Origin of the sequence: Novosphingobium resinovorum, assembly GCF_027922145.1 — a bacterium.
In the GTDB taxonomy this organism is placed as follows: Bacteria; Pseudomonadota; Alphaproteobacteria; order Sphingomonadales; family Sphingomonadaceae; genus Novosphingobium; species Novosphingobium resinovorum.
Genome location: NZ_BSFC01000005.1, coordinates 1 through 43280, shown reverse-complemented (window position 1 = coordinate 43280; position 43280 = coordinate 1). Strand labels below are relative to the sequence as shown.

General features: G+C 65.7%; 31 protein-coding genes. 16 read left to right on the top strand and 15 right to left on the bottom strand.

Translation table 11 applies throughout. The features are described 5' to 3' along the window. Positions 1–378 precede the first annotated feature (378 nt). Both gyrB and PKE80_RS03530 read left to right on the top strand, forming a co-directional pair. A complete protein-coding gene (gene gyrB, locus PKE80_RS03535) occupies positions 379–2913 on the top strand; it encodes a DNA topoisomerase (ATP-hydrolyzing) subunit B (protein ID WP_271181304.1) in 2535 nt (844 codons plus the stop codon). A gap of 130 nt (positions 2914–3043) precedes the next feature. After that, positions 3044–4225, top strand: a complete 1182-nt coding sequence (locus PKE80_RS03530) for a pyridoxal phosphate-dependent aminotransferase (RefSeq protein ID WP_271181303.1) — start codon at positions 3044–3046, stop codon at positions 4223–4225. 1 nt (position 4226) lies between these two features. On the opposite strand, the gene PKE80_RS03525 is transcribed toward PKE80_RS03530, so the two are convergent. From PKE80_RS03525 to PKE80_RS03515, 3 genes are all read right to left on the bottom strand, one after another. Continuing rightward, the gene (locus PKE80_RS03525) at positions 4227–5081 is read right to left on the bottom strand and encodes a class I SAM-dependent methyltransferase (RefSeq protein ID WP_271181302.1); all 855 of its coding nucleotides are present in this window, start codon (positions 5079–5081) and stop codon (positions 4227–4229) included. A gap of 109 nt (positions 5082–5190) precedes the next feature. Beyond that, on the bottom strand, positions 5191–6432 hold the full coding sequence (locus PKE80_RS03520; RefSeq protein ID WP_271181301.1) for an FAD-dependent monooxygenase: 1242 nt from the start codon (positions 6430–6432) through the stop codon (positions 5191–5193). Beyond that, positions 6429–8099, bottom strand: coding sequence for an alkaline phosphatase family protein (locus PKE80_RS03515; RefSeq protein WP_271181300.1), 1671 nt, complete (start codon positions 8097–8099; stop codon positions 6429–6431). The genes PKE80_RS03520 and PKE80_RS03515 overlap by 4 nt, the downstream gene beginning before the upstream one ends. Positions 8100–8197: 98 nt before the next feature. Here PKE80_RS03515 and PKE80_RS03510 point away from each other — a divergent pair, with 98 nt between their 5' ends. Next, entirely contained in the window at positions 8198–10234 is a 2037-nt protein-coding gene (locus tag PKE80_RS03510) for a protein-disulfide reductase DsbD family protein (RefSeq protein ID WP_271181299.1), read from the top strand. A 135-nt stretch (positions 10235–10369) separates the two neighbouring features. Here the strand turns inward: PKE80_RS03510 and PKE80_RS03505 are convergent, their stop codons facing one another. From PKE80_RS03505 to lgt, 5 genes are all read right to left on the bottom strand, one after another. Continuing rightward, on the bottom strand, positions 10370–11755 hold the full coding sequence (locus tag PKE80_RS03505; RefSeq protein ID WP_271181298.1) for a M16 family metallopeptidase: 1386 nt from the start codon (positions 11753–11755) through the stop codon (positions 10370–10372). An 11-nt stretch (positions 11756–11766) separates the two neighbouring features. Further along, positions 11767–13191, bottom strand: a complete 1425-nt coding sequence (locus PKE80_RS03500) for a M16 family metallopeptidase (protein WP_271181297.1) — start codon at positions 13189–13191, stop codon at positions 11767–11769. Between the two features lie 205 nt (positions 13192–13396). Continuing rightward, positions 13397–13885 carry a DUF2306 domain-containing protein gene (locus PKE80_RS03495; protein ID WP_271181296.1) on the bottom strand — a complete coding sequence of 163 codons (489 nt, stop codon included), beginning with the start codon at positions 13883–13885 and terminating at the stop codon, positions 13397–13399. After that, a complete protein-coding gene (locus PKE80_RS03490; RefSeq protein WP_271181295.1) occupies positions 13885–14946 on the bottom strand; it encodes a class I SAM-dependent methyltransferase in 1062 nt (353 codons plus the stop codon). The genes PKE80_RS03495 and PKE80_RS03490 overlap by 1 nt, the downstream gene beginning before the upstream one ends. Continuing rightward, positions 14946–15839 carry a prolipoprotein diacylglyceryl transferase gene (gene lgt, locus PKE80_RS03485; RefSeq protein WP_271181294.1) on the bottom strand — a complete coding sequence of 298 codons (894 nt, stop codon included), beginning with the start codon at positions 15837–15839 and terminating at the stop codon, positions 14946–14948. Before lgt ends, PKE80_RS03490 begins: the two co-directional genes overlap by 1 nt. A gap of 259 nt (positions 15840–16098) precedes the next feature. Between lgt and PKE80_RS03480 the strand changes: the two genes are divergently transcribed. The 3 genes from PKE80_RS03480 (at position 16099) to PKE80_RS03470 (ending at position 21016) form a co-directional block, all read left to right on the top strand. Next, the gene (locus tag PKE80_RS03480; protein WP_271181293.1) at positions 16099–18852 is read left to right on the top strand and encodes a [protein-PII] uridylyltransferase; all 2754 of its coding nucleotides are present in this window, start codon (positions 16099–16101) and stop codon (positions 18850–18852) included. 218 nt (positions 18853–19070) lie between these two features. Further along, positions 19071–20240: a DUF3734 domain-containing protein gene (locus PKE80_RS03475; RefSeq protein WP_271181292.1), complete on the top strand. Its 1170-nt coding sequence runs from the start codon at positions 19071–19073 to the stop codon at positions 20238–20240. Continuing rightward, on the top strand, positions 20237–21016 hold the full coding sequence (locus PKE80_RS03470) for a 3-hydroxybutyrate dehydrogenase (protein WP_271181291.1): 780 nt from the start codon (positions 20237–20239) through the stop codon (positions 21014–21016). The genes PKE80_RS03475 and PKE80_RS03470 overlap by 4 nt, the downstream gene beginning before the upstream one ends. Before the next feature lie 176 nt (positions 21017–21192). On the opposite strand, the gene PKE80_RS03465 is transcribed toward PKE80_RS03470, so the two are convergent. The 3 genes from PKE80_RS03465 to PKE80_RS03455 all read right to left on the bottom strand — a co-directional run bounded on the left by PKE80_RS03465 (position 21193) and on the right by PKE80_RS03455 (position 25099). After that, positions 21193–22221 (bottom strand): aspartate-semialdehyde dehydrogenase, encoded by a 1029-nt coding sequence (locus tag PKE80_RS03465; protein WP_271181290.1) that lies wholly within the window; start codon positions 22219–22221, stop codon positions 21193–21195. 331 nt (positions 22222–22552) lie between these two features. Beyond that, on the bottom strand, positions 22553–23884 hold the full coding sequence (gene gltX, locus PKE80_RS03460; RefSeq protein ID WP_271181289.1) for a glutamate--tRNA ligase: 1332 nt from the start codon (positions 23882–23884) through the stop codon (positions 22553–22555). 33 nt (positions 23885–23917) lie between these two features. Then, positions 23918–25099: a benzoate/H(+) symporter BenE family transporter gene (locus PKE80_RS03455; RefSeq protein WP_271181288.1), complete on the bottom strand. Its 1182-nt coding sequence runs from the start codon at positions 25097–25099 to the stop codon at positions 23918–23920. A gap of 304 nt (positions 25100–25403) precedes the next feature. Between PKE80_RS03455 and mqo the strand changes: the two genes are divergently transcribed. Further along, the gene (mqo, locus tag PKE80_RS03450; protein WP_271181287.1) at positions 25404–27080 is read left to right on the top strand and encodes a malate dehydrogenase (quinone); all 1677 of its coding nucleotides are present in this window, start codon (positions 25404–25406) and stop codon (positions 27078–27080) included. 166 nt (positions 27081–27246) lie between these two features. Then, a complete protein-coding gene (locus tag PKE80_RS03445) occupies positions 27247–29400 on the top strand; it encodes a TonB-dependent siderophore receptor (RefSeq protein WP_271181286.1) in 2154 nt (717 codons plus the stop codon). A gap of 107 nt (positions 29401–29507) precedes the next feature. On the opposite strand, the gene PKE80_RS03440 is transcribed toward PKE80_RS03445, so the two are convergent. Both PKE80_RS03440 and PKE80_RS03435 read right to left on the bottom strand, forming a co-directional pair. Continuing rightward, the gene (locus PKE80_RS03440) at positions 29508–31163 is read right to left on the bottom strand and encodes an NAD+ synthase (protein WP_271181285.1); all 1656 of its coding nucleotides are present in this window, start codon (positions 31161–31163) and stop codon (positions 29508–29510) included. A 236-nt stretch (positions 31164–31399) separates the two neighbouring features. Then, on the bottom strand, positions 31400–31573 hold the full coding sequence (locus PKE80_RS03435; protein ID WP_170065941.1) for a hypothetical protein: 174 nt from the start codon (positions 31571–31573) through the stop codon (positions 31400–31402). Positions 31574–31741: 168 nt separating this feature from the next. Between PKE80_RS03435 and PKE80_RS03430 the strand changes: the two genes are divergently transcribed. The 7 genes from PKE80_RS03430 to recQ all read left to right on the top strand — a co-directional run bounded on the left by PKE80_RS03430 (position 31742) and on the right by recQ (position 40447). Beyond that, positions 31742–32725 (top strand): ArsR/SmtB family transcription factor, encoded by a 984-nt coding sequence (locus PKE80_RS03430; protein ID WP_271181284.1) that lies wholly within the window; start codon positions 31742–31744, stop codon positions 32723–32725. Further along, a complete protein-coding gene (gene metF / locus PKE80_RS03425) occupies positions 32725–33633 on the top strand; it encodes a methylenetetrahydrofolate reductase [NAD(P)H] (protein ID WP_271181283.1) in 909 nt (302 codons plus the stop codon). Before PKE80_RS03430 ends, metF begins: the two co-directional genes overlap by 1 nt. Continuing rightward, positions 33630–34688: a homocysteine S-methyltransferase family protein gene (locus tag PKE80_RS03420; RefSeq protein ID WP_271181282.1), complete on the top strand. Its 1059-nt coding sequence runs from the start codon at positions 33630–33632 to the stop codon at positions 34686–34688. Before metF ends, PKE80_RS03420 begins: the two co-directional genes overlap by 4 nt. Beyond that, positions 34688–35206 (top strand): GNAT family N-acetyltransferase, encoded by a 519-nt coding sequence (locus PKE80_RS03415; protein WP_271181281.1) that lies wholly within the window; start codon positions 34688–34690, stop codon positions 35204–35206. The genes PKE80_RS03420 and PKE80_RS03415 overlap by 1 nt, the downstream gene beginning before the upstream one ends. Before the next feature lie 19 nt (positions 35207–35225). Beyond that, on the top strand, positions 35226–37862 hold the full coding sequence (metH, locus tag PKE80_RS03410) for a methionine synthase (RefSeq protein ID WP_271181280.1): 2637 nt from the start codon (positions 35226–35228) through the stop codon (positions 37860–37862). Positions 37863–37929: 67 nt separating this feature from the next. Continuing rightward, complete coding sequence (locus PKE80_RS03405; protein ID WP_271181279.1) at positions 37930–38505, top strand: NUDIX hydrolase; 576 nt, start codon at positions 37930–37932, stop codon at positions 38503–38505. A gap of 61 nt (positions 38506–38566) precedes the next feature. Further along, positions 38567–40447: a DNA helicase RecQ gene (gene recQ, locus PKE80_RS03400; protein ID WP_271181278.1), complete on the top strand. Its 1881-nt coding sequence runs from the start codon at positions 38567–38569 to the stop codon at positions 40445–40447. A 17-nt stretch (positions 40448–40464) separates the two neighbouring features. Here recQ and PKE80_RS03395 read toward each other — a convergent pair whose 3' ends face one another. Beyond that, complete coding sequence (locus PKE80_RS03395; RefSeq protein ID WP_271181277.1) at positions 40465–40752, bottom strand: hypothetical protein; 288 nt, start codon at positions 40750–40752, stop codon at positions 40465–40467. A 750-nt stretch (positions 40753–41502) separates the two neighbouring features. Here PKE80_RS03395 and PKE80_RS03390 point away from each other — a divergent pair. Next, positions 41503–42051 carry a hypothetical protein gene (locus PKE80_RS03390; RefSeq protein ID WP_271181276.1) on the top strand — a complete coding sequence of 183 codons (549 nt, stop codon included), beginning with the start codon at positions 41503–41505 and terminating at the stop codon, positions 42049–42051. Positions 42052–42142: 91 nt separating this feature from the next. On the opposite strand, the gene PKE80_RS03385 is transcribed toward PKE80_RS03390, so the two are convergent. Then, positions 42143–43083, bottom strand: a protein-coding gene (locus PKE80_RS03385) for an IS630 family transposase (RefSeq protein WP_271181275.1) whose coding sequence is annotated in 2 segments (ribosomal slippage) — positions 42143–42738 and positions 42738–43083 — 942 coding nt in all. Because the reading frame shifts where the segments join, the coding sequence is not laid out codon by codon here. Between the last annotated feature and the right edge of the window lie 197 nt (positions 43084–43280).

Sequence of the window (43280 nt, the reverse complement as noted above, 5' to 3'; positions counted from 1 at the left end):
AACCTGATCCTGCCGTAGATCGACGGTTCCTACACCACCCCGCGGGACACGACCCAGACAAGTTCTCGCCGGGAAATTGCTGTAGTCACGCACTCTCACCCCCTGGTTCGAAAGCGACGCTACGTAATTTTACTTATTCGAGTATTAACCTTCGCAAATCGCAGACGAACAACAATCAATTGCATTACCTTTGATTTGAGAATTACAGATATTTAATTCTGATCGGGCACTTCATCACCCCAACCGAAGGCGCCCCAACCGACCACCCACGTCAGTTCGCCGCAGCATGGCAGGATGGCTGTCGCACCCTTGTGGAAAACCCCCGCCACCGCGCCGGTTTCGCTTGGGTTTGCCCCCCTCAGACCCTATATGCTCGCCATGGCCAGCAATCCCGAAAACAAGAACCAGAACTCCTACGGCGCCGATTCGATCAAGGTCCTCAAGGGCCTCGACGCGGTGCGCAAGCGCCCCGGCATGTATATCGGCGATACCGATGACGGCTCGGGCCTGCACCACATGGTGTTCGAGGTTTCGGACAATGCCATCGACGAGGCGCTCGCCGGGCACTGCGACCTGGTCCTGATCGAACTTAACCCCGACGGCTCCGTTTCAGTGGAAGACAACGGGCGCGGCATCCCCACCGGCATCCATGCCGAGGAAGGCGTGTCCGCCGCCGAAGTCATCATGACCCAGCTTCACGCGGGCGGTAAGTTCGAGAACACCTCGGACGACAACGCCTACAAGGTGTCGGGTGGTCTCCACGGCGTCGGCGTCTCGGTGGTGAACGCTTTGTCGGAATGGCTGGAACTCACCATCTGGCGCGACGGTCAGGAGCACTGGATGAAGTTCGCGCACGGCGATGCCGTGGCGCCGCTCATCGTCAAGGGCCCCGCCCCCAAGGCCGAGCAGAACCCGGACGACGACGGCTTCAAGAAGGGCACCCGCGTAACCTTCCTCGCCTCGACCGACACGTTCAAGAACGTCACCGAGTTCGACTTCGACAAGCTGGAGCACCGCTACCGTGAACTGGCGTTCCTCAATTCGGGCGTGCGCATCAAGCTGCGCGACAAGCGCCACGAGGAGATCAAGGAGCACGACCTGTTCTACGAAGGCGGCATCGCAGCCTTCGTGAAGTACCTCGACCGCAACAAGACCGCGCTGCTGGCAGAGCCCATCGCGATCTCGTCCGAGCGCGATGGCATCGGCATCGATGTCGCGCTGGAGTGGAACGATTCTTATTACGAGAACGTCCTGTGCTTCACCAACAACATCCCGCAGCGCGACGGCGGCACCCACCTCGCCGCGTTCCGCGCGGCGCTGACCCGCACGCTGAACAACTATTCCGAGAAGTCGGGCCTGCTCAAGAAGGAGAAGGTCTCGCTGACGGGCGACGACATGCGCGAGGGTCTGACCGCGATCGTCTCGGTCAAGCTGCCCGATCCCAAGTTCTCGTCGCAGACCAAGGACAAGCTGGTCTCCTCCGAAGTGCGCCAGCCGCTGGAAAGCCTGATGGCGGACCGCATGAACGACTGGCTGGAGGAGAACCCCGCCCACGCCAAGTCGATCGTGCAGAAGATCATCGACGCCGCCGCCGCCCGCGAAGCCGCCAAGCGCGCCCGCGAACTGACCCGCCGCAAGGGCGCGATGGACATCGCCTCGCTACCCGGCAAGCTGGCCGACTGCCAGGAGCGCGATCCGTCGCTCTGCGAACTGTTCCTGGTCGAGGGCGATTCGGCAGGCGGCTCCGCCAAGCAGGGCCGTGACCGCAAGACTCAGGCGATCCTTCCGCTTAAGGGCAAGATTCTCAACGTCGAGCGCGCGCGGTTCGACCGCATCATCTCGTCCAAGGAAGTCGGCACGCTGATCCAGGCGATGGGCACCGGCATTCGCGACGACTTCACGCTCGACAAGCTGCGCTACCACAAGATCGTCATCATGACCGACGCAGACGTCGACGGTGCGCATATCCGCACCCTGCTGCTGACGTTCTTCCATCGCCAGATGCCCGACATCATCCGCGCCGGGCACCTCTTCATCGCCCAGCCGCCGCTCTACAAGGTGTCGAAGGGTCGCTCGGAAGTCTACCTTAAGGACGGTGCCCACCTCGACCGCTATCTGGTCGAGGCCGGCCTCAACGGCCGTGTGCTCGAAACCTCGGGCGGCGCGCGTCTCGGGCCTGACCTCGAAGCGCTGGTCGAGCATGCGATCCGCATGCGCAACCTGATGGCCTTCGTGCCGCGCCGCTACGACCCCGTCATCATCGAGGCACTGGGCCTCGCCGGCGTGTTCGAGCCCGACCTGTCGACCGAGGCCCGCAGCGCCGCCCTCACCCGCACCGCGGCATGGCTCGATCGCGGCGACACCGAAGCCCGCTGGTCGGCCCGCTTGTCCGAAGACGGCACCGTCGAGGTCGAACGCCTGTGGCGCGGCGTCACCGATCACCACAAGATCGAAGGCAGCTTCCTCTCCAGCGCCGAGGCCCGCAAGCTCGCCCGCCTCGCCGCCGAGAACGCCGAAGTCTACGCCGGCACCGCACGGCTGGTGCGCGCCAGCGCAGCCGAGGCGGAGCCGGAGGCGACGGTGGATGCAGACGGCGAGGAAGAACCTGTCGTCGCTGCCCGTCCGACCCAGGGCGCGGATATCATCACCCGCCCCAGCCAGCTCCTCGCACTGGTGCTGGCCGCCGGTCGCAAGGGCCTGTCGATCGCCCGCTACAAGGGTCTGGGCGAAATGAACGCGGAACAGCTCTGGGAAACCACGCTGGACCCGGAAAACCGCGTGCTGCTGCAGGTCAAGGTCGAGGACGCCGACGTGACGGACGAGATCTTCACCCGCCTGATGGGCGACATCGTCGAACCGCGCCGCGACTTCATCCAGGAAAACGCGCTCAACGTCGCCAACCTCGACGTCTGACCCGCGCGGCGGCTCTGATAATCTGCAAGGGCGGGAGCGCACTGGATGCACTTCCGCCCTTTTGCGTGGGCGCTCTTGTCTTGCGCGCTTGCTGAGGCATCATGCTGCAACCGCACAGCTGGAGCCGCCCATGCCCGACACGCCTCCCCGTTCGCTTGACGACGACCTGAAGCACGAGCTCGTCACTCGCGGCTACGACCGGCGCAGCTTCGGACGGATCGCCGCGCTGCTGGGCGGCGGGATCGCGGCGGCACAGGCCATGCCAGGCTTTGGGCCTGCCTTCGCGCAAGTGCCCAAGGCGGCTGCAGGAACCGTGCGCATCGGCGCCAACGAGTGCTGGACCGGCCCCTTCCCCGCCGGGGTGCAGGCGGCGATGAAGGCGGTCACGCAAGGCAACCGCTACGAGCCCGACGGCGAGATCCAGAAACTGCGCGACACTGTCGCCATGGTCGAACGGGTGCCTGCAGATCGCGTCATCGCCTGGCCGGGATCGAGCGATCCGCTCGCCCGCATTGCCGTCACGTTTGCGTCCCCTACGCGCGGGATCGTCACCGCCGATCCGACCTTCGAGCCGATCTGGCAGGTCGGCGAATGGCTGGGGGCCAAGGTCTCGAAAGTGCCGCTGGCGCCGAGCAACGCCCACGACGTGCGCGCGATGCTGGCTGCCGATCCGAACGCCGGGCTCTATTACATCTGCACCCCCAACAACCCCACCGGCACGCTGACGCCGCTTGCCGACATAGAGTGGCTGCTCGCGGCCAAGCCCAGAGACGCGGTGGTCCTGGTAGACGAAGCCTACCTCCACTTCGCCGGAGCGCCCAGTGCGATGCTGCTTGCCGCGACGCGCAGCGACGTGATCGTGATGCGCTCCTTCTCCAAGCTGTTCGGCATGGCGGGCATGCGCCTCGGCCTGACGGCGGCCGACCCCGCGCTGCACAAGCGGATGATGCGCTACGACGGTGATCTGGTGACGATGATGCTGCCGATCACGGCCGTCGCCTGCGGCACCGCCTCGCTGACGCAGACGGACGAGATCGCCGCACGGCGGGGCCAGATGGAAGCCGCGCGCGAGGAAACCCTGGCACATGTCGCGAAACGCGGCCTGAAAGTGCTGCCCGGCAGCCGCGCCAACATGTTCCTGCTCGAATGGAAGGACCGTTCGCCCAAACAGATGAGCGAGGCGTTTCTGACGCAAGGCGTGCAGATCGGCCGCTCGTGGAGCGCCTATCCGCAAATGTCGCGGATCACCGTGGGTTCGGCCGAGGACATGGCGAAGTTCCGGCTGGCGCTCGACCGCATCCTGACGGCCTGACCTACCCCGGATTGCGGGCCGTGACGATCCACGCGGCGCCGTCGATCAGGACCGATCGCTCGCCCGGTCGCGCTGCGAAGGCGGCGCGCACGGCCTCGGCGCAGCGCGCCTTCACGCCCTCATCCTGATCGGCCAGCGCCCGGGACAACGGGCCGACCGCGAAGGCCATGCCCAGCGCGTCGTCGTTCGCGGCCTCGCGAGTGACGCCCTCGCCGAAGGGTATCTGCGCATCGAACGGCGCAAGGGCGATGTCGGCGAAACCCGCCTCGGCCAGCAGGCGCTCCACCCGGAGCGGATCGCTGAAAGAGAACGGCCCCGGCGCTTCCGGATCCGGGGCGCCCTGCGGCGGCAGGATACCCCGGATCGCCCCCATCGGCAGGCGCACCCAGTCGTTTTCGGCCGCCCCGCGCCAGCATACGAACACCAGCCGCCCACCGGGTTTGAGCGCCCCCCGCATGTGCCCGAAGGCGGCGGCGGGATCGCCGAAGAACATTACCCCGAAGCGCGAAAACAGCAGGTCGTAGGCCTGCGCGGCAAGCTCGGCCGTGGCGGCGTCGGCCAGTGCGAAATCGACGGCGCCATGGCCCGGTTGGCGGGCGCGCTCGAGGAGTTGGGGCGATATGTCGAGACCGAGCACCCGGCCCTCGGCGCCCACCCGGTCGGCCAGCACGAAGCTGGACGCCCCGGCGCCGCAGCCGACGTCGAGCACATGCTCGCCCGGGAGCGGGTCGGCAGCGGCGATCGCGGCTTCACCGAAGGCCGCCAGCATCGCATCAAGGCGGCGCTGGTTGCTCACCCAGTTGTCGCCGCTTTTGCCGACCCAGTCGCTGACCTGATAAACCGCCGGTTTCGTCATGATCACTCCTAGTTGCGAATTATTATCAACTAGGAGCGCCCGGTGCGGAGTGCAACCCACCCGCCCCGTCATTGAGAGCGCAGCGAAGCAATGAGGAAATGGCAGGCGCTTACGCCTGCAGCAGTTCCGGCAGTTTGCCCGACATGCCCCGCGCCTCGTCCATGAAGAAGCGCTTGAGCAGCGGGGTGCGCTGCACCGCGCCCATGCCGAGGCGGCGCACGGCGCTGGCGGTACGGCCGGGAATGCCGAACAGGCGGGTGAGGCCATCCGTCGCCGCCATCACCATCAGGCTGTCGAGACTGCGCCACTTTTCATAGCGCGCCAGCAACTGCGCATCACCCGGCTCGAGGCCGAGGCGCATGCCCTCGACCAGCACTTCCACCAGCGCGCCGACATCGCGCAGGCCGAGGTTCAGGCCCTGCCCGGCGATCGGGTGCATGCCGTGAGCGGCATCGCCGATCACCGCAAGGCGTTCCTCGACCACGCGCCCGGCGTGGTGGAAGCGCAAGGGATAGCTCATGCGCGGGGCCGAGAGTTCGATCTTGCCGAAGATGCCGTGCATGCGCTCGAACACTTCGTTCACGAACATCGCATCGGGCATGGCGATGACGCCCGCCGCATCCTTTTCCGCCACGGTCCAGACCAGCGCGCTGCGGTGGCGGCCCTGTTCGTCGTCGAGCAGCGGCAGCAGCGCGAACGGCCCCGCCGGATAGAAGATTTCCCAGGCGGTGCCGTCATGCGGCTTTTCATGGAACAGCCCGGTCACGAAGGCGCGGTGGTGGTATTCCCACTTCGCCAGCGCGAAACCGGCCTCGTCGCGCGTCGGCGACTGGCGCCCTTCCGCCGCGACCAGCAGCGAGCCCCGGATCACCCGTCCGTCAGAGAGTTCCACCTCAACGCCGTGGGCGCCGCGATCCTTGCGCACGGCCTCGGTGCGTACGTGCCAGGCGATGTTCGGTTCGCCGCGCGCCGCATCGAACAGGGCGATGCGCAAGTCGCGGTTGGCGAACATGCGGCCCAGAGAACCTTCCTCGGCCTTGGGCGTGAAGTCGATGCGGCCGGGCTTCATGCCGTCGGTCACCGCGATCGAGGCGATCGGGCAGCCCAGCTTCTCCAGCGCCGGCGCGAGGCCGATGTTGGTGAACAGGTTCCAGCTCGCGGTCGAGATCGCCGAGGCGCGGCCGTCCGCGCCTTCGGCCACCAGATCCGCCGGGTCGGCGCGGTCCACCACATGGGCGGTGATGCCCGCCCGGGCGGCGGCAAGCGCCAGCGTCATGCCGACGAGACCGCCGCCCAGGATGATAAGATCGCGCCTTTCGGGCGCCGTGCCAGTCGTATTCGAGTCGCTCATCGCGAGCAGCTATCGGCCTCCCCGGCGTAGATGTCGAGGCACCTTCCGTCCCATGTGCCCGCCGGTTCGCTCAGGCCCACGAGCGCGGCGAGGGTCGGTGCGATGTCCACGGTCTCGACCGGCTGGGGCTGCTCCATCGAGGTCAGGCCCTTGCGCCAGAACAGCATCGGCACGCGGCGGTCGTAGTCCCACGGGCTGCCGTGCGTGGAGGCGCTGCCGGGACGCGGAGCCACGCCGGGAACGACCGCGCGCTTCGTCATCATCAGCACGTCGCCCGAGCGGCCCGGCACGAACGAGGCGGCGACGCGCTCGATCAGGGTCCAGTCCTGCGGGTGACCGGCGGGGACTTTCACCTTCGCCAGTTCGTCGGCGGTATAGGCGCCCGCGATCTGCGGATTGGCCTTGAGCTGCGTCATGAGCGTGGCGATGACCTTCTTGCGCTGCGCCGCCGTCAGGCCCGCATTCAGCCAGACGTCGCCCGAGCTGCCCGCGCCATAAAGCAGCGGCCCGTCCTTGGGGATGATGCCGGTCGCCTTGGAGACCGAGGCCGACAGGCCTTTCTCGGTCAGCGAGGGGTCGAGGCGGCTGGCCTCGGGCACGCCCTGCAACTTGAGGCGCTCGGGCGCGTCGATGCCCCCATGGTCGGCGCTGAGCACCACCGCATAGTCGATCTCGCGCGCGTCGAGCGCGGCGAGCAGGCGGCCGATGGTCGCGTCCAGAACGTTCTGCTGGATGCACATCTCGACGCCCTCGGTGCCGAAGGCGTGGCCGACCTTGTCGTTGGCCGAATAGCTGACCGAGAGCACGTCGGGCACGTCGTCCTTGCCCAGCGGCATCTCATCGAGCAGGCGGATCGCCATGTCGGTGGTCACGTCGTCTACGCGCGGGCCATTGAGGTAGGACTTGTAGTCGCCCGCCTTGTTGGCGAAGCGGAAGGTGCCGATCGAGAAGCTGCCGAGGTTGACCGCGTGGTCGTAAGGCGCGCACCAGCCCGGTACGGGAAGGTCGCCGTCGCCCGCCTCGACGGCTTTGGCGATGGCGGCGTTTTCGGCCACGGCGGCGGCGGAGGGCTTGCGGTCGTCATAGGTGACGAAGCCCTTGCCCTTGATCCAGTAGGCGGCGTCAGAGGTATGGCCGCTCATCATCACCACCGCACGGTCCTTGGCGGAGACGGCGACGTTGAGGGTGGCGGGGTTCTTCGCCTTGAGCAGGTCGCCCAGCGTCGGGGCCTTGAGGTGCATCGGGCTGATGACCGAATCCTGCGAATTGCTGGCGGGGTTGGTCTCGTCCTCCGAACAGTAGACCTCCTTGTCCTCGCGGCCGATGCCCGGGACGTACCAGCTGTTGGCAAGGATGCCGGTGCGATTGGGGTGCACGCCGGTCAGCAGGGTGGAGTGGCCGGGGCAGGTCTCGGTCGCGGCGTGCGACTGGAAGCCCGAGGGGAACACCGCGCCCTTAAGCAGTCTGTTGAGACCCTTGGAATAGCGCTCGCGATATTGCTGGAATAGGTCCGACGAATACTGGTCGACCGAGATCGCGACGATCAGCTTCGGGGGTGCCTGGGGAGCAGCCTTCGCCGCCGGGGCCGGAGCGGCCTCCTGCGCGAAGACGGGAGCGGAAGCGCCGAGCGCAAGAGCGACAACGAGCGAGGAGAGCGGGAGGCGCATCGGGGGAGGTTCCTTGAAAAGTCCGAGCGTTGGATGCAGATGCTGCGATGACGCGATCGTCGATCAGGCGCAAGACTCGCCTAACCTCACGGAGCACCATGCAAAAGCGCCGCTACCGACTGCCTGTGACAGTTCTGTGTCATCTCATGGTGCTGTTGAGTGCCGTTGTGTCCCTTTGTGTGCCCGCTCATGCAGCGTCCTCGCAAGCCCCCACGCATATCGCGGCGGAATTGCTCGCGGGGCCGGTGAAGGACGGCAAGACCACCCTCGCCATTCGCATGACGCCCGAAGCGGGATGGCATGGATACTGGCTCAATCCGGGCGATGCGGGTCTTGGGATGCAGTTGTCGTGGGACCTGCCTGAGGGCGTGAAAACGGGGCAGCCGCGCTATCCGGTGCCGCAGACGCTGGTGGTTCAGGGCCTGATGAACCACGTCTACGAAAGCGAGTACGCGGTGCTGGTGCCGGTCACCGTTCCTGCCGAAAAAGGGCGGATTCCGGTGCGCGTGAAGGCTCAGTGGCTGGCCTGCACCGAGCAGATCTGCGTCCCCGAACGCGCCGAACTCGCGGCCGAGATCGTGCCCGGTGCGCCGCATGATCCGCGCTTCGACACATGGACCCAGCGCCTGCCCGCGCCGCTCGATGCTCCGGCCACTTTTTCGTTGAATGACAAGACGTTGCGCCTTGCCATCCCGCTCCCGGCGTCGGTGCCGCTGCAGGCCCCACACCTCTTCGTCGGCCAGGACAAACTGATCGACTATGCTGCTCCGCAAGCTTTCGCACGCAAGGGCGACATGCTGCTGGTAACGATCCCCCGCGCCCGCTTCGCCCCGCAGAATGCCGCAGGATTCGACGCCGTCCTGCGCCTCGACGCCGCAGGCAACGGCATCGCCCTCACCGCAAAACCCGGCCCGGTGCCGAGCGGCGGCACCATGCTGGTCGGAAGCGAAGCGCCCAAGCTCCCCGCCCTGCCTTGGTTGCTGCTGGCGGCTCTGGCGGGCGGACTGCTGCTCAACGTGATGCCCTGCGTCTTCCCGATCCTTTCGCTCAAAGCCCTCAGCCTCGCCCGCGCGGGCGAAAGCGAGGCCCATGCGCGGATCGAGGGACTGGCTTACGCGGCGGGCGTGATCCTCGCCTGCCTCGGCCTCGGCGCAGCGCTGCTGGCGCTGCGGGCTGGCGGCGAGCAGGTCGGCTGGGCCTTCCAGTTGCAGGAGCCGGTCGTCGTCGTCGCGCTCTTCGCGCTGGCGGTCGCGATCACCGCCAACCTGCTGGGTCTGTTCGAGTTTTCCGTTCCGGGCTTCGCCTCGGCAGGCTCTCCGCAGGGAGCCTTCGCGACCGGCCTGCTCGCCGCGTTCGTCGCGACGCCCTGCACCGGCCCGTTCATGGCGAGCGCCATGGGCGCGGCGCTGCTGCTGCCGGTCGTGCCCGCAATGGCGCTGTTCGCGACGCTCGGTCTCGGCATCGCGCTGCCGTTCCTCGCCGTCGCCTTCGTGCCCGCCCTGCGCGCACGCCTGCCCCGGCCGGGCCGATGGATGGTGACGTTCCGGCGGGTCATGGCCGTGCCGATGGGTTTGACTGCGCTGGCGCTGGCGTGGCTGATCTGGCGCCTCGGCGGCTCGGCCTCGCTCGCCTATGTCGCCGCGCTGGCCGCGCTGGTGCTGGCGCTGCTAGGCCTCGTCGGACGCGCGCAGCGAGGCGGAAAGCGCGCGCTCATGCCCGCTTTCGCGACGCTGGCGGTACTGGCGGTCGGCGTGCTGACGATGCCCGAGCCGCGCCCGCAGGCGCAAGAGGAAGCCTCGATCATCAAGGCCAGACCCTTCTCGCCCGAGGCGCTGGCGAGGGCACGCGCGAGCGGCAAGCCGGTCTTCGTGTGGATGACCGCCGACTGGTGCCTCACCTGCAAGGTCAACGAAGCCGCCGCGATCGAGCGCGAGGACACCCGCGCCGCCTTCGAAAAGGCCGGGGTCGTGGTGCTGCGCGGCGACTGGACCCGGCGCGATCCGGCGATCACCCGCTACCTCACCGAACAGGGCGCGGCGGGGGTTCCCCTTTACGTCTGGTATGGCCGCGACGGGCACGCCGAAACACTGCCTCAGGTGCTTACGCCCGCGCTGCTGGAGGAAAAGGCAAGATGACGTCGTCCCGGACTTGATCCGGGACCGCTGGCAGTGAACAGCCCACATAGCTTCAGGGCGCCCGGCGCGGCAGCGCCCACCTAAAGATAGCCACCGGTCCCGGATCAAGTCCGGGACGACGGTGTGCCATCACGCTTACTTCTTCGGCAGGTTCGCCGCGATCTCCGGCACTTTCTCAAGCTGTGTACGCACGCTCTCCAGCGGTCCGACAATCACAACGCTCAGCTTGTCCACCGGCAGCTCCCGCTTCGCGGCGGTCTGGAAATCCGCCGCCGTGAGCGCGCTCGCCCGGCCGACGTAGCCGTTGAGGTAGTCCACCCCCAGCCCCTGCACGTCGAGGTTCGCCAGCGATCCCGCCAGCCCATCGCGCGAGGACAGGCCCAGCACGAACGTCCCGTTCATGTAGTTGCGGATGCCCTGCACTTCGCCCGGCGTCGGCAGGGTGTCCTGCATGCGCCGGATCTCCTTGTAGATCTCGGTGATCGCAGGCCCGGTCGATTCGGCGGTGATGTCCGCATCCTCCACCCAGAACGCGCCCTGCACCCGCTGCGAGAGCGAGGCGCTTGGCGAATAGGTGTAACCCTTGTCCTCGCGGATGTTGCGGGTGATGCGCGAGGAGAAATAACCGCCCAGCAGCGTGTTGGTGGCGCGGAAATCCATGTCGTATCCGGGCTTGGCAACCCGCTTGCCGATCCACACGGTCGACTGCGGCGCGCCGGGGCGGTCGATCAGCACGACCCTGGGCGCGGGCTCGGCGGGCACGGGCAATGCAGTGGGCGCAGCGCCCGCCGCCCAGCCACCGAACGCCTTCTCGACCGCCGCGCGCACCGTCGCCGGATCGAAGCGGCCGACGATGTAGAGGTGCGTTCGCGCGGCGCCGAAGTTGGCGGCATGGAACGCCTTGATCTGCTCCAGCGTGTAGCCCGACAGCTGCTGCGGCGTCGGGAAGGTGCGGCCATAGGGATGCTCAGGGTACAGCGCCGCCGAAAAGGCCTCGGACGCGATCGAGCCGGGGGTGGACTTCGCGACCATCAGGTTGCGCAGCATGTCAGCGCGGACCTTCTCCAGCTCCTCGGCCTTGAAGTCGGGGCGCTGGAGCAGGTCGGCGACGAGGGCGACGGCTTCGGGAGTCGATTCGCCCAGCACGTCGATCATCGCCGAACTGGAATCGAGCCCGGTGGACAGCGCCAGCGAACCGCCCATCCCGGCAGCCGCTTCGGCCAGCTGCGAGGCGTCGCGGCCCCCTGCGCCCTTCTGCATCAGGGCGCCGGTGAGGTCGGCGAGCCAGACGTTCTGGCCGTCGTCGATGTTGCCGGTGCGTACGCTGGCGACGATCGTGACCTTGGGCACGTTGCCGTGCTGGGCCATCGTCACCTTCATGCCGTTGGCGAGCGTGAACTCGGTCAGCGGCGGCAGAGCGAAGGGTTTGGGCGCGGCCGGGGCGGGCGGCGCTTCCTTTGCCAAAGCAGGAGCGGCGGTCAGCGCCAGCGCGGCGGTGCAGAGGAGAAGATTCCGGATCATGATGCCCTCCCTCACTTCGCGGCCGCCGGAGCCGCGGCGACGGCGCCGGGCTTCAGGCTGATCACGGTACGGTTGGTCGAACGCAGGTATTCACGCGCGGTCTTGCGGATCAGTTCGGGCGTGACCTTCTCGATCTCCGCCTCCATCCGGTTGATCCGCCCCGGATCGTCGTCGAACAGCGCGAAGCTGGCGAGCAGGTTGACCAGCCCGAAGCGGTAGCCATCGCCCACGGTATCGTAGATTTCGGATCGCGCCTTGGTCTTGGCACGGGCAAGCTCGGCCGGAGTGACGAGGGTGTCCTGCAGGTCCTTCACCACCGCGTCGATGTCGGCGAGGATGGCGTCGTCGGTCACTTCCGGCCCGTGGATCAGGAATGCCGACCACAGCATCGGGCCATTGTAGTCGTAGGCGCTGCCGAGCGGCCAGTTGATCCCGCCCGAGACGTTGCCCGAATAGCCCTTCTGGTTGACCAGCACCCGCGTCAGCCGGCTGTCCGCGCCCTGGATCAGCATCAGGTCGATCAGCCGCATCGCTGCCCACTCGGGCGTGTTCTTGGGCGGGACGTGATAGGCCCATGCCAGCGCCGGTTGCGGCGCGAGCGGGTCGGTCTTTTCGGAGCGCTTCTCCGCCGTCTGGCGCGGCTCGGAGATGTCGGGGAACTTGAGCGCGCCCGAGGCCGGGATCGGCCCGAAATACTTCTCGGTCCAGGCCATGACCTGCTTCGGATCGACGTCGCCCGCGACGACCAGCACGGCGTTGTTGGGCGCGTAGTAATCCTTGAAGAACTGCTGCACGTCGGTCAGCGTCGCTGCGTCGATCTCCTTGAGATCGCCGTAGAAATTATGCGCGTTGTACCAGTTGGTGTTGGCCAGCTGCGGCAGGTCCAACCACGGGAAGCCGCCATAGGGCTGGTTGATGACGTTGACCTTGACCTCGTTCTTCACCACGCCCTGCTGGTTGGTGAGGTTGTCCTGCGTGATGTCGAGGCCCTTCATGCGGTCCGCCTCGGCCCACAGGAAGGTCTCGGTCGTGTTGCTGGGGATCGCCTCGTAATAGTTCGTGAAGTCGAACCGGGTCGAGCCGTTGAGTACGCCGCCGTTGGCGTTGACGAGGCCGATGAATTCCGCCTTGCCGAGGTTCTTCGAGCCCTGGAACATCATGTGCTCGAACAGGTGCGCGAAGCCGGTGCGGTCCTTGGGCTCGATGCGAAAACCGATACCGTAATAGACGCCGACGGTGGCAGTGGGCACCGAATGGTCTGGTGAGATCACCACTTTCAGGCCGTTGGCGAGCTTGTGGTACTCGACCGGCACTTGTGTCTTTGCGGGCGCCGGGGCTGCGGCGACCTTGGGAGCCGCCAGCACGGGCGAGGCGGAAAGCGGCGCCAGCGAGGCGGCGGCTAGCAGAACGGCGCGACGAACGGTGCCGAATCTCATGGCGATGGTGCTCCCGGATGTGTCCCTGTTGATGCGCCCCGGCAGGCAAGCCCGTGGCGCAACCGCTTGAGCGTGCCAGACTATCCGCAAGCGGCCGGTTTGCAATCGACAAGCGACATTGCCCCATCGACGAACGGCTTGCCCTCTCCCCTCGTCATTGCGAGCGCAGTGAAGCAAGACGACCCCTGGGGGGAAGCGCACTCGCTCAGCTGAACAGCCAGTGCCCTAGCAGCCGGTCGAACGGGAAGGTGAAGAAGCCCGCAATCAGCAGCGCGCCGATGATCAGCCCGCGCACCGTGCGGCGATGGCGCGTCACGTTGCCCTTGCGGGCGGCGAGCACCAGAACCGGCACCATGACGATGGTGAAGACCGAGAGGATATGGATCAGGCTGAAATGGCCAGGCTTGGTCGTCACCAACAGGCTGTCGACGGCGGTGAGGAACATCGCCGCCGCCCAGGCATAGCCGAGCGCACGGTGGCCGGGCGTGCCCCGCCGCTTCCACAGCAGCACCGGCGTCAGCGCCAGCGCCACGACGATCGTGAACAAGTGCAGCCAAATGACGCCGGGGATGTTCGCCCACTCCGCCATGCCCTTGAGCACCGCGACCACGACGAACCCCAGCATGACGAGCGCCAGTGCCCCGAGCAGCTTCTCAAGCCGATCGGGGACGATGGACCTGGCAACGCTGGCCATCAGAAGCCTGCGCCACCGGGCCAGCCGTGTGCGGCCAGCCCCATGACCTTGAACAATTGCCCCATCTGCCCCTCGTCGATCAGCCGATCCTTGTCGGAGTTTATGGCAGAAGATTGTTGCGGTGCAACAGCGCAAAGTTGCGCGGCGCGCGTTTCGATGCCGAGCGCGCGCAGGAACGCCCCTTGCGTCACCGTGCCGAGATGGCGCGCTCCGCCCGCGACGGCGACTTCGGCCATCGTGGCGAAATCGACGAGGCAGGTCAGGTCCGCTTCGCCCGGAAGCGCGAAGGGATCGACCTTCTTATGCGCGCGGATCGCCTGCAAGGTCGAGCCGGTGCGCTTTTCGGCGTAGCCATAGTCGATCAGCAGCGCCGCCCCGCCCTGCCCCTGAAGGCGGCGGGCGATCTCGTCGACCACGGCGGCCGCGCCGGGGCACGTCTCGATCAGAGTCTGCTCGGGCGCTTCGAGCCATACCTGGGGGACGGCGGCGTCCATCGGGCGGTCGCCGGCGACCGGCACGAAGCGGTGGCCTTCGAGGCCAACCATGCGTTCGCGCCAGCCTGCCGCTGTCTTCACCATCTGGCGCACCGGGAGGGTGTCGAGGAACTCGTTGCCGACCAGCAGCAGCGGTGCGTCGGTGGGCAGGCTGTCCATGTCGTCGTGCCACCGGGCATCGGGCACTGTCTTGCGCTGCTCGGCGCGCAGGGCTTCCGAGCCCTCGACAAGATGAACCTCAGGGCTCAGTCCCTGCTTGCGCATGACCCGCAGCGCATCGCGCGCCAGAGTGCCGCGACCGGGGCCAAGTTCGACGTAGTGCACCGTTTCCGGCGAACCCGCGCGCATCCAGATGTCGGTCAGCCACAGGCCGATCAGTTCGCCGAACATCTGGCTGATCTCGGGCGCGGTGACGAAATCGCCCGCGCCGCCCAGCGGATCCTTGCCCGAGTAATAGCGGGCGTTCGATTCGCCCATGTACTGCTGGAGCGAAATCGGCCCGTAATTGGCGATCAGCCGCCGGAAGACGGCTGCCAGAGAGTCTTCGCCCCCGGCTTCGTCGCTCATCAGGTTATCTCGATCGGTCGCCGGGTCGACAGTTCGGGCTTGGTCAGCGCGCGGGCGATCAGGAACAGGCCGAGCAGGATCAGCGGGATCGTCAGCCACTGGCCCATCGACAGGCCGGTGACTTGCGCGAAGCGCTGCAGCTGGGCGTCAGGCTCGCGGAAGAACTCGACGATGAACCGGGCTGAGGCGATGCCGGTGGTGAAGACGCCGACCAGCAGGCCGGGCCGGAAGCGCGCGCGCGTCTTCCAGTAGAGCGTGAGCATGACGACGATCATCAGCAGGCCCTCGAGCCCGGCTTCGTAAAGCTGGCTGGGGTGGCGCGGCAGCGGCCCGGCGTCGGGGAAGACCATCGCCCAGGGCAGCGGCCCGGAGACGACGCGGCCCCACAGTTCGCCGTTCACGAAGTTGGCGAGGCGGCCGAACAGCATGCCGAAGGGCACGCAGACCGACACGAAGTCCGCCACCCGGATCAGGCTCAGCTGGTTGCGCCACGAAACCCAGGCCATCGCCAGGATCACGCCGATGAGGCCCCCATGGAAGCTCATGCCGCCGTGCCACAGCTTCACCAGCTCGGCCGGATGCAGCCACAGGCTCGGGATATCGGAACTGCCGCCGGTGTAGAACGTGGCATAGCCGAGGCGTCCGCCAAGGATGATGCCGACGGTGCAGTAGAAGAACAGGTCGTCGGCATGGCGCTGCGCCAGCGGGGCGCCGGGCTCGCGGATCATCCTCGACAAGTGCCAATAGCCCAGCACGATGCCTGCCAGATAGGCCAGCGAATACCAGCGCAGCTCGAAACTACCGATGCGGAACAGGTAGTTCTTGAGGCCGAGGTTGACCCAGTAGATGGGCTCTGGCGCCTGGGCGGCGGCGGCAAGCAGTGTCAGGGACAAGTGGACGACCTCGTATGCTTCATCGGGCGGCCTTCTGGCATAGCCCGCTGCCCGATGGTAGCCGAGTTTTCATTTTCACGCGGTATGGATGGGGCTTCGACAAGTTGCGCTGCGACCCTTCGACAAGCTCAGGGTGAGCGGGGTTAGCGGTGAACCTCTCCATTCCGCTCAGGCTGAGCTTGTCGAAGTCTGCTCGGGCACAAAAGTCCGGAACGACGAATACTTCCCCAATTCCAAGGCAGTCTCTAAGTCAGGTCGCATGAGCAGCGTGATCCGAATCCCCTCCCCGCGTTCCGTGATCGACCGGCGCGAACTTGTGCAGACGATCGAGAAGCTGGTGGATGCCTACGGCGCCGCCAAGGGACGGCGTTATATCGTCGAAACGCTGCGCACCGCGCTGGCCGACGGACGCGCGGAAATCGCCCGCCGCCTCGACGCCAAGCCCTCGGCCGGGCACGAGGTCGCCGAGGCGCAGGCGTTCCTGACCGACCAGCTGATCCGCGTGATCCACGATCACATCGTCACCAACGTCTACCCGGCCGGAAACCGCTCCAAGGGCGAGCGGCTGACGATCATGGCGGTGGGCGGCTATGGCCGCGGCGAGATGGCCCCCCATTCCGACGTGGACATCGCGTTCCTCACCCCGATCAAGCAGACGCCGTGGTGCGAGCAGGTGATCGAGGCGATGCTCTATTTCCTGTGGGATCTGTCGCTCAAGATCGGCCATTCCAGCCGCTCGCTCGACGACATGGTGCGCATGTCGAAGTCGGACCTGACGATCCGCACCGCGATGCTGGAAGGCCGCTACGTCTGGGGCGATCAGGACTTGTACGAGGAGGCCCGCGCCCGCTTCTTCAAGGACGTCGTCTCCGGCACCGAACGCCAGTTCGTGGTGGAAAAGCTGGCCGAGCGCGAGGAACGCCACAAGCGCATGGGCGACAGCCGCTACGTCGTCGAGCCCAACGTCAAGGAGGGCAAGGGCTCCTTGCGGGACCTTCACGCGCTCTACTGGATCGGCAAGTACATCCACAAGGTCCGCTCCCCCGCCGAACTGGTCGACGTGGGGCTGCTGACGGCCAAGGAATACCGCAGTTTCCGCCGCGCCGAGAATTTCTTCTGGGCGGTGCGCTGCCACCTTCACACCATCACCCGCCGCGCGGAAGACCGCCTGACCTTCGATCTCCAGCGCGAGGTGGCGGCGCGCATGAACTTCTCCGACCGGCCCGGCAAGAGCGCGGTCGAACGGTTCATGCAGATGTTCTTCCTGCAGGCCAAGGTCGTCGGCAGCCTGACCGGCGTGTTCCTCGCGCAGCTCGACGAGCAGTTCGCCAAGCGCCAGCCGCGCGGGCTGCTGGCGGGTTTTCGCGCCCGCGAACGGCTGCTCAAGGGCTACAAGGTGTTCGGCGGCCGTCTGCGCGCGCCCTCGGACGACTGGTTCGAGAGCGATCCGGTCCGGATGATCGAGATCTTCGTCCTCGCCGAGCGCGAAGGCCTGGAAATCCACCCCGAAACACTGCGCCTGATCTCGCGCGATGCCGCGCTGATCAAGGACGACGTGCGGCACGACAAGCGCGCCAACGAGCTGTTCATGGAACTGCTCACCAGCCGCCGGAACCCCGAAGTCGCGCTGCGCAGTTTCAACGAGGCGGGGGTGTTCGGCCGCTTCGTCACCGAATTCGGCCGCGTCAACGCGCAGATGCAGTTCGACATGTACCACCACTACACGGTGGACGAGCACACCATCCGCGCCATCGGCCTCGTCTCGCGCATCGAGAAGGGCGAGCTGAAGGACGACCATCCCCTCGCGCATGAAGTGATCCACAAGGTCCGCTCGCGACGGGCGCTCTACGTCTCGGTGCTGCTCCACGATATCGCCAAGGGCCGCAAGGGCGACCACTCGGTGCTGGGCGCAGAGATCGCGCTCAAGCTGTGTCCGCGCTTCGGGCTGGACGAGGAGGAGACCGAGCTGGTCTCCTGGCTGGTGCGCCATCACCTGCTGCTCTCCGCCACCGCGATGAAGCGCGATCTGTCGGACGGCAAGACCATCGCCGACTTCGTCGAGGTCGTGCAGTCGGTCGATCGCCTGCGCCAGCTGACGGTGCTCACCATCGTCGACATCCGCGCGGTTGGGCCGGGCACCTGGAATTCGTGGAAACGCCAGCTGATCGCCACGCTCTACGGCGCAGCCGAGGAACGCCTGCGTCTGGGCCATGCCGAATTCGGCCGTCCCAAGCGGGTCGAGGCCAAGAAGGCCGCGGTCGAGGCGATGGGGGGCGCCTATGCCGCACTGGTCGAGAAGGTCGGCGCGATCCTCGGCGACGCCTACTGGATCGCCGAGCCCGAAGACGTCATCGCCCGCAACCTCATCCAGCTCGATGCTTCGGACGACGAACCGCTATCGATCTCGACCGAATATTACCCGGCCCGCGGGGCGACGCTGGTGACCGTGATCGCCTCGGACCACCCCGGCCTGTTCTACCGCATCGCCGGGGGCATCCATCTGGCGGGCGGCAACATCATCGACGCGCGCATCCACACCACCCGCACCGGCCGCGCGGTCGACAACTTCCTTGTGCAGGACCCGCTGGGCCGCCCGTTCATGGAGTACGGGCAGCTGCGCCGCCTCGAACTCACCATCGAGAACGCGCTCGCCAATCGCATCAAGATCCTGCCGCAGCTGGTCGCCAAGCCTGACGCGCGCCCGCGCGCCGACGCCTTCGACGTGCGCCCGCGCGTCGTGTTCGACAACAAGGCGTCGAACCGCTTCACCGTGGTCGAGATCAACGCGCGCGACCGCCCGGCGCTGCTCAACCGGCTGGCGCATGCGCTGTTCGAATCCAAGCTGATGGTCCACTCGGCCCATATCGCGACATATGGCGAACGGGCGGCGGACACCTTCTACGTGACGGACCTGCTGGGCGAGAAGATCACCGCCGCTCCGCGCATAAAGGCGATCGAGCGGCGACTGCTGGAGGCCACCAGCGAGCCGAGCCTGGAGGAAGCGGTGGCGTGAGGAGAAGATCCCACCCCCAGCCCTTCCCGCAAGCGGGCGGGGAGAACAACGACACGCTACCCCTCCCGCTTGCGGGAGGGGCGCGAGACTTGGGCCACAGGCCCTAGTCGCAGCAGGGTTGGGCGCTTTCGCAACCTCTCGCAAATGCACATTGAAAGAAACCGCACACTGCCCCACATGTTGCACCGCAACAGGTTCCTCTCAGACAGGACGGCGCCGTGAACGCACCTGACCCCGATCCCCAATCCGTACTCGTGCTGCAGGGCGGCGGAGCCCTCGGCGCTTATCAGGCGGGCGTTTACGAAGCGCTGGCGACACGTGATATCGCTCCCGACTGGGTCGCGGGCATATCCATCGGCGCGATCAACGCCGCCCTGATCGCCGGAAACGCCCCTCGGGACCGCATCCCCGCACTCAAGAAGTTCTGGCATGGCATCTCGCGCGAACTGCAGTACCGCCTCGACGAACCGATCGGCTTCGCCCGCCGCGCCTTCAACGAGGCTTCGGCGCAATATGCCGCCACGATGGGCCTGCCCGGCTTCTTCACCCCGCGCTGGCCGATGCCTTTGCCCGAGTGGCCGAACCATCTTTCGCGCCTGAGCTATTACGACACCGCGCCGCTGCGCCAGACGCTCCTCGACCTCGTCGATTTCGAACGCCTCAACAGTGCGGAAACCCGCTTCAGCGTCGGCGCCGTCAACATGCTCAAGGGCAACTTCGCCTACTTCGACAATACCGAGCGCACCATCGGCCCCGAGCACATCATGGCGAGCGGCGCCCTGCCCCCGGGCTTCCCGCCGGTGGAAATCGACGGCGAATGGTACTGGGACGGCGGCCTCGTCTCCAACACGCCGCTGCAATACGTGCTCGACAACCGTTCGATGCAGGAGATGAACGTCTACCAGGTGGACCTGTTCTCCTCGCGCGGGATCATCCCGACCTCGATGGCCGACATCGCCCAGCGCGAGAAGGACATCCGCTTTTCCAGCCGCACCCGGCTCAATACCGACACCTCGAAAGCCCTCCAGAAACTGCGCGCCGCCGCCAAGCGCCTCGCCCGCAGACTGCCCGAGGAATTCCAGGACGACCCCGATCTCGCCCGCCTGCTCGACTGCCGCCCGGCAGGCGCGGTCGCGGTGATGCACCTCATCAACCGCGCGCACGGTTACGAGACGAACTCCAAGGACTACGAGTTTTCGCGCCTGACCATCGACGAGCACTGGCATTGCGGCCATGTCGACGCCGAGCATTCGCTGCGCCATCCGGACTGGGTGAACCGCGACATCGACCCCGATGAAATCGTGACTTTCGACCTTGCCGGAGACCGTGCGGGCGGCCGCCTGAAACATCCCCTCGCCTCGAATTCTTCAAATGGAGCAGCAGCATGAAGCTCAAGGACAAGGTCTGCATCGTCACCGGCGCCGCCAGCGGCATCGGCAAGGCCATCGCCGACATCTACGCCGGCGAAGGCGGCAGGGTGGTGATCGCCGACCTCAACCTCGAAGCGGCGCAGAAGGCCGCAGACGACATCGTCGCCAGCGGCGGGCAGGCCATGGCCGTGGCGATGGACGTCACCAGCGAGGAGCAGGTGAACGACGGCGTCGCCAAAGTCGTCGCGGCCTGGGGCACGGTGGACGTGCTGGTCTCCAACGCCGGCATCCAGATCGTCAACCCGGTGGAGAACTACGCCTATTCCGACTGGAAGAAGATGCTGGCGATCCACCTCGACGGTGCGTTCCTCACCTCGAAGGCGGTGCTGCCGCACATGTACGCGCAAGGGTCGGGCTCGGTGATCTTCATGGGTTCGGTGCACTCCAAGGAGGCGAGCCCGCTCAAGAGCGCCTATGTCACCGCCAAGCACGGTCTGCTGGGCCTCTCCCGCGTGATCGCCAAGGAAGGCGGCAAGAAGGGCGTGCGCACCAACGTGATCTGCCCCGGCTTCGTGCGCACCCCGCTGGTGGACAAGCAGATCCCCGAGCAGGCCAAGGAACTGGGTATTTCCGAGGACGAAGTCGTCGCCCGCGTGATGCTGGGCGGCACCGTCGACAGCGAGTTCACCACCGTGGACGATATCGCGCAGGTGGCGCTGTTCTTTGCCGGCTTCCCGACCAACGCGCTGACCGGCCAGTCGCTGGTGGCGAGCCACGGCTGGTTCATGGAGTAAGAGGAAGCGCGCCGCGCAGCTTTCTCATCCCCTTGCTCTCTGTCATCCCCGCGAAGGCGGCGACCCAATTGATGACCGGGCAATGCGGTAAGGCATCAGATGGGTTCCCGCCTTCGCGGGGATGACGTCAAAGAGAAAATGGCGAGCGGCCGCTCTCGACCGCTCGCCTTGTCACTTTACCCGATCAGCGCTTCGGCGATCTGCACCGCGTTGAGCGCCGCGCCCTTGCGCAGGTTGTCGTTCGACAGGAACAGCGCGAGGCCGTTCTCCACGCCCGGATCCTTGCGCACGCGGCCAACGAAGACCGGATCCTTGCCGGTGGCTTCCAGCGGGTTGGGCACTTCGGTCACCACCACGCCCGGCGCGCTGCCCAGCAGTTCGAGCGCACGCTCGACGCTGACGGGACGCTCGAACTCGGCATTGATCGAGAGCGAGTGGCCGGTGAACACCGGCACGCGCACGCACGTACCCGAAACCGGCAGACCAGGGATTTCGAGGATCTTGCGGCTTTCGTCGCGCAGCTTGATCTCTTCCTCGGTGTAGCCGTCCTCGGCATAGACGTAGTTCAGCGGCACGACGTTGTGCGCCATCGGCACCGCCCACTTCTTCGCCTCGGGCAGCAGCGGCGCGGTATCGCCGGCGGCGAGTTCGCGGGTACGGTCGCCGACGTGCTCGATCTGGCTGGCCAGCACCTCGATGCCTTCGAGACCACCGCCCGACACCGCCTGATAGGTCGAGACGATCAGGCGCTTGAGCCCAGCCTCGTCATGGAGCGGACGCAGCACCGGCATCGCCGCCATGGTGGTGCAGTTGGGGTTGGCGACGATGCCCTTGGGCAGGTTCGCCAGCGCATGCGGGTTCACCTCGGCGACGACCAGCGGCACCTCCGGGTCCGAACGGAACGCCGAGGAGTTGTCGATCACGATCGCCCCCGCCGCAGCGGCCTTGGGCGCAAGTTCCCTGGCGGTCGAACCACCGGCAGAAAACAGCACGACGTCGAGCCCCGAGAAATCGGCGGTCGCCGCATCCTCGACGACCACGCCGTCGATTGCCTTGCCCGCCGAACGGGCCGAAGCGAAGAGGCGAAGCTGGGCGACGGGGAAATTGCGCTCGGCGAGGATCTCGCGGATCATCGAACCGACGAGCCCGGTCGCGCCGACGACGCCGACGTTGAGCTTCTGACCGGGGGTAAACTTAGCTGCCATGACCTATGCGTCTCCTACCTGGTAGTGGAGCAGCGCGAGGGTCTGGTGTCTTCGTTAGGAGAGCCCCGCGTGCCGTTAAGTGCGGGGTGAGTGTCGCTCCGTGCCGTTCAGTACCAGCACACCGACGCCCACCGCGCGGACGCGGTCGGTTTCGGGGTGGTAATAATGATCGGCTTCACGAACATGAGCGCGCCACTAGCGGCAAGCGCGGTCGGTGTAAATGGAATTTATGTTGCGCGTGCAGCGGGGGCTTCGACAGGCTCAGCCTGAGCGGCGTCGATAGACCAATTTGGAATTCCGCTCAGGCTGAGCTTGTCGAAGCCCCCGCGTTTTACGCGGCCCCCTGCAGCCGCTCCAACGCCGCATCGCGCCCGATCAACGGCAGCAGCGCGCCCATGTCGGGCCCATGCTCCATCCCCGTAAGTGCCTGCCGCAAAGGCAGAAACAGCGCCTTACCCTTGCGTCCGGTGGCGTCCTTGAGCGCCCCTGTCAGCGCCTTCCAAATCCCCTCGCCCCACTCCAGCCCGGCCAACGTATCGCACGCCTGCGCGCAATAGGCCCGGTCCTCATCGGACATATCCCCCGCAGCCACCGGCCCGGTCACGACCGCCCACCAGTCGGCCGCCTCGCCCACTTTGGCGAGGTTCGGACGAATCGCTTCCCAAGCCGCCGCGTCCATCCCCTCGGGCAGCCGCGCGGCCACGGCATCGAAGCTGAGCGCATGGACCACGGCCGCGTTGACGCGCTCCAGTTCCGCCTCGTCGAACCGCGCCGGTGCGCGGCCGAAGTGCGAAAGATCAAAGGCCCCCGCCAGCTCCTCCAGCCCCAGCGCCGTATCGACCGGATCGCTCGTCCCAAGCCGCCCGAGCAGCGCCACCAGCGCCTGCGGCTCGATCCCGACTTCCCGCAGATGCGCGACGCCCAGCGAGCCGAGACGCTTCGACAGCTTCCCCTCGGTGCCCACCAGCAGCGCCTCGTGCGCGAACGCAGGCACCGGAGCGCCGAGCGCGGTGAACATCTGCACCTGCGCGGCCGTGTTGGACACATGGTCCTCGCCGCGCAGGATGCCGGTGACGCCCATGGCGATGTCGTCGATCACCGAGGGCAGCATGTAGAGCCACGAGCCGTCGGCGCGGCGCACGACGGGATCGCTCATCTGCGCGGCGTCGAACTTCTGCGCTCCGCGCACGCCGTCCTCCCAGCCGATCGGCTCGTCATGGTCGAGCAGGAAGCGCCAGTGCGGCAGGTCCCCGGCAGCGATCTTCGCGGCCTTTTCCTCGGCCGAAAGCTTCAGCGCCGCGCGGTCGTAGATCGGCGGAAGACCGCGGCCCAGCAGCACCTTGCGGCGCAAATCCAGTTCCTGCGGCGTCTCCCAGCACGGATAGACCCGGCCCGCTGCTTCCAGCTTCGCGAAGCCTTCCTCGTAGACGGCAAAGCGCGCGGACTGGCGCTCCTCGCCTTCGGGATTGAGGCCCAACCAAGCGAGATCGGCACGGATCGCCTCGACATATTCCTCTTTCGAGCGCGCCGCATCGGTATCGTCAATGCGCAGCAGGAAACGCCCGCCTGCCTGTTTCGCGAGCAGGAAGTTGTGCAGCGCCGTACGGATATTGCCGACGTGAAGGTGCCCGGTGGGCGAGGGAGCGAAGCGTGTGACGGTCATGGCGCCCGCGATTACGGGGCGCTGGCCGTCAGGTCAATTTCGGCGCGCAAATGCCCACTTCGCCGCCAGCGACGCGAAGCCCGCCAGCAGCCCCCAGAACGCCGAGCCCACCCCCAGCAGCGAGACACCCGATGCCGTGGCGGCGAACGTCAGGATCGCAGCATCACGTTCGCTCTTCTCGACCAGCATCTGCTCGACCGCGCCCGACAGCGGGGCGATCAGCGCGATTCCCGTCAGCGCGGCGATTGCAGAAGCCGGCATCGCCAGGAAAAACAGAACCAGCGGCGTCGAGAACAGCGCCAGTACCAAGTAGAAGCCCGCGTAGATAACGCCGACGATCCAGCGTCCTGCAGCATCGGGATGCGCGTCCGAGCCCGTACAGATCGCGGCAGTGATCGCCGCAAGATTCACGCCATGCGCACCGAAAGGAGCCAGCACCAGCGTCGCGAGGCCGGTCCCCAGCAAGAGCGGGCGAGGCGTCGGTGCATACCCCGCCGAACGCAGCACGACGAGACCGGGCAAGTTCTGCGACACCAGCGTCACGAGGAACAGCGGCACACCGATAGACGTCACGGCCCGCCAGTCGAATTGCGGGACGACGGGCTGCAGGCTGCCCAGCAAGGGGCCGCCGTGGTGTCCGGCCAGATCGCCGCGCAGCAGCAGCACGGCGATGCCCGCGCCCAGCACGAGCAGCAGCGCGTAGAGCGGCAAGCGCTGGCGGGCGATCACGAAGACCGCCAGCAACACGCAGACCAGCAACACGTCGCTTTCGAGTGTGCGGAACAGTTGCAGACAGAACGGCAGCAGCACGCCCGCCAGCATGGCCGAAGCCACGGAGGCCGGAATTCGGCGTGCCGCCCGCTCCAGCACAGGCACCACGGCAAGAATGCACATCATCGCTGCGGCCGCCACGAAAGCGCCGATCGCGACCGGCCAATTGACCGACCCTGCACTGGCAACGAGCAGGGCCGCGCCCGGCGTCGACCATGCCAGTACCACCGGAACGCGCAGGCGCAGTGACAGCAGCGCGCCGCAAACGGCTATGCCCAGACACAGCGCCGTGACCGCCGAGCCCACTTGCCCCGCGTCCGCTCCGAGGCCCCGCATGGCCTGGACGATGAGGGCGACGGTCCCCCCGAACCCGACGAGAGCGGCGATGAAGGCGGACGTCCAGGCGGCGAGCGGCGGAAAGCCGAATAGCGTACGGGAAGACATCGCCGCCCTATGACAGATTTCCCTTTCGAAGAAACCCGCGTCGATGTGCGATTTTTGGCACACGTCTCGATCAAGTAGGGCAATAATTGACACAATCACATGTTTCTATGAGGATTAAAATACTGTATTATAATGATAATTATCCGTTATAGGACAATTTGACCCGCCTCTCGCTCGCGAAGATAGTCGCGCCCGTACGAGTCCGGCGACCGGCCGGGTGTCTCCCGGACACAATTCACGAATACGAGAAGCGAAACCCCATGCATTCAAGCTCACCCATAGCGGTCGCAAGCGAGGCGGCGTCATGAAAAAGGCGCTCAAGATCATCGGCTTTGCCGTTCTGGTGCTGGCCGTGGCGGGCCTTGCCTTCCTGTTCCGCCCGGTAAGCTGGGGCGGAAATCCCCAAGCCGAGAACGAGAAGCCGGTCGACGTCGTCCTCGTCGGCGGCGGCATCATGAGCGTTACGCTCGCCACTTACCTGCAGGAGCTGGAACCGACCTGGAACGTCCATCTCTACGAACGCATGGACAATGTGGCGGAGGAAAGCTCGAACGGCTGGAACAACGCCGGCACCGGCCACTCGGGTTATGCCGAAATGAACTATACGCCGGAAAAGAACGGCAGGATCGAGACCGAAAAGGCCGTCGACATCGTCGAGAGCTTCGAAGTCTCGCGCCAGTTCTGGGCGCACGAAGTGGCCCAGGGGCGCCTGCCCGAGCCGTCGGCTTTCATCAACCCGACGCCGCACATGAGCTTCGTGTGGGGTGACGACAACATCGCCTACCTGAAGAAGCGCCGCGACGCGCTTGTGAAGAACCCGATGTTCTACGGCATGCAGTACACCACCGACCACGCGCAGATCGCGAAGTGGGCGCCGCTGGTGATGCAGGGCCGCGACCCGGCGCAGAAGGTCGCCGCGACCTACATGCCGCTGGGCACCGACGTGAACTTCGGCGTGATCACCCGCAGCCTGACGCAATCGCTGCAGCGCAACCCCAACTTTCACCTCGGCCTGTCGACCGAAGTGCGCGGGCTGCACCAGAACGCCGACAAGACCTGGAACGTCACGATCCACGACCTGAAGGCGAACAAGGATCATACGATCAAGTCGCGCTTCGTCTTCATCGGTGCGGGCGGCGCCTCGCTCAAGCTCCTCCAGCTTTCGGGCATTCCCGAGGCGAAGGACTACGCGGGTTTCCCGGTCGGCGGCCAGTTCCTGGCGTTCGAGACTCCGGCGGTCGCCGAAAGGCATCACGTGAAGGTCTATGGCCTCGCAGAGACCGGCGCCCCGCCGATGTCGGTGCCGCATCTCGACGCGCGCAAGCTCGACGGCAAGGCGGTGACCCTGTTCGGTCCCTTCGCGCTGCAGAGCACCAAGTTCCTCAAGAACGGCTCGTGGACCGACCTGTTCAACTCGGTCTACGATACCAATGTGGTGCCGATGACCAAGGTGGGCGTCGAGAACCTCGATCTCGTGAAGTACCTCGTCCAGCAGGCGTCGCTGACCGACGCCGACCGTCAGGCGCAGTTGGTGAAGTATTTTCCGCAGGCCAAGCGCAGCGACTGGAAGCTGATCACCGCGGGCCAGCGCGTCCAGATCATCAAGCGTGATCCCAAGAAGGGCGCAGTCCTGCAGTTCGGCACCGAGATCGTATCGGACAAGGACGGCACCATCGCGGCTTTGCTCGGCGCCTCGCCGGGCGCCTCGACCTCGCCGGGCATCATGCTCAAGGTGCTGGACAAGGCTTTCCCGCAGCAGACCAAGGGTATCTGGGCAGACAAGATCCGCGCCATGGTCCCCTCGATCGGCAGGAAGATCAACGACAGCCCGGCGCTCACCAACGAGATTCGCCGAATGACCAGCCACGCGCTGCACTTGCCTTATCTGGAAGTGCCAGCAGACCTCGTGTCTGCCGCCAAGGCTCCGGCGCCGAAGGCCAAAGCCGGGCACAATCTCAACGCCGAGGAACAGGCGCTCTAAGCATCTGACCCCGCGAAAGTTCGGGCGGTCGGAGCAATCCGGCCGCCCTTTTCGTATCCGGAGCGCACAGCGGACCGAAACATAAGCACTACATTATTGCGATTGACTCGCATTTACAGTCAATTTAGGTGCGCGCAAAAGTCCAGCAACAATACTGAGGGTCTCTATGCGCCTGCCCGCCCGGCATTCCCTGCTCGCCAGCACGCTTCTGATCGCGCCTGCCCTTTGCGGCACGGCTCATGCCGAAGAGGCGGACACCGCGACGAATGCCGACACGATCATCGTCACCGCGGGCCTCGAACAGTCCAGTTCGGCCACCGCGCTGGCGCTGCCGGTCAAGGAAACGCCGCAGTCGGTCACCATCATCGACCGCAAGCGCATCGAGGATTTCGCGATCACCAACGTCAACGACCTGCTCGAACAGGCCGTGGGCGTGAATGTCGAGCGGGTCGAGACCGACCGTACCTATTTCTCCTCGCGCGGGTTCGACGTGTCGAACTTCCAGGTCGACGGCATCGGCCTGCCGCTGGCCTGGGGCATCCAGTTCGGCGACCTCGACACCGCTTTGTTCGAGAACGTCGAAATCGTGCGCGGCGCCAACGCGATCATGACCGGAATCGGCAACCCCTCGGCCACCATCAACTACGTGCGCAAGCGGCCGACCGACGAGCTGAAGTTCACCGGTTCGGCGCAACTGGGCACGCGCGACTACTGGCGCGCCGAGGGCGATGCCAACATCCCTCTCACCGACACGCTGGCTGTGCGCGCGATCTACGCGCACGAGGACCGCGACGGCTACCTTTCGTACAACCACGTCAACCGCGACGTCTACGGCGCCGTCCTGCGCTGGCAGGCCACCCCGTCCCTGCGCGCGACGGTGGGCTACACCCGGCAGGAAAACGACGCCGATGGCGTGCTGTGGGGCGCGATCCCGCTGGTCTACACCGACGGCACGCGCATCGACCTCAAGCGCTCGGCGACGACCTCGGCGGACTGGACCTACTGGAATACCAAGGACCAGAGCGTGTTCGGCGAACTGGTCTACGATTTCGGCGGAGGCTGGTCGGCCACCGGCATCGCGACCTACCGCCGTTTCCAGGAGAACGCCAAGCTGCTCTATGCCTACGGCTACCCTGACCGTGAGACCGGCGAGGGCGTCTACGGCATGGCCGGTATCTATCCTTCGGACTACAAGCAGTACCTTGGCGACGTCTACGTCTCCGGCCCGTTCCAGCTTTTCGGACGCGAGCACAAGCTGGCCTTCGGCGTCTCGGTCTCGAAGTCCGACGCCAAGGAGTACGAGAACTTCTCCGAGGATACCATCGTCTACCCAAGCCCTTCCGAATGGGGCGAGACCGGCATCCCCGAGCCCAGCTATCCCGGCAGCTACCTCGCCGCCGACTACAGTGACCGCCTGACCCGTGTGTATGGCGCCGCGCACCTCAGCCTGACCGACCGGCTCAAGGCCGTAGTCGGTGCCAGCGCGATGTGGATCAAGTCGACCGGCTTCTCCTACGGCGCGGATCAGGCGCGCAAGGACAGCAAGGTCAGCCCCTACGTCGGCGCGGTCTACGACCTAACCCCGAACGTCTCGTTCTATGCCAGCTACACCGACATCTATAACCCGCAGGTCGAAGTGGGCATCGACGGCACGCGCCTCGATCCCGCGAAGGGCACCAGTCTGGAAGGCGGCATCAAGAGCACCTGGCTGGACGGGAGGCTTTACGCGACGGCTGCCGTATTCAAGGCCAAGCAGAAGGGCCTCGCCGAGTATGCCGGCTACTTCGATGAGGACGGCTGCCCCGTCGGCGGCGACGGCGTCGCCTGCAACGGCAAGGCGGGCGGCAGCTACTACGACCCGCAGGACACCACCTCGACCGGCTTCGAGGTGGAGCTTTCAGGCCAGGTCACGGACAACTGGACTCTATCGGGCGGCTTCACGTACCTCGACATCGAGAACGCCGACGGCGACGATACCCGCACCTGGATCCCGACCAAGTCCCTCAAGCTGGCGAGCACCTATTCGGTGCCTGAACTGAACGACCTCAAGCTGGGCGCACAGCTACGCGTGCAGAATGCGACGACGGCCGTGGTCAGCGACTTGTCCGCCTATGGCGGCGTCGAGGGAGACGTGACGCTGAAGCAGAAGGGCTACGCGATCCTCGATCTCATGGCCGGGGTGCGCGTGGTCGAGCACGTGCGCGCCAGCGTCAACGTGCGCAACGTCACGAACGCGAAGTACCTCAACAGCCTTAAGTGGGGCCAGGCCTTCTACGGTGCCCCGCGCAGCGCAGTGGTGACGCTGAGCGTCGAGTACTGAGAGCGAAAGCGAAGCAGGCAGCTCTATTTTGCCCGCCTCATGCCATCTGTTCGTCATTGCGAGCGCAGCGACGGATGGTGCCAAAAGCCGGCAAGCTTCCCGCCCCCTTACCCGCTCCGAAACGCGTGCGTGATCGGATAGCGCCGGTCGCGCCCGAAGTTGCGCGCGGTCAGCTTGACGCCGGGGGGCGACTGGCGGCGCTTGTACTCGGCACGGTGGAGCAGGAACTCCACGTGGCGCACAACGCCGTGCTCGAAGCCTTCGTTGACCAGTTGCGCCACGCTCTTGTCGTGCTCCACCAGACCCACGAGGATCGGATCAAGGACGTCGTAGGGCGGCAGGCTGTCGCAGTCGCGCTGGCCGTCGTACAACTCGGCGGTGGGATCACGGGTCAGCACGCCATCCGGCACCAGCGGACCACCCGGGCCGAGGCCGATGGGCGGAACCTGTCCGTTCCGCCAGCGCGCCAGCGCATAGACCGTGCTCTTGTACGCATCCTTGAGCGGCGCGTAGCCACCCGCCATGGTGCCATAAATCGCCGCATAGCCGACGCTCAGCTCGCTCTTGTTGGCGGTGGCGAGAAGCATAGGGCCGAACTTGTTGGACAGCGCCATCAAGCCCGCCCCGCGCACCCGCGACTGGAGGTTTTCCTCCGCCAGATCGCGCTGCGTGCCTTCGAATGCCTCGCCCAGCATGGCATCGAATCCATCGACGGCAGCACCGATCGGCATCTCGGTATAGCGAATCCCCAGCGCCTTGGCGCAGGCCGCCGCATCGTCGAGGCTCTGCCCGCTGGTGAAACGCGAGGGCATCATCACCCCCCAGACCCGGTCGGCTCCCAGCGCATCGACGGCGATGGCCGCGCAAGTCGCCGAATCGATACCGCCCGACAGGCCCAGAACCACGCCCGGAAAGCCGTTGCGCTTCACGTAGTCGCGTAAAGCGAGGACCATCGCACTGTAGATGTCCTCCGGATGCTGTGCGAGCGGCTCCAAGGCGCCGCGATCGCAGCGCCAGCCCTTGGCGGTCTTGGTCCAGCGGGTCTCCACGACCTGCTCCTCCCAGTCGCGCAGCTGCACCGCCAGCGCACCGTCGCCGTTCACCGCGAAGCTGGCCCCGTCGAACACCAGTTCGTCCTGCCCGCCGACGCGGTTGAGATAGGCCAGCGGCAGCCCGGTATCGACTGCGCGGCGCTTGGCCACGCCTTCGATGCGCAGGGCCTCCTTGTTGATCTCGTAAGGGCTGCCGTTGATCGAGATGAGGATTTCCGCTCCGAAATCGGCGAGATGGCGGCAGACCTCGTAACGCCAGATGTCCTCGCCCACCGGCACCCCAATCATCGTCCCGCGCAGGATAATCGGCTCTGGCAGCGGACCGGGCTGGAACAGGCGCATCTCGTCGAAAGTGCCGTAATTGGGCAGCTCGTGCTTCAGGCGAACTGCCGCGACTTTGCCCTGATCGAGCAAGGCCACTCCATTGTGCAGCGCACCATCGAGTACGAAGGCCGACCCGACCAGCATCGCCGGACCGTCACTGGCGGTCGATTCGGCGAGGTGCTGAAGCTGGGCCGCCGCGCGCTCGATCAGTGCGGGCTTGAGGATCAGGTCTTCTGGCGGATAGCCGATAAGGTGAAGTTCCGGGAAAACGACAAGGTCGCTGCCCTTCGCCGCCTCGCGCGCTGCCACAATGCCGGCGGCATTGGCGGGAATGTCCCCGACCGACTGGTTGAGCTGCGCGAGCGTGATCTTCAGCGTATCGGGCATGGCCCGGTTGATGCCCCGCCCCCGGAGGCAGTGCAAACAAAAACCCGCCCTTCGGTGAAGAGCGGGTCTTGCTGCTCCGCACCCGCGTAAACGCGTAATGCAGATACAAAAAACCCTCCCATCGGGGAGGGCTTCTGTCCGTCGTGAGACGGACTTTCCACAAGCCGGTTGGACCCGGAAGCGGAAAGCGGCGGGGGCCAGTGCACCGAAAAGGTAGCGCCGAACCCCCGAGCCGATTACATCGCCTCGGACGCAGCCTCGGTCGGAACGTCGGTGGCGTCACCGGTCATCAGCTCCTCGGGAGCGGTCTCGACCGAATCCGTGGTAGCTTCGGCGGCGGGCTCACCACCGCAAGCAGCGAGCGACAGTGCGGCAACCGACGCGAACGCGGCGAAAGCAATCTTCTTCATGCGAATCCCCTTGCATTGTTTGGCGCATAGGCCAACGCTTGCAGGCAAGCCTGCAGTGGCATTCTTTAGACGAGACAATGGTGCAACGCAAATAGGAATACGACAGGCGCAAATCCGCAGAATTCCTAGGGCTTGCGCACATATAAAGATATCTTTATATGATCCGGCATGCGGATCGACCCTCTTCTGCGCGCTCTTTCGGAGCCGACGCGCCTGCGTATGCTGCGTCTGCTCGCACATATGGAGCTTGCCGTGGGGGAGCTTGCCCAAGTCCTCGGCCAGAGCCAGCCGCGCGTCTCGCGCCACATAAAGATTCTGTGCGACGCCGGATTGGCCGAGCGCCGCAAGGAAGGAAGCTGGGTCTTCCTGAGAATTGCCGTGTCCGAACAGGGCGAATCGTCGCTCGGCACGGCGGCCGCCAGTCTCCTCAACGTCGCCGAGCGTGACGACAGCCAGTTCGCCGCCCGCTGCGCCGAGGACCGCCGCCACCTCGCCGCGATCCGCGCCGGACGCGAGGCGAGCGCCGAGGCCTACTTCGCCCGCCACGCCGCCGAATGGGACACGCTGCGCCGTCTCCACGGCGCCGACGAGCCGGTCGAGGCCGCGCTGCTCCGCGCGCTGGGCGAGGAGACGATCGGCGGATTGCTCGACGTTGGCACCGGCACTGGGCGCATGGCACAGCTTCTGTCCGCGCGCGCGGGGCGCGTGACCGCGCTCGACAAGAGCCCCGAGATGCTGCGCATTGCCCGCGCCCGGTTGCAGGACCTGCCCGCCGACAAGGTCGATCTGGTGCAGGGCGACTTCACCGCCCTGCCCTTCGCGCCCGACGCCTTCGACACCGTGCTGTTCCATCAGGTGCTCCACTTCGCGCAGGATCCCGCCGTCGTGCTGACCGAGGCCGCGCGCGTGCTGCGCCCGGGTGGGCGCATCGCCGTCGTCGACCTTGCCGCGCACGAGCGCGAGGAAATGCGCGAGCGCCATGCCCACGCCCGTCTCGGCTTTTCGGACGAGCAGATGCTCGCCCACCTCGCTTCCGCGGGCCTTACCCCGGCCGAGCCCGTCGCTCTGCCGGGTGACCCGCTCACCGTTAAAATCTGGACTGCGCGGCGCGATGGTGTAACCGCGCGCCCTGAAAACCGAGAGACCGTTTGATGACCGCTTCCCCACGCGCCGCAGAAACCCCGATTTTCGCAGGGTTGCCCGGCGACATTTCCGTCTCCTTCGAATTCTTCCCGCCCAAGTCGGAGAAGATGGAGGAGCAGCTGTGGGACGCGATCACCCAGCTTGCCCCGCTCGACCCGGCCTTCGTGTCGGTAACCTATGGCGCGGGTGGCTCCACCCGTGAGCGCACCCACGCCACCGTCTCACGGATCGTGAAGGAGACCGCGCTGGTCCCCGCCGCGCACCTCACCTGCGTCGCCGCCAGCAAGGGCGAGATCGACGAAGTGGTCGATCAGTACTGGGAAGCGGGCGTGCGCCACATCGTCGCGCTGCGCGGCGATCCGCCGCCATCGGACGGCGGCCGCTTCGTGCCGCATCCCGAAGGCTATGCCAGCGCCGCGCAGCTGGTCGAAGGCATCCGCAGGCGCCGCGATTTCGAAGTCTCGGTCGCGGCCTATCCCGAAGTCCACCCCGAAGCGGTGAGCGCCGAGGCCGACCTCGACAACCTGAAGCGCAAGATCGACGCCGGCGCCACCCGCGCGATCACGCAGTTCTTCTTCTCGACCGACGCCTACTTCCGCTTCATGGACAAGGCGCTGGCGGCAGGCATTACCGTACCGATCCTGCCGGGCATCATGCCGGTCACCAGCTTCGCCGCGATCCGGCGCATGTCCGGCAACACCGAGATCCCCGGCTGGCTGGAGACGATGTTCGACGGCCTCGACGATCGCCCCGGCCCGCGCGCGCTGGTCGCCGCCGTCGCGGCGGCGGACCTCTGCAAGCGCCTGTATGAAGGCGGGTCCCGCGATTTCCACTTCTACACCCTCAACCGCGCCGAGCAGGCTTACGCGATCTGCCAGCTTCTCGGCCTGCGTCCCGTCAAGGAACTTGTCGCATGAGCGTCCGTGAAACCTTCCTCGCCGAGGCAGCCAAGCGCATCCTCATCACCGACGGCGCGTTCGGCACCGAGATCCAGAACTGGAAGCTCTCGGAAGCCGACTACGCGGGCGACCTCGGCCTGTCCCACGACCAGAAGGGCAACAACGATATCCTCGCGCTGACCAAGCCCGAGGTGCCCGAATCCATCCACCGCGCCTACTTCGAAGCCGGGGCGGACATCGCCGAGACCAACACCTTCTCGGCCAACCGCATCAGCCAGGCCGACTACGGCGCCGAGCATCTGGTTCGCGAGATCAACGTCGAATCGGCCAAGCTGGCCCGCCGCCTCGCTGACGAATATCAGGCAAAGGATGGCCGACCGCGCTTCGTGGCGGGCGCGATCGGGCCGACCAACAAGACGCTCTCGCTCAGCCCCGACGTCAACGATCCAGGCTACCGCGAGATCGATTGGGACACGCTGGTCGACGTCTACAAGGAACAGGCCGCGGCCCTCGTCGAAGGCGGCGCGGACTTCATCTTGATCGAAACGGTGTTCGACACCCTCAACGCCAAGGCGGGCGTGATGGCCGTGCGCTATCTCGAACAGGACCTCGGCCGCGAAGTGCCGATCATGCTGTCGATGACGCTGACCGACCTGTCGGGCCGCAACCTCTCGGGCCACACGGTCGAGGCGTTCTGGCACGCGGTGCGCCATGCCAAGCCCGTCACCATCGGCCTCAACTGCTCGTTCGGCGCGACGCAGCTGCGCCCGCACGTGAAGACGCTGTCGGAAATCGCCGACACGCTGATCATGATCTACCCCAACGCGGGCCTGCCCAACGAACTGGGCGCCTACGACGAAATGCCGGACACCACGGCGGGCTTCGTCGGCGAGTGGGCGATCGCGGGTCAGGTCAACGTGCTGGGCGGCTGCTGCGGCTCGACCCCGGCGCACATCAAGGCAATCGCCGACAAGGTGACCGGCATGGCGCCGCGCCATCTGCCCGAGCTGCAGCCAGTGACGCGCCTGGCTGGCCTCGAACCCTTCACGATGCCCTCCTCTACGGCCGTCTGATGGATTCGCTACCGATTTGGCGCCTGCGTCCGGCGGGGCCGGACGACGCCGACGCGCTTGCCCTCGTGGGCGCGGCAACGTTCCTCGAAAGCTTCGCCGGGCTGATTGACGGGGCCGGCCTCGTCGCGCACTGCGCCAAGCAGCATTCGGCCGATGCCTACCGCGCTTATTTCGCCAAGGGCGCGAAGGCGTGGCTGGCAGAGATCGAGCCCGGCGGCGCGCCGGTGGGCTATGCGCTGCTGTGCGAGCCTGAGATCGAGCATGCGCAGCCCGGCGATATCGAGCTGAAACGCATCTACCTGCTTTCACGCTTCCAGGGTTCGCCCATTGCCAGTTCGCTGATGCAGGCGGTGATTGCCGAAGCGGCGGGGGCGACGCGACTGCTGCTCGGCGTCAAGGACGACAACCACCGCGCCTTCTCCTTCTATGCCAAACACGGCTTCGAGACGATCGGCACCCGCCGTTTCGACGTGGGCGGCAAGACCTACGATGACTTCGTGCTCGCACGACCGCTCTGACCTGACGAGAACAACACCCATGACCGCCACCCCTTCCGGCTCCCGTTTCGTCAACATCGGCGAGCGCACCAACGTCACCGGCTCCGCGAAATTCAAGAAGCTGGTCATGGCCGGCGACTATCCCGCTGCCATCGAAGTCGCCCGCCAGCAGGTGGAGAACGGCGCGCAGGTCATCGACGTCAACATGGACGAGGGCCTGCTCGACGCCGTCGAGGCGATGACCACCTACCTCAAGCTGATCGCCGCCGAGCCGGACATCGCCCGCGTGCCGGTGATGGTCGACAGCTCCAAGTGGGAGGTGATCGAGGCGGGCCTCAAATGCGTGTCGGGCAAGCCGATCGTCAATTCCATCTCGATGAAGGAAGGCGAAGCGCCGTTCCTGGAACATGCGCGCAAGTGCATGGCCTATGGCGCCGCCGTGGTCGTCATGGCCTTCGACGAGACGGGCCAGGCCGACACCAAGGAGCGCAAGATCGAGATCTGCGAGCGCGCCTACAAGCTGCTCGTCGGCATCGGCTTTCCCCCTGAGGACATCATCTTCGACCCCAACGTCTTCGCCGTCGCCACCGGCATCGAGGAGCATGACCGCTACGGGCTCGACTTCATCGAGGCAGTGGCGGAAATCCGCGCGCGCTGCCCGCACGTCCACTTCTCGGGCGGCCTGTCGAACCTCTCGTTCAGCTTCCGCGGCAACGAGACGGTGCGCCGCGCGATGCACTCGATATTCTTGTACCACGCCATCCCGGCGGGTCTGGACATGGCGATCGTCAACGCAGGGCAACTCGACGTCTACGACCAGATCGACCCGGCGCTGCGCGAGGCCTGCGAAGACGTCATCATGATGCGCCGCCCCGGCGTGGGCGAGGACGGCAAGACCTCGACCGAGCGCCTCATCGAACTGGCCGAAAGCTACAAGGGCAAGGACACCGTCGCCGAGAAGGCCGCCGAGGAATGGCGCGGCTGGGACGTGACCAAGCGCATCGAACACGCGCTGGTGCGCGGCATCGACGCCTATGTGGTGGAAGACACCGAGGAGGCCCGCGCCGCCATCGCCGCTGCCGGTGGCCGCCCGATCGAAGTGATCGAAGGCCCGCTGATGGGCGGCATGAACGTGGTCGGCGACCTGTTCGGCAGCGGCAAGATGTTCCTCCCGCAAGTCGTGAAATCGGCGCGCGTGATGAAGAAGGCGGTCGCGCACCTCATCCCCTTCATCGAAGCGGAGAAGGACGCCAAGTCCAAGGCGAAGGGCCGCATCATCATGGCCACCGTCAAGGGTGACGTCCACGACATCGGCAAGAACATCGTCGGCGTCGTGCTCCAGTGCAACGGCTACGAGGTGATCGACCTCGGCGTCATGGTGCCGTGGTCGAAGATCCTCGAATCGGCGAACGAGAACGAGGCCGACATCATCGGCCTGTCAGGCCTCATCACCCCCTCATTGGACGAGATGGTAACCGTCGCCGAGGAAATGCAGCGCGCCGAGATGAACATCCCGCTGCTGATCGGCGGCGCGACGACCTCCAAGGTCCACACCGCGCTGCGCATCGACCCGGCCTATACCGGCACCGTGGTCCATGTGCTCGACGCCAGCCGCGCGGTGGGCGTCGCTTCGCAGCTGCTGTCCGACACGCAGGCGGAGGGCTTCAAGGCCTCGGTCGCGATCGACTACGAGAAGGTGCGCGAGGCCCGCGCCAACAAGGGCCAGAGCGACCTGCTGCCGCTGGCCGAGGCGCGCGCCAACGCCTTCCCCACCGACTTCGCCCAGAAGCCCGCCGCACCGGCGCAGCCGGGCCTGCATGTGTTCGAGGAGTGGGACCTCAAGGATCTGGTCGAAACCTTCGACTGGACCCCGTTCTTCCGCGCCTGGGAGCTGGCGGGCAACTACCCCGCGATCCTGACCGACGAGGTCGTCGGCGAAAGCGCCACCAGCCTGTTCGCCGATGCGCAGGCGATGCTGGCAAGGATCATCGACGAGAAATGGCTGACTGCGCGCGGCGTCTGCGCCTTCTGGCCTGCCCGCTCGGACGGCGACGACGTTCTCCTCGATGCCGGCGCTTCCGGGGCAACCCGCCTGCCCATGCTGCGCCAGCAGTTCAAGAAGTCGCGCGGCCGCGCCAACTTCTGCCTGTCGGACTTCATCGACCCGGCAGGCGACTGGCTCGGCGGTTTCGCGGTGGGCATCCACGGCATCGAGCCGCACCTGGAGCGCTTCAAGGCCGCGCACGACGACTATTCGGACATCCTGCTGAAAGCCCTCGCCGACCGTTTCGCCGAAGCCTTCGCCGAGCGCCTCCACGCCCATGTCCGCACGACTTTGTGGGGCTATGCGCCGGAAGAGCAGTTCACCAACGAAGCCCTGATCCGCGAGGAATATCGCGGCATCCGCCCGGCGCCCGGCTACCCGGCCTGCCCGGACCATTCGCTCAAGCCGATCCTGTTCGACCTGCTGAAGGCGCAGGACAACGCCGGCATCGTCCTGACCGAAAGCCAGGCGATGCTGCCGACGGCGGCGGTCTCGGGCTTCTACTTCGCGCACCCGGAGAGCCAGTACTTCGGTGTCGCCCGCATCGGCCGCGACCAACTGGAGGACTACGCGGTGCGCCGCGGCGTCGACCTGCCGACCGCCGAACGCTGGCTGCGTCCTAACCTCGACTGACAGGGTACTTGCGTCACCGCATCATTTCGCTCTTGCAACATATGCGGCGGACCATACCCTGCCGCCTATGACCGCAGCGCGCATCACCAGTCGAACCCTCGTCTACGACGGGTGGTACAAGTTCTATCGGCTGGAAGTGGAAATGCCGGACGGCGCCATCGTTGAACGGCATCTGCTCGACAACGGCTCGGCCGTCGCGGTGCTGCCCTATGACCCGGTCCGCCGCGTCTGCATGCTGATCGACCAGCCACGCGCGGGAGTGCTCGCCGCAGGTGAACCGCCCGTGTGGGAAGCCATCGCGGGCAGTCTCGATGGTGCGTCGCCTGAAGCGCGCATCATCGAGGAAGCCTTCGAGGAAGGCGGTCTCAGGGTCGAGGCGCTGGAGCCGGTGACCAACATGTGGTCGCTCTGCCCGGCCTCGACCGAGCGCGTGCAACTCTACCTCGCGCGCTATTCCACCGAAGACCGCATCGGCGAGGGCGGCGGCGCTCACGATGAGGACGAGAACATCACCGTCCATGAAATCGGGCTCGACACCTTGCGCGACATGGCGCTTGGCGGCGAATTGACCGATGCCAAGACGCTGATCCTCGCGCAGGCGCTGCTGCTTCGCCACCCCGGTTTGTGGGCTAACCCGAGTTAAGTTGGCGAAAACCCGGCTGCGAGGTTTCCCCTCTGCGTCAGCCTCTGCCATAAAGCGCCGCGTGAACGACGACGACTGGCCTTTCAAGACGACCTTCTACGGCGAACCCGACGCCGACATGATGGACATCCACGCGCCGGAAGTGGATTGGGCCCCCGCGCCACCGCCGACCGGAGAGGCGGTATCCAAGGCGCTGCACGAGGTATTCGGCTTCTCCGGCTTTCGCGGCGTGCAGGATCAGGTCGTCGACCGGGTGATCCATGGCCGCTCGACACTGGCGATCATGCCGACCGGCGCGGGCAAGTCGCTGACCTACCAGCTTCCCGCCGTGCTGCTTCAGGGCACTTGCGTGGTCGTCTCGCCCCTGATCGCGCTGATGCACGACCAGTTGCGCTCGGCCCGGGCCAACGGCATCCGCGCCGCGACGCTGACCAGCGCCGACACCGATCGCGGGGCAACGATGGATGCCTTCCGCGCGGGCGAACTCGACTTGCTCTACATCGCCCCGGAGAGGGCCAGCCAGCCCCATTTCCGCGAGCTGCTGCAGTCGGCCCGTGTCGGCCTCTTTGCTATCGACGAGGCGCACTGCGTCTCCGAATGGGGTCACGATTTCAGGCCCGACTATCGCCTGCTGCGACCGCTGCTCGACGCCTTCCCCAATGTCCCGCGCCTCGCGCTGACGGCGACGGCGGACCACCACACCCGCAGCGACATCCTGGCCCAGCTCGGCATTCCCGAGGAAGGCCTGATCGTCGCCGGGTTCGATCGGCCCAACATCCGCTACACCATCCGCCCGCGCGAGAGCGCCATGCGCCAGCTCAAGGCGGTGGTAGATGAAAACCCCGGCCCCGGAATCATCTACGCTCCCACCCGCGCTCGCGTCGAACAGCTGGCAGAAACGCTTACGCGCGAGACAGGACGGCGGGTACTGCCTTATCACGCAGGCCTCGATCCCGAGATTCGCGCCCGCAATCAGGCCGCCTTCGTTGCCAGCGAGGACATGGTGATGGTCGCGACAGTCGCCTTCGGCATGGGCATCGACAAGCCGGACGTCCGCTTCGTCGCCCACGCCGGCATCCCCAAGTCGATCGAGGCCTACTATCAGGAAACCGGCCGCGCGGGGCGTGACGGCGACCCTTCCGTGGCGGTCATGTTTTGGGGCGCTGACGACTTCGCACGCGCCCGTCAGCGGCTTGCCGAAATCGAGCCGCACCGCCAGCAGAGCGAACGCCAGCGTCTCGATTCGCTGGCCGGGCTAGTCGAGACGGCCGACTGCCGCCGCGCCGTGCTTCTGCGCCACTTCGGCGAAACGCCGGCGCAGACGTGCGGCAACTGCGACAACTGCCTGCAGCCGGTAGGGGTCGTCGATGTCACCGAAGTGGCGCGCAAATTGCTCTCGGCCGTTTTTCGCACCGGACAGTCCTATGGCCTGGGGCATCTGGAGAAAGTTCTTTCGGGCGTGGCCGATGACCGCGTGCTCCAGCGCGGCCATGACAAGCTCTCCGTCTTCGGCATCCTGACCGATGATGAGAAGCCGCTGCTCAAGGCCCTCGCCCGCGCTCTACAGGCCCGCGGCAGCCTGACCGCCACCGAGCACGGCGGCCTTGCGCTGGGCGGCGACGCCCGTGCCATTCTGAAGGGTGAGGCGGCCGTGGCAATCGTCGTGCCGCCCAAGCAGGATCGCAAACGTCGTTCGCGCAGCGGTGATACGGGCGCCAATCCCATCGGCGAGCCTTTGTTCGATGCCCTGCGAGAGTTGCGCCGTGAACTTGCCAAGGAAGCAGGGGTGCCGCCCTACGTCATCTTCCACGACTCGACCCTGCGCGAGATGGCCGCGGCACGACCTTCGTCACTGGACGAACTTGGCTCGATTGGTGGAGTCGGTACGCGCAAACTGGAAGCTTACGGCGATGCGTTCCTCGCCGTAGTCCGCCAGCACTGAAACTTGTCGAACCTCCTTCAGTCGCTTCCATCGCCGCCGAAGGTCACCGGGACAGCCAGAAGAAATGGCAATTCGGGTGAAGCGATTCGCGACTCCAAGCCGTTCCGGTGGATCAGGACGACGCGCCCGACCCCGGGGGTCGCCACGACCGCCGACACGCTATCAACCCATTCATGAAGAACCGCGCGCGCGCGTGTCAGAGCTTCAGGCTCGCGGGTCGTGGTCCCCGAGGCTTCGAGTTCGGCTTCGAGATCGACGATGCGGCTGGTCACCTCGTCGATACGATCGGTGGTTTGATCAGTCATGGCTGCACTCCTCGGGCACGGACTTATGCGTCTGTCTGGACAATATCCGTCCGGGCAATTTTGCAAGGCACCGGCCGCGCAATTCGCATTCTGCAAACTTCCAAACTGTCTTTTAGGAACGCGGCAGCGCTTTCGACAAGCCTGCACACCACCACATCGCCGCCGCGCTGCTCGCATCGCAGACTGGCGAATTCGTCAGGACTTCCGCTTCGGCAGCAGTAACTGAAAGAGGTTGTGCCGGCGGCCGAAACGGCCCGCCAGTCATGGCCTTATCGAAGCAAGGCAAGGACGAGGGGAGAGACGCCTTCGATATACCACTTCACGGCGATGATTGCACAAGTGACGGATACCGAATTGGCGGCAAACCTGAGCCAGCTTGGTTGCCCACCCCGATTGCTCGCTCCGAGCTCCAACAACGCCGCTACGACCACGAATACCGCGATCTGCCACCGCGTTTCGATCAATTGGAACGTTAAACGGGAAAAGGCACCGCAAAATGCGAAGAGCGCTGCCGCGGCGACAATTCGAACAAGTGTAAGCGATCGCTGCATCGCAGCAGCCTAAAGGCCTCCATTTGCTGACACAAGCCTCGCTTGCCAGTTCCTCAAACTCCCCATTCGCGCATTCCGGTCACGGCCTGACAAAGGAATACCTTACGAGGAGGTGCGCCTTGGTGAGTTCTCCCGATAGACAGTGATCGAACGTCTAGAATAGACAATCCGGCGATTGCTACCTGGAAGGAGACGATATGTGATCGCTGACTGGTCTCCAGAATTTGGTGCTCCAACTTCAGGAGGATCACTCACGATAGCTATCTACCTCGTCGCGTGCCTTGCATCGTTATATGCCGTCCTGCGCGATAAGCCGGAGAACGCTGCCGCGTGGCTTGGAATATTCATTCAGGTTGGGCTTCTCACTATCAACAAGTACTTTGACGTCCAAACCTGGTTCGCCGACATCATGCGCGAAAAAGCACATATCTCCGGATGGTACGATAGTAGGAGAGTATTTCAGCATATATTCTTCATATCATGCGTAATCATGTTTTTATTAATCACATTCTGGATATTACCCCTGATCAATCGTCGTGGGTATGCCTTATCCATTGCCATGCTCAGCACTTTTTTTCTGACCATTTTCGTTTGCGTGCGTGCCGTCTCCCTACATAGCATAGACAGCTTTTTGGGCTCACCCGTCATGGGCGTGTCGATGAATGACGTTTTTGAGCGCTGCGGTATTGCCGTCACCGCAATATCCGCACTTGTAGTGCGGCAGTCCGCATTCCCCGGCAAACGATGAAGTGCCCGCTCGGACCGCCCGCTTCCCCTTGCGCCTGGTTCAGAGCCCATGTTCGGGGGTCTCGAGATCAATCATCTAGAGCAGTTTTCGATCATTCTGGTTCATAGCCGCACGATCTGAAGTAGTTGGCGCATTCCTGAGGCTGGAAGATATCGACGAGTTTGCCGATCAAGCTCCACAGGCCGCTGACCGTTCGCTCGCCCGCTTTACGGAGCATGGCCTTCAGGCGGGAGAACGCTTTCTCGATCGGGTTGAAGTCTGGGCTGTAGGGCGGGAGAAAGTGCAGGGTTGCGCCTGCAGCCTCGATGAGCACCTGCACCGATGCGCGCTTGTGGCTCGACAGGTTGTCCATGATGACGACGTCGCCGGGCCGCAGTTCCGGGACGAGGACCTGAGCGACGTAGGCTTCGAACCAGTCACCGTTAATCGGTCCATCGAGCACCATGGGCGCGACCATGCCAGTCATGCGCAGGCCAGCGACGAGAGTGGTGGTTTTGCGGTGGCCGTGCGGGAAGCCCATCCGCAGTCGCTCGCCTTTCGGGCAACGTCCGTGGCTGCGGGTCATATTGGTCGCGGTCCAGGTTTCGTCGATGAAGACCAGGCGCTCCGGTTCGAGATCGAGTTGACCCTCGAACCAGTCCTGACGCTGTTTCAGGACGTCTGGTCGATCTTGCTCTATCGCATGGCCTGTCTTTTTTTGCGCGTCAGGCCACGGCGAACAAAAAAGCGATGTAGCCCGGCCACGGAAACGGCCATTCCCTTGTCCGCAAGCGCCAGACGTAGTTCTTCGAGGGTGATGTCCCTGCGCTCCTCCCAAATGGCCAGAATGTCCGCTGCCCGCTCTTCCACCCGCCGCGAGCGCATATCCCCGCCGCGCGGCTTTGGGGCTATGTCACCCGTCTCGCGCTGCTGTGCCCGCCAACGGACCGCCGTCGATGGTGCAACACCGAACCGGGCCGCCGCAGCACGGCAACTCGATCCACTGTCCACCGCTGCCAACAGCCGAGTGCGCAAATCCATCGAAAGAGCCATCCATGCCGGCCTCCTTCACCAGCACGGATTCTGAATCAGAAATCGCGCCCGAAGGGAATCCCAGACCGATTCAGAACGGTCGAAAACCGCTCTAATGGTCGACGTCTCACATTTGGTACCCGCCAGAGAAACGGCAGAAAACGGTAACCGCTGATCCTGTCCCACGCATTGGTGGTGGCGGGATTTATGTCAGGCCG

Excerpts from the sequence above, each read along its gene's own strand:
- PKE80_RS03530 (WP_271181303.1), top strand. The coding sequence starts at position 3,044 with ATGCCCGACACGCCTCCCCGTTCGCTTGACGACGACCTGAAGCACGAG.
- mqo (WP_271181287.1), top strand. The coding sequence starts at position 25,404 with ATGAAAAAGGCGCTCAAGATCATCGGCTTTGCCGTTCTGGTGCTGGCC.
- gyrB (WP_271181304.1), top strand. The coding sequence starts at position 379 with ATGGCCAGCAATCCCGAAAACAAGAACCAGAACTCCTACGGCGCCGAT.
- PKE80_RS03505 (WP_271181298.1), bottom strand. The coding sequence starts at position 11,755 with ATGATCCGGAATCTTCTCCTCTGCACCGCCGCGCTGGCGCTGACCGCC.
- metH (WP_271181280.1), top strand. The coding sequence starts at position 35,226 with ATGACCGCCACCCCTTCCGGCTCCCGTTTCGTCAACATCGGCGAGCGC.
- PKE80_RS03430 (WP_271181284.1), top strand. The coding sequence starts at position 31,742 with ATGCGGATCGACCCTCTTCTGCGCGCTCTTTCGGAGCCGACGCGCCTG.
- PKE80_RS03500 (WP_271181297.1), bottom strand. The coding sequence starts at position 13,191 with ATGAGATTCGGCACCGTTCGTCGCGCCGTTCTGCTAGCCGCCGCCTCG.
- PKE80_RS03405 (WP_271181279.1), top strand. The coding sequence starts at position 37,930 with ATGACCGCAGCGCGCATCACCAGTCGAACCCTCGTCTACGACGGGTGG.
- PKE80_RS03470 (WP_271181291.1), top strand. The coding sequence starts at position 20,237 with ATGAAGCTCAAGGACAAGGTCTGCATCGTCACCGGCGCCGCCAGCGGC.
- PKE80_RS03435 (WP_170065941.1), bottom strand. The coding sequence starts at position 31,573 with ATGAAGAAGATTGCTTTCGCCGCGTTCGCGTCGGTTGCCGCACTGTCG.
- PKE80_RS03465 (WP_271181290.1), bottom strand. The coding sequence starts at position 22,221 with ATGGCAGCTAAGTTTACCCCCGGTCAGAAGCTCAACGTCGGCGTCGTC.
- metF (WP_271181283.1), top strand. The coding sequence starts at position 32,725 with ATGACCGCTTCCCCACGCGCCGCAGAAACCCCGATTTTCGCAGGGTTG.
- PKE80_RS03455 (WP_271181288.1), bottom strand. The coding sequence starts at position 25,099 with ATGTCTTCCCGTACGCTATTCGGCTTTCCGCCGCTCGCCGCCTGGACG.
- PKE80_RS03515 (WP_271181300.1), bottom strand. The coding sequence starts at position 8,099 with ATGCGCCTCCCGCTCTCCTCGCTCGTTGTCGCTCTTGCGCTCGGCGCT.
- PKE80_RS03525 (WP_271181302.1), bottom strand. The coding sequence starts at position 5,081 with ATGACGAAACCGGCGGTTTATCAGGTCAGCGACTGGGTCGGCAAAAGC.
- PKE80_RS03395 (WP_271181277.1), bottom strand. The coding sequence starts at position 40,752 with ATGACTGATCAAACCACCGATCGTATCGACGAGGTGACCAGCCGCATC.
- PKE80_RS03445 (WP_271181286.1), top strand. The coding sequence starts at position 27,247 with ATGCGCCTGCCCGCCCGGCATTCCCTGCTCGCCAGCACGCTTCTGATC.
- PKE80_RS03415 (WP_271181281.1), top strand. The coding sequence starts at position 34,688 with ATGGATTCGCTACCGATTTGGCGCCTGCGTCCGGCGGGGCCGGACGAC.
- PKE80_RS03440 (WP_271181285.1), bottom strand. The coding sequence starts at position 31,163 with ATGCCCGATACGCTGAAGATCACGCTCGCGCAGCTCAACCAGTCGGTC.
- PKE80_RS03520 (WP_271181301.1), bottom strand. The coding sequence starts at position 6,432 with ATGAGCGACTCGAATACGACTGGCACGGCGCCCGAAAGGCGCGATCTT.
- PKE80_RS03510 (WP_271181299.1), top strand. The coding sequence starts at position 8,198 with ATGCAAAAGCGCCGCTACCGACTGCCTGTGACAGTTCTGTGTCATCTC.
- PKE80_RS03490 (WP_271181295.1), bottom strand. The coding sequence starts at position 14,946 with ATGAGCGACGAAGCCGGGGGCGAAGACTCTCTGGCAGCCGTCTTCCGG.
- PKE80_RS03495 (WP_271181296.1), bottom strand. The coding sequence starts at position 13,885 with ATGGCCAGCGTTGCCAGGTCCATCGTCCCCGATCGGCTTGAGAAGCTG.
- PKE80_RS03480 (WP_271181293.1), top strand. The coding sequence starts at position 16,099 with ATGAGCAGCGTGATCCGAATCCCCTCCCCGCGTTCCGTGATCGACCGG.
- gltX (WP_271181289.1), bottom strand. The coding sequence starts at position 23,884 with ATGACCGTCACACGCTTCGCTCCCTCGCCCACCGGGCACCTTCACGTC.
- PKE80_RS03420 (WP_271181282.1), top strand. The coding sequence starts at position 33,630 with ATGAGCGTCCGTGAAACCTTCCTCGCCGAGGCAGCCAAGCGCATCCTC.